Here is a 57,671-nt window from a genome sequence, read left to right on the forward strand (position 1 = left end):
TCATTAGACAATTTTATCATCTTTGCAGCTCTTTTAAAATAGTTAAGTGGCTATTTGAATTTTTTGCTGATGGTCAAATATTCGATTTTCCGAAAATTTTTCAGTATGGAATTTTGCCACAACCTAAATAGGATTGCTATAGTTTATAGATTATAGTTTGACTTACCTCCATCAAGGGCGTACTCGCAAACCCCTTCGTCTTCCTCCATAATGACCGCTCGATAACAGTTTTGGCTTACCCCGTTAGGGGTGCGATCGCAAACCCCTTCGTCTTCCTCCATAATGACCGCTCGATAACAGTTTTGGCTTACCCCGTTAGGGGCGCGATCGCAAACCCCTTCGTCTTCTTTCATAATGACCGCTCGATAACAGTTTTGGCTTACCCCGTTAGGGGCGCGATCGCAAACCCTTCTCTTACTCCATAATGAGTCTGACTTTTGTCAAGTACAATTTATACCAAATTAGATGAGCTTACCCTGTAGTTACCCGGAACTGCCAACAGTGAAGCTTGGAAAAGAAAACAGTGAGTAGGTAACCCCGATACGCTGTAAAAATATGGATATGAGTAATAGCAAGAGTGGATTGAGAAATTGGAATATTCACGGACTTGAACGTAGATGATTTGCCAAATAAATAAGGCATAGCATGACGAACTTTTGGTTACCCGCTCGTCAGGACTTAACCTTGTGTTAATAGTTTAGCACTATGACTTATTTTTATGTCAGAAATCATTCTTTTGACTTATCTATCCACTCCGGAAAGTACTACTTTTTATAGATAAGCATATTGAGTAAAAATACTTAATAATTTGCAACTCCTCACCCCGGCGTGAGGAAACTGTAGGGGCGCATAGGCTTGCACCCATCAAATCGGCAAAATCTAACTTGTAATGTTTGAATAAAAAGCAAAAGCACATTTCTACCTCGTCAAAAGTTTACCCTGATTCGCGGCAGCCGCGATCGCGTTACGGTTTGCTGTAAAAACTTGGATTCCCGGAACAGTTACATAGTCACCATCATCCGTAATCACGTTCACGATTCCTGCTTGATCTATTGCTTCGAGTATGAGCAGATCGTAACCATCAAGGGGTTGAGTCTGGAGTCTGACTAGAGATTTGTTAATGCTAACATCATCCACTGTAATATCAATACATGAAGCCATAGATGTAACCAGACTCCAAGCGGTTTGAACTTCAGCTACAACATTAGCTCTTTGCGATGGATGGTTGTGGCGATAGTCTTTGGCTTTTATTGTGGCGGAAAAAATTTTTCGTTCTGTTGTCTCAATATTGTGTGCTAACTCTGCTAGGGAAAGACCACAGTATCGGAGTGAAGCTTGAACAGAAATAGCTTTCATTAAATAGGACGGATACACATTAGTCTGATAAGATAGTGCTGAGGTACTAGCTTGGGTATAGGTGAGCCAGTACCAGACATTAGTGTCAACAAGAAAAATGTCATCCTGTTTTGGGATATCAGAGTGAATATCAAAAACCTCAGCCTGAACTGTGTAGTTGATTACCATCAAAGACTATTTGCTTGTTCGCTAACGACTTTATCTACTGCTTTGCGAGTATACTCATCTGAGTAATACCGCTTCGAGTTCTCAATCACCGCTTTGAGTACCTGTTTGCCAACTGGGTTGAGGTTAGACACTTTAAGCAAACGGTTGAGGGTTTCTGGTTTTATGTCTCCTAGCAATTGACCAATGGCAAAGTTAAAAAAAGGAGACGCAAAAATATTCACTCCAGCAAAGTCTACCTCGACAGGACGCTCTGCTTTCAGTTCCGGGTGAATGAGTTTGTAAACCTTTTGACCATCTTCAAGAGTCATGCAGTATTTGCCCACCAGGTCGTAGATATTGTATTTTTTCATCATTCTGACCTCCCTTTAGAACAGCGGCTCCTCACTGGGTTCAGAGTTCAGCGAGTCTAGTGAGTAATAAGACTCATCAGATTTAAGTGTGATATTGACCAGTGTTCCCTCAAAGAAACTTTGACTACTCTGATACGTTTCTTGTGTTTTATCAATTATGACATATCCATTATGACTGAAAATCTCTAGTTTTCCCTCATTCACCCTGACAAATTGTTTTAAATAGTCAAGTCCTATGCCCCTTGCTATACCATGTTTGGTGGTTGTCCCTCGCCTAAATGCCCATTTGATAGTCTCATCTGCTGATAAATCAGTCTGGTTCAAGAAATCGCGAACGTTGCGAGGAATACCAACCCCAAAATCGACTACGGTAAGTTTCAGTTCTCCCAGAGTGGGGTAGTGCTGTCCGCAACTAAAAACCCCAATATTTGTTTGTCCATGCTCGAAGGCATTTGCATAGATTTCCCAGACGGTTGAAACAATATGGTTTTTCAATAACTGATCGATATGAACCCAGCCACGACCTAACCATTGTTCAGATAGGTAGTCTACTAAACCGCTGTTGTCTAGATATCGGTCTTCTCTATATGGGATGGAGTTTCCTTCCCAAGGCTCTACACCCTCCCCAAAGATGTGCATGAAACCATTTTGTTGAAGATTTATCCGGATTGGATTGTAAAGTGTATCCTACTTGAAGCTAACCTTACGCCCCTGGGATTCAATTAAGCGGGCTAACCCACCTATAAAAGCTACAGCATTTTGTCGTAGAAAGCTGCATCCAGAGAAATCGAAGACTACTTCCAAGTCTGTCTGGTTGACTTGCTGCCAAAGTTGAAACAGCAGCTCAAAGTCTTTCAACTCATCGTTGATAGTTAGAACTTGAAGAACTAGGCTCACAATTAATTCTGGAATGTGTGGTCAAGATATAGAGTATAGTTTAAACTTAGCCCAATCCCAGCGATGACTGAATTGGCGACGGCGGACACACCGACACCCAACAGGGTTAGCGATCGCACTCGTTGCCGATAGTGACGAGTATAGTGCTAGTCTAGCAACCATGCCGTACTGCGACCAATCAGATGAACGGGTTGATCTAGGGAACTCTCTTTTTTTTGCCCATCTCCCTCAATGGCTGAGAAGCTGAGAAATATTTACGAAATGCAATATTTCTTCATCATTTTGTACTAATACTTAATTAAGTTAAAATATCCCAGCTTGTAAAAACGAATACAGCTTATTCTTTAGATTATTTTAAGGTAGGGAGTTGCAAAAGTCTTAAATAAATTAAAAAAAAGTTAGACTACCTAAATTGCTAAATTTTTGTTAGATAATAGAAGAGTATCCGGAAGAAGGCGGGAAGGTTAAAAGACCGTTAACCAATTCCGGAAACGACCGTCAGCCATATAGCTTGGGGGTTTAATGTCGATTTATGCTATCTAGAAAAAACAACATTGACGTTGTTCAAAGAAGGACTCAATTGGAACATTTATGCTAATTCGATTACCAATAGAATTGACGTTTTGTAGTGGAAGAGACGAAATTAATAGGGGATTTGCAATAGATAAGGAATTAAGTTGAAGTTTAGCGCCCCAAACAAAAAAGATTACCTAGCAACCCATAAAGGTTTGTAACTATGACGAAACGAACGATTGCAACTCTAGACGGAAACGAAGCGGTAGCTCGCGTTGCCTACCCACTCAATGAAGTGATTGCCATTTATCCGATCACCCCCGCTTCACCCATGGGAGAATGGGCAGATGCCTGGTCTTCAGAAGGTCGCAAGAACCTCTGGGGTACTGTTCCCTCAATCATTGAAATGCAGAGTGAAGCTGGCGCGGCAGGTACGGTTCATGGTGCATTGCAGGCAGGGTCATTGACCAGCACATTCACAGCCTCTCAGGGCTTGCTGTTAATGCTACCCAACCTCTACAAAATCGCTGGGGAAATGACCTCAGCCGTGATCCATGTCGCCGCGCGATCGCTAGCCGCCCAAGCCTTGTCCATTTTTGGGGATCACCAAGATGTGATGGCGTGTCGTGCTACCGGCTTTGGTCTGTTGGCGTCGGGATCAGTCCAAGAGGCACATGACCTAGCATTGATTGCCCACGCCGCTAGCCTCGAATCCCGCGTTCCCTTTATCCATTTCTTTGATGGCTTCCGCACCTCCCACGAAGTTCAGAAAATTGAACTCCTGGCAGAAGAAGATCTGCGGGAAATGATCAATGATGAACGGGTAATGGAACACCGGGCGCGGGGTCTCACCCCAGATCGCCCCGTTCTGCGAGGAACCGCCCAAAACCCGGATGTCTATTTCCAAGCGCGGGAAACCGTTAACCCCTACTACAACGCCTGTCCGGGAATTGTCCAGAACACCATGGACAAATTTGCCGAACTCACCGGGCGCAAGTATGAACTGTTCCAATATTACGGTGCCCCCGATGCCGAACGAGTGATTATCCTCATGGGTTCTGGCACAGAAACCGCCCATGAAACCGTGGATTACCTGAACAAACAGGGTGAAAAAGTGGGGATGATCAAAGTGCGGCTGTATCGCCCCTTTGACATGAAACAATTGGTTAAGGCATTACCTACGACCACCAAGAGTATCGCGGCTCTAGACCGCACCAAAGAACCGGGTGCAGGTGGTGAACCCCTGTATTTGGATGTGGTAACAGCCGTTCAGGAAGCCTGGGAAGCCGATACACCTAAACCCAAGGTTGTCGGTGGACGCTATGGCTTATCCTCTAAGAAATTTAGCCCCGCGATGGTGAAGGGGATTTTCGATAACCTGGCGGCTGATCAACCTAAGAACCACTTTACCATTGGCATCAACGATGACTTGACCAATACCAGCCTCTCCTTCGATCCCAACTTCTCCACGGAACCCGAAAGCGTGGTGCGTTGTGTGTTCTATGGCTTAGGGTCAGATGGTACTGTGGGCGCGAATAAGAACTCGATCAAGATTATTGGCGAAGAAACCGATAACTACGCCCAAGGTTACTTCGTTTACGACTCCAAGAAATCCGGTGCTGTTACCGTTTCTCACCTGCGCTTTGGTCCAGAACCGATTCGTTCAACCTACCAGATTAGCCAAGCCAACTTTGTGGCTTGTCACCAGTGGGTGTTCCTGGAAAAATTGAACGTCCTTAGTAGTGCTGCCCCTGGTGCAACCTTCCTGCTGAATTGTCCCTTTGGACCCGATGAAGTCTGGGGTCTACTGCCGCGTCCAGTGCAAGAGGAAATTGTCAATAAGAACTTGAAGTTCTATGTTATTGACGCCAACCAAGTGTCCATTAACAGTGGGATGGGACGACGGATTAACACCGTGATGCAAGTCTGCTTCTTTGAACTGGCGAATATCTTACCCAAAGAAGAAGCGATCGCGAAAATTAAGCAGTACATCGAAAAGACTTACGGCAAGAAGGGTGCAGAAGTTGTCCGCATGAATATTGAGGCGGTGGACAATGCTTTGGCGCATCTGTATGAAGTGCAAGTGCCAGATAGCCTGGACAGCACTGTGGATATGCGTCCCCCGGTTCCCGACACCGCCCCAGCCTTTGTTCGGGATGTGTTAGGTAAGATGATGGCGCGGGGTGGCGATGACCTGCCTGTGAGTGCTTTACCTGTAGATGGGACATTCCCTACGGGTACAACCAAATGGGAAAAACGCAATGTGGCATTAGAAGTCCCGGTTTGGGACCCCGATGTCTGCGTCCAGTGTGGTAAGTGTGTCATGGTTTGCCCCCATGCGGTGATCCGAGGCAAGTCTTATGACCCGCAGGTGTTAGAAAATGCCCCAGCTTCTTTTAAGTCTATCGATACTCGTGATAAAGAGTATGAGGGACAGAAATTTACGATTCAGGTAGCGGTAGAAGACTGTACGGGTTGCGGAATTTGTGTCGATGTTTGTCCGGCGAAGAATAAGTCTCAGCCGAAGCTGAAGGCGATTAACATGGAATCCCAGTTACCGTTGCGGGATCAAGAACAGGAAAATTGGGACTTCTTCTTAGATATTCCTAATCCCGATCGCCGTTCCTTAAATTTAGACCGGATTCGTCAGCAGCAATGGCAAGAACCCCTATTTGAGTTCTCCGGCGCTTGTGCGGGTTGTGGTGAAACGCCTTATCTAAAACTGGCGACTCAACTATTTGGCGATCGCATGGTGGTGGCAAATGCCACAGGCTGTTCCTCGATTTACGGTGGGAACCTACCGACTACACCATGGGCGCAAAACGCGGAAGGACGTGGACCAGCTTGGTCGAATAGCTTATTTGAAGATAACGCCGAATTTGGTATTGGCTTCCGCGTATCCATTGACAAACACACCCAATTTGCCGCTGAGTTAGTGCAAACGTTAGCGGGTGAGATTGGCGATAACTTAGTCAGTGGGATTCTCAACGCCGACCAGAAATCCGAAGCCGATATCTGGGAACAACGGGAACGAGTCGCCCAACTCAAGCAGAAACTGCAAGGGATGAACTCTCCTGAAGCCAAGCAGTTGTTAAGTTTAGCCGATTACCTAGTCAAGAAGAGTGTCTGGATTATCGGTGGTGACGGCTGGGCGTATGATATTGGTTACGGTGGTTTAGACCATGTGATTGCCAGTGGTCGTAATGTGAATATCTTGGTGTTGGATACTGAGGTGTATTCCAACACGGGGGGTCAAGCGTCCAAAGCTACTCCACGGGGGGCGGTGGCGAAATTTGCCGCAGCAGGTAAACCCGCACCGAAGAAAGACCTCGGTTTAATTGCGATGACCTACGGGAATGTCTACGTTGCTAGTGTGGCAATGGGGGCGCGGGATGAACATACCCTGAAGGCGTTCTTAGAAGCGGAGGCGTATAATGGTCCATCCCTAATCCTGGCGTATTCGCACTGTATTGCCCACGGGATTAATATGACCACATCGATGTCTCATCACAAGGCGTTGGTTGAGTCCGGGCGCTGGTTGCTGTATCGCTTCAATCCCGATTTAGTCAAAGAAGCGAAGAATCCCCTGCAACTGGATATGCGGAGTCCGAAATTCCCGGTGGAACAATCCATGTATCAAGAAAACCGCTTCAAGATGCTGACCAAGAGTAAGCCAGAAGATGCTAAACGTCTCCTGCAAGAAGCGCAACAGGATGTGCAAACCCGGTGGCAGATGTACCAATATCTGGCAGCCCGTCAGTTGGACACCCACAACGGTCATGGGAATGGTCAGACAACCCAAACCGGTGAGGAAGTTAAGGAACCGACGAATACCTAAATAACAGTAGAGACGCGCCATGGCGCGTCTCTACACCCCTCCACAGGATTACCCATAAAGAATTGAGAGGTTTAAACGGATGGATCTGACAACAACATATCTCGGGTTAGAATTGCGATCGCCCCTCGTCGTTGGTGCAGCGGCACCCTTGACCGAAGATGTGGACAATATCAAGCGCATGGAGGATGCAGGCGCGGCGGCTGTGGTGCTGCATTCCTTATTTGAAGAACAACTGCGCCAAGAAAAGTTGGAGTTACACCATCACTTAGAGTATGGTACTGAAAGTTTTGCCGAAGCCCTGACCTATTTCCCGGAAGCAGAAGTCTTTCATGTGGGTTCGGAGCAATATTTAGAGCATATCCGTAAGGCAAAAGAGACGGTGAATATGCCGATCATCGCTAGTCTTAATGGTGCTACGGTGGGCGGCTGGACGCACTACGCCAAGGAAATTGAGCAGGCGGGGGCAAATGCGCTGGAGTTGAATATCTACAGCATCCCCACGGATATGGATCAGACGGGGGCGGAAATTGAGCAGAATTATCTTGATATTCTGCAAGCGGTGAAATCTGAGGTGAGTATTCCGGTGGCGATTAAACTCAGTCCCTTCTTCAGCAATATGGCAAATATGGCGAAGCGGTTGACGGAGGCGGGTGCGGATGGTTTGGTCTTTTTCAATCGATTTTACCAGCCGGATATTGATATTGAGGAGTTGGAAGTTTCACCCAATATCTTGCTGAGTACCCCGCAAGCGATGCGCTTACCCATGCGCTGGATTGCGATTTTGTATGGTCGTCTGTCGGTGGACTTTGCTGCTACCAGTGGGGTACATAAAGGGCAGGATGTGATCAAAATGATGATGGCAGGTGCGAAAGTGACGGAAATCGTCAGTGTACTGCTGCGTCATGGGATTGGCAATCTGCAAGACATTGAGCAAGAGGTGCGCCATTGGATGGAGGAACATGAATACGAGTCTATCAAGCAGATGCAGGGTAGCATGAGTCAGATTAACTGTCCTGATGAAAGTGGCTTTGAACGGGCGCAGTACATGAAAGCGATTCAGACATACAAGCCTCAATTGGTGGGGTTTGCGCCGTAGGGTGAACGCCAATTAATTAGATCCCCGATTTCTGGAATAAGTTGGGGATCTGATCGGGACAAATCATCCAGGAAACCGTAGGGGCGCATAGACGTGCGCCCGACTCAATTGCCAGATCTGATTTAAACTGGATTATTTACCGTCAGTTATCCGATCAAGTGTTAGTTTTTCGGTGTGGTTCAAGGATTCTTCTGATTTTTTAGCTTTTTCGGCTTTTTTAGCCATCGAGTCTAATTTACGGCTTGCCTTTTTCCGTCCATGTTCAATCGCCTGCTTTCTTTTCTCGGTTTTGCCAATCAATTCCTTGGTTGTCTCTAAGCCCTCAAATGCCTTTTCTGATGCCTTTTTCGCTTGTTCACTCCCTTTGTCTAAATCGACAGATTTCTCAGATTGAGGATGGGCTGGGGTTAATTGTGCTGTAGGCGTTAGAGGGGTGGCTAAGGCGTCGCTATTATTGTCTGCGATCGCTAAACCAAAAATCAGGCAAATTGGAATTAAAAACAAGGCTAGGATTTGACGCAGTTTGCTGAGGTGTAATTTCATTTTTAATAGCGGCATAGATAGTCTTTAATAGTCTTTAAAGGCAACAGGGAGCTAGGAAATGGGCGATACCCGATACTTGCACCTTTGTCAATAAGCCCCGACACTCGCCAAGAACTCAAGTTCTTGGCTAAAAGCGCAAGTCGTCTCAAGACGACTAAAACTCTTATTCAGTCAGCTAAGGCTGACTTGGGATTTTAGTCTTGGGTTTCAACCCTAAGCGGTTGGTGAGACTCTGGGCATACTTTCCCATAGTGGCAATAAACCCCTACAATTTCCTTCATACTAAAGACAGAAAAACGGCAGTTTTGACACCTCAGCCCTTATCTCGTCCCCCAATTCTCAACCCACAAACAGCTTGGGGATTAGTATTTATCGGCGCGATCGCACTTTCTCTTTACCAGGCGGGTATCTGGGGAGAGGATATCTTGAATCCAGGTGGATTTTCCTTATTGGGGCGATTCCTCCAAGCCAGTCTACAACCGGAGTTAAGCCTTGAGTTTCTCCAATTAACCTTAGAGGCGACGCTTACCACGTTAGCTTATGCCGTCTGTGGTACGTTTCTCAGTGTGGTGCTGGGAATTGTGGGCGGAATTTTCACCTCAGAGGTGTGGTGGTTGGCGGTTTCTCCGGGTTCAATCGAGAGACACCCTTCTCAAATTTGGTTGAGTTTGCGGGGATTGTTGGCGGTTCCCAGGGCGATTCACGAAATGCTGTGGGGACTGTTTTTTGTGAATATTTGGGGACTTGATCCCTTAGTCGCCATTTTAGCGATCGCGATTCCCTTTGGGGCGGTGGTGGCGAAGGTTTTTGCCGAAATTCTGGATGAGACGCCTCGTCAACCGCTAATTACGCTGCTTAATAGTGGGGTTGCACCGTTAACCGCGTTTCTGTATACGCTGATTCCCCAAGCCTTTTTAAATCTTCTCTCCTATACATTTTATCGCTTTGAATGTTCGATTCGTTCGGCGGCGGTGTTGGGAATTATCGGGGCTGGGGGATTAGGATATGAGATTTTCCTAAGTTTGCAGTCACTGCGTTATCAGCAATTGTGGACATTTTTCTATGCCCTATTTATCTTAAATGGGATGGTTGATTTGAGTAGCGCTTGGTTACGCGATCGCTTAGGCTGTACCAGTCGCCTGGATTTAAATGCTGATCAAGGTTCTACGTCTCCAAGGAAATCCTATCAGCGTGATCCGTGGATTACTCTGGCGGGTATCGCAGTGGCGCTACTCATCCCCTTTTGCTTTTGGTATGTCCATCCTGACTTTACTCAACTTTGGTCACCCCGTACTGGGAAATTATTGGCGGATGCGATAACCGTATCCTTTCCACCGGATATCAGCTGGGAACAATTGCCAGAATTAGTCCGATTATCAACCCAAACCCTCTCCATGTCCATTCTCGCGATCGCTTTAGCGAGTATAGGTGGTATTTTACTCTCGTTTCCGGCAACTCGTAATTTTTTCCTACCTGGAGGATTACTCAATCCGAGTCGTCAAGGAAGAGGGCGAGGCGAGAAAATTTGGGTATGGATTACCTTTTTACTCACCCGGGCGATTTTATTGGTGTGTCGGGCAATTCCTGCACCAATTTGGGCGTTAGTGGCGCTGTTTATCTTATTTCCGGGTATTTTACCGGGTGCGATCGCGTTGGGGATGCACAATTTGGGGATTTTAGGGCGGTTGATGGCAGAAGTGACAGAAAATATCCCCCAACCTCCATTACAAGCCTTGAAAGCTCAGGGAACCCCCGCTGCGTTGGTGTTTTTATATGGGGTGCTACCGATGACATTGCCCCGTTTTCTGGCGTATAGTCTGTACCGTTGGGAAGTCTGTATGCGAGAAACGGTAATTGTGGGATTAGTGGGGGCGGGTGGATTAGGGCGGTTATTGAGTGAACAATTGAGTAGTTTTGACGCGCCCGGTATTGTTACCACTATCGCCTGTTTAATTATGCTGACGGTTCTCGTGGATTGGATAAGTGGAATCAGTCGGCGTGCATGGCGTTGAATCCAATAGGCAGGAGGCACGGCAACGCTGTATCCCTACGGAACCTGTCCTCGAACCCGCTACTGACTTCAGCTTATCTGTCTATTTTATAACAGTACCAAAGCAGGGAGAGGATATTCTTTACTGTTCTGTTGCCTGTTCCCTGTTGCCTAATCTCAACCGTTAATTTTAATTGTGTCCACCTACTTAGTGCTGTACTTGTTGACTATCGTGGTTTTTTGTATATACAATGTACACACATACCTAAAACTCTAAAGTAGAGAGTAACTATGGCGTTTCTTGATAAAACCAATAAAGACAAGCGCTCCCTTGTCGTCAATATGAGAGTTGAACCCAATCAGCTTGATCTCATAGATACAGCGGCATCTGTTTGTGGCAAGACTCGGAGTGCTTTTATGTTAGACGCAGCCTATCGAGCAGCAGAAGAGGCATTGCTAGATTGGAGATTGTTCCGCCTTAATGATGATCAGTGGAAGGCTTTTAATCAAGCTCTTGATATGCCCCCAGAGAAAAATGAAAAGTTACATCAATTGCTTCAGGTAAAATCTCCTTGGGAATAATTATTATTCTGTGGTAATTACCTCATGAAGTATACCCCACCGGAACATATTCAACCAACCCATGATATAGAGTCATTTGATTGTGGCGAGATAAGCTTAAATCAATGGTTAAAAACACGCGCTCTTAACAATGAAACCCTTGGTTCATCACGCACTTATGTAGTCTGTTGGGAAAACAAAGTAGTAGGATACTACTGTTTAGCTAATGGTCAGGTTTCTCATATTGAAGCTCCCGGTAAAATCAAAAGAAATATGCCCGATCCAATCCCAGTCGTAGTAATGGGTAGACTGGCTGTTGATATTCATCATCAAGGAAAGGGAATTGGTATGGGAATGATCAAAGATGCTGTAAAGCGTACTCTACAAGCATCGGAGATACTAGGGATTAGAGCGATTCTAATTCATGCCCTTAACGAAAATGTGAAAGATTTTTACGTGGAACGTTGCGGCTTTATGCCTTCTCCAATTCATCCTTTAACGGTCATGGTAAAACTTTCTGACATAAAAAAGAATCTTATTTGAATGAATAAAGACGCGCTGGGGAAACATCTGTACCTCACCTACGTTAGAAACTAGATAAATAACCTCCTTCCTGCCTTGAAGCCTGCTGTTATATTAACGCGATCGCACGATTGGTATAGTCGGGGAGTTCAGGCGTTTTTCCATCCTGATCCGGAACCGCTTCGACAAACACATCCTTATAGTTCATCTGAACATCACCAAAAATAGTGGCAAACGCGACATCAGCCGCATCGCGCCCAATACCAATGCGAATTAACCCATTACAGGGGGCGAGTCGGCTGGCGTCAAACAAATACCAGCGATCGCCTAAATACGCCTCAAAATAGGCATGAAAATCTTGCGGTTCTAAATTATAAGCATATCCCGTCACAAATCGAGCTGGAATATTCAACGCCCGACAAAAAGCAATTCCCAAATGGGCAAAATCTCGACAAACCCCTGCTCGTTCTGTCGCGGTATCATAAGCCGAGGTATGTTGATTCGTGCTACCCGATAAATAGGTGACATTATCGTAAATCCAGTTACAGATTGCCGTAACTCTGGAATAGTCAGGAATCAAATTACCAAACTCATTCTGTGCCAGACGCATCAGCCGATCTGACTCACAGTAACGCGATGGGTAGAGGTAATGTAACGTTTCTAACGGTAACTTATGCGGAGGATTTTCTGGAATCGAACTGGGGTCTTCATCCCGATAATATAAATCCACAGTTGCTTGATAGGACACCTGTAAGTCACCTTGGGGTAAATGGACTCGTAGATATCGGTTTTCCATCCGAGGAGAAACATACTCCTCATAATCCAGGGATGGTTCAATTCGCAAGCTTTCTTGCAGAATTTTTTGATGTTTTTTCTCAACAACGCTGAGATTAAAAATAAAAGTGCTACTTGCCGCAACACTATAGTTTAATTGACAGCCTAGCTTGAATTTCATAATTTATCTCAATAAGGATTATTTTAAGGCTTTCTCTAAATAATTTGCCATTATTTGGCATTTATTTATATTAATTGTTGTCAACGTACATTTTTAGAATTAACAATCTAGGTTCTAATAATCGTAAGCCATAGAGGTTTTATTGAAAAAATGACAGACAAATGACAATCACTAACGTCTTAAGAAGCTTGATGAGTTGGCTGTTGTGCGGCTGAACCCGAACAGCGAAATTGAGGCGTCTCAGCTAGTACAGCGATGATTCCCTCCCTTTTAGTTTCTAGAGTGGTATCACTAAGCAAATCAACCACCTTTACTCCCAAAATTTCCTGGATTCGCTCTCTCAATTGAGGCTTGATGGCAGCATCTAAATCTGAGCGCACCTTCTCAGTTAGGTCTTTCTCTCCTTGGTTAGCAAGTAACTGCTCCGGCTGAGTTACAGCATCTTCCAGAATCAGCGTAACTCTATCACCTTGAATACTGGCTGTTATTTTGCCAGGTTGATGTCCAAGTTGCTCACGGTACAGTGATTGTATTCCTTGAGAGAGGCGGCGTTCCAACTGCCCCCGGGTCGGACGAGCTTTTTTTGACATAGACATAATAACAGAGGTAACGCAGAGGACGATAGTAATAGATTGTCTCAAATGGATGCTTGGAAACTTAGCGTACCACAAAATGTCACACCTGAAGCAGCGAGTAAGCATTGGTGTCAACTGAGTTGAAAGCAAATTTTTCCGACACCCCGCCCCCTCAGCTATCACAGTAACAGTTGTTACAAAATCTTGACATTAGCTTTGTTAACCTGAGTAACAATGCCGAAAAAGGAAACAAAATGCCGTGGGAGCATCGGTTTGTATTCAGATTATCGAGGGGAATCCCCATTTGCGATCGCTGCTAGGTTGGCACTTGCAGCAAGCGGGCTATTGGGTTTATCAATCTGCCTCCCTCTATCAAGCTAGAGAGACATTCTACAATCGCCAACCTACTCTCGTCATTCTCGACTCTGACTTACCCGATGGTGACGGGGTAGAGTTTTGTCGCTGGATTCACCAGCAGCGACATTCGTTAATTTTAATGCTGTCTGCCCGTAATCATGAAGTTGATATCGTCCAAGGGTTAAAAGCTGGTGCCGATGATTATCTAACCAAACCCTTTGGAATGCAGGAATTTCTGGCAAGAGTCGAGGCACTGATTCGACGTATCCGGATGACGGCTGTACCAATGACGCTGGAATATGGTGATCTCAAAATTGATTTAGTTCAGCGCCGGGTGTGTTACAAAGGGGAGTTTGTTGATTTAACGCCTCAGGAATTTAGTTTACTCTACGTTCTTACTCAAGCAGAAGGATTACCCTTAAGTCGTTCAGAGTTACTACGTCGGGCGTGGCCCGATGCTATTGATAATCCCCGTACTATTGATACCCATGTCCTCTCACTACGCAAAAAAATTGAAACTGATCCCCGACAACCCAGTTTAATTCAAACGGTGCGGAATGTGGGTTATCGGTTTAATCCAGAAATGCTCGAACGCAGCCAATCAACTGGAGGAGAAGCAGATCATAATTATCCAACGTCTCGACCAGATGTTGCACCCGTAGCTGCGAGTACCGCTGGGCGACAATAGTGTTTTTGGTGTAGGGGTACAGGGGGATAAGGGAGTCAAAATTGAGTAAGGGCGGGTTTTGTACAAACGTTACCATCAATCGCGATAAGAAAGTCCCTAAACCCGCCCCTACAAACCAGGTTCCCTCGAAGGTTGGCTTAAAACTCTTCCACTCCCCACTCTTGTGCTGCTTGCGCTTCGGCTTTGACTAAGGAATCTCGTAACAGGTTCCAGTCCAAATTAGTCGCTGATGTATCTTGCATGAGTTGACCTGTCTGGAGATACAATACTCGATTACAGAAGAGTTGAGCCATGTCTAACTGATGATTCACCATTAAAACCGTAATCTGCTCCTGCTTTGCCATGTCAGCCAAGACACCCAAAACATGAGAAGCTGTCCCCACATCAAGGGCGGATGTCGGTTCATCCAATAGGATAATTTTAGGTTGACAAACTAAAGCCCGTGCGATCGCAACCAGTTGTCGTTGTCCGACGGAAAGTTGTAATTCTGTGCGTTCCAGCCAATCATTGGGGATGTGCAGCCGTTCCCGATAGGTTTCAATCCGTTGTGCGATTCCCTCTGGTACTGCGCTCCGCGCAATCGCGGATTTTCCGAGCTGCTGTAACACCAACGGATAAGCCAGCGCCTCCCGTACCGTCATTCCCAATAGTTTTGGTTCTTGGGAAACCAGCATAATTTGCCGTCGTAACTGTAGTACGGGAATGGTTTGAATATCTTGATTATCCAGATAAATCATACCGCTGGTGGGATCACTCAATCGGTTCAATAGCCGCAGCAGTGAACTTTTGCCCGCACCAGAGGGACCAATTAATGTTATGCGATCGCCTCTAGCCACGCCAAAAGAAATGTCGCTGAGAATAGGTGTTGCTGGAATCGCGCCTTTTGCGGCTGTCACCAAACTCACTTGCTTGAGTTGGAGTTGAGCCAGCGTCGGCGATAATGAACCATCAGATATCGGGGGTGAGTTCATGGTTACTTATTTTTCTCCTGATTCCTCTATTTCTCTGATTTCTCGGATTTCTTTAACGTTTCCCAGTTTTACCGTCGTTTCCGCCCGGGCAATCACATCTTTGGCTAACCGTTCACTAAATCCCACGGTAAACGCGATCGCAAAATAAAATAATTCTTCTTTTCTACCCGTAGCCTCTGTTGGGTTCGTATCCAGGGGAATCAGTCCAGAACTAATTAGGGTGTACATAAAAACACCAAATGATGCCCCAATAATTGGCTTAAACGCCCCGATTAAAAAGGGAATAACTGGATCGAGGATTTCTCGAAACTCTACATCAAACTCCTTGAGTCGAATTAAAATACTGACCACACTTCCCAACGCTCCCGATGCACCCACCACAAACACTCGGAAAATAATTTGAGAATCTTCGGGGGATAAAGAAATTGTTTCCAAACCAAAGGGCAAGGTGATGGTTAATTGTTTATCGGGTTGATTTTGTTCCTGCATTAATTGAAGTTCTTCCTTGACCTGATCTTCGAGGGATGTCAAGGTTGATTCAATCTCACGGATTCTTTCTTCCATGGAAGTTGGACGGCTGCCCGCACCTAATGAACTTAAGGTTCTTTGGGGTGCCTCCATATCGGCTAAGCTTTGTTTTATTTCTTCACGTTCATTGCTGATTTTCTCCAAGGATTCACTAACTTGGGATAGTTCGGAAGTTTGAGTTCCATAATTCAAAAAATAAACGGAAGAAATCAGCGCAATAATCCCGGCAAACGAAAAGGGAAAGCATAGTCCGATAATAACTTTGGTCGGGACTGAATCTAAATAGTAAATATCGACAAAACTATTAAGAATTGAGCGTCTAAGGATTAGGAAAAATGGTTCGTGTCGGCGGAGCGATCGCAACAGCCTAATTCGGGTCTGTTTGACCAGAGAAATACCCGCTTTGTCATCCACAACCGATTTAATCGCTGGAATTAAAACGTCAAGGATACTGGTAAGTTCTAGAACTCTGGGTTCATGTCCTCGGTCAACTTGCTTCTTTTTTATACTTAGTCTTTCAATCCGTTGAATAAAAACTAAAATATTAGAAATCTCATCAAGAATCTTTTGGCGAGATTTTGATGATCCATCAATAGCTTTTTGTTTGTTAATTAATGCATCAACTAACTCCATAACTTCTTGCTTTTTTATAGCAAAATTATGCATATAGTCTTGAGTTGAATTCATTTTATATTATAGTAGAGTAAAAAACTGATAGATTAGTATTTTTAGGTGACATCGATATGATTCGTGTAAACTTAAACCTATTCCAATTCCCTCCCCTTGATAAGGGGAGGGTTAGGGTGGGGTAAAATCAAGGTATTGCAGATTTTTGCTTAAGTTTACACCAATAACCGACGTACACCCATAAAACCGATAAAGTCTACTGCACTTAAGGGTATCACGCCCCTCGAACCGTCGGATTGGTTAAAAATTTCAAGCCATCAAACCTTGGCTAAAAACCGTCCAAATTGTCCAACCATCGACAAGCAATAACAACAGCGTCAATCCTAACAAAATGAGATACATCCAGGGTTGTGCCAATGGACGGATATCAGTGGTATCGATACCCGTATACGTTTCCACCAACTTAACTAACCGAGCAAAACCCACCACACGCATAGGTAGTAAATACGCCTGCTCCGATGACTGGCTTACAAAATAGTAAACTAATCCCCCTTGTCCCGTCGTCCGCATTTTTAAATCTTTAACATCCGCCCAAGGTAACTCCCAACCCTTACGGAAAAAACGAGGAACCCATTTTGGATAAGTCACCTGAATTTTCTCGTCACCCACAATGACTCGTTCACTCAACGCCCCATACAGCGCTAATAAACCCAAACCAATTCCTCCCCACAGCAATGCTGGTGGTACGGGAGCCGAAGACACTTGGGCTAAAAAGGGTAGAGGTACAGTTAGCGCCACATATAGACTCAACAGCGTGATCCGAATTAAGGGAGAGAGGCGAAACGTTGACGGAATAGGCGGAGTTTGTTGTTCTAATTTTGATAGAGTTTTAAGGTTTGATGACATAGACTTAAACGTGCCTATAAAAATATTTTTTTCCAAATTTCACACACCAGCTAAATCAACTAGCATTTTTAGCTTGTTATTATACCATTTTAAAGTGCGACACTATGCTCCAGCAAGACTTTACGTAAATTAAGCGGTCATGCATTTAAATTGGGAATGGGTCGCGAGCAAGATGCTCGCACGACAAGAATTCCCATGAATTTACTCTCAGAAAGCATCGTCAAGCTAAAATTGATCTGAGATTTACCCTTCACGGAGTAATCATTAATGGTAAGGTTAACAGATCATTGTCACATTGTCAGAAATGACGAAATACTGAATAGCGAACCCATTATCAAAGGCACCCGCACACCAGTCAGGGCAATAGTGGAAATGTGGCGCATCGGAGTCTCGCCGGAGGAAATTCCTCAGCGGTTAACCCATCTTGGTCTATCACAGGTATTTGATGCACTCAGCTATTATCTGGATCATCAGGCAGAAATCAATGAATACATTGAGCGCAACCGTATTCCAGACGAACTTATTGATCCACGAGTTCGGAACGTATGACTGATATTTTTATTCATGTTTATTTGGACGAAGATGTTGACGTACTGGTCGCAAGTCTTTTGCAATCTCGGGGTTTCCAGGCAACAACAGCGCAACAAGCAGGACAACTCGGTGCAACAGATGCTGAACAGTTAGAATACGCGACAAGTCAACGGTATACTATTTTAACGCATAATCGTACTGATTTTGAAGATCTTGCACGGATATACTTTAATACAGGGAAGTGGCATTCTGGAATTATCATTGCTGTCAGGAAACCATACTCGGAAATTGTGCAGAGGTTGCTCATAATCCTGGATTCCACCACAGCAGATGAAATGGAAAACCAAATTCTTTACATCTAACGATATAGACTTAAAAAAATGATCTGAATTAAGGGCAAGATGCAAAACGTAGAAGGGCTAAGCTAAACTTATTGTTCTGATTTTGATAAGGTTTACATATTTGAGGACATCAGTTTAAATTTGTCTTTCTTTCCAAAATTCACCAGTAAAGGGGTGAGGGCGCAAGCCTTGCGCCCCTACAGCTTTTTTTTACTCTATGTAGTACATCCCATCTCTCCCAATACTGCTCGGATAAGTTCTAAGTTAATTTTTTCTTCCCCAGCTTCCCCAGCTCCCCCAGCTCTCCCAGCTCCCTCATCTCTCTTCCGGTGTCCAAACAACATCCTCCCCTTGTCCCCAAAAGCCGTCATATTTCGTCACCCGCACATCACCCAAAACCTTAGTTTGACAAGCTAAGCGACGATTAGCGGTGGGAGAATGGGGCGGGAGAGAACGTCTCGCCTTATCCTTCCAGTTCGCCTCTGAAACCTCCCCTTCCACCTCAACCGCACAAGTGCCACAACTACCAATCCCCATACAGTTGATAATTTTGGCATTGCCGTTGTAAAGCGGTACACCATGCTCCAGTAAAACTTTGCGTAAATTACTGCCTGGGTCACATGAAAACGTTTTCCCTTGAGCTGTTACTTTAGGCATTGAGGATTTATCTATCGTAGTGACTACACCCTTTCTCTTTCTAGTTTACATTTCTTGACAATTTACACAACTATCTTTACTTATGACTTCACAAGCACCCAATCCCATCTGGATTTACGACACAACACTGCGGGACGGTTCCCAGCGTGAAGGACTCTCCTTGTCCATCGAAGACAAACTCCGCATCGCCCGCCAACTCGACCAATTAGGGATTCCCTTCATCGAAGGCGGTTGGCCCGGTGCTAATCCCAAAGACGTGCAATTTTTCTGGCGACTCAAAGAAGAACCCTTAACCCAAGCAGAAATTGTCGCCTTTTGCTCAACGCGACGCCCTCATAAAACGGCGGCTGATGATCCGATGCTACAAGCAATTTTGGCAGCAGGGACACATTGGGTGACTATCTTTGGTAAGTCTTGGGATCTCCATGTCACTGAAGGGTTAGGTACTACCCTTGACGAAAACCTGGCAATGATTCGCGACACTATAGAATACCTTCGCAGTCAAGGGCGGCGAGTGATTTATGATGCCGAACATTGGTTTGATGGGTACAAAAATAACCCAGATTACGCCCTGAAAACCCTGAAAACTGCCATGGATGCAGGGGCTGAATGGTTAGTCTTTTGCGACACCAATGGCGGAACTCTACCCCATGAAATTGGTCAAATTGTCCGAGATGTGATTGAACGTTTAGAACTCAACCCTGAAAACCAAGGAAGGGCGGGTTTTGAACCGACGTTATCACCAACAACAGAAACAGAACCCTTAGAGACGCGCCATGGCGCGTCTCTACATTCGCCTCGATTGGGTATTCACACCCACAATGACTCCGATACCGCCGTGGCGAATGCGTTGATGAGTGTGGTGGAAGGCGTCTGTATGGTTCAGGGAACGATGAACGGCTATGGTGAACGCTGTGGTAATGCGAATCTGTGTTCCTTGATTCCTAACTTACAGATCAAGCTAGGGTATCACTGTATGCAAGAGGAACAATTAGCTACATTGACTCAAGTCAGTCGTTCCATTAGTGAAATCGTTAATTTAGCGCCTGATGACCATGCTGCATTTGTCGGTCGGTCAGCATTTGCCCATAAAGGCGGGATTCACGTTTCCGCCGTTGAACGAAATCCACTCACCTACGAACATATTCCGCCCCAACAGGTGGGTAATCAGCGAAGGATTGTGATTTCTGACCAATCTGGACTCAGTAATGTTCTGGCAAAAGCCAAGAGTTTTGGACATGAACTGCACAAACAAGACGCCGCCTGTCGCCAAATCTTGGGACGCCTGAAAGAGTTGGAAAATGAGGGCTATCAATTTGAAGCCGCCGAAGCCAGTTTTGATTTACTAATGCGAGACGCCCTCGGGCAGAAACAGCAGCACTTTGAACTGAAAGGGTTTCAGGTTCACAGTGACATGCTTCAAGGTATTGGCACGCCTTACAGTAATGCGATGGCGACAATTAAGGTTACGGTTAATGGTGAGGATATTTTAGAAGTGGCGGAAGGCAATGGACCCGTATCAGCACTGGATGCCGCGTTACGGAAAGCCCTGGTGCGATTTTATCCAGAGATAGGAACCTTTTACCTGACCGACTATAAAGTGCGGATTTTGGATGGTGCGGCTGGCACATCAGCAAAAACTCGTGTGCTGGTGGAATCGAGTAATGGCAAGCAGCGCTGGACGACAGTGGGTGTTTCTGCCAATATCCTAGAAGCGTCTTATCAAGCGGTGGTTGAGGGGATTGAATATGGTCTGTTGTTACAGTCGGCTGTGAAGACAGCGGTTGAACAGAAGGTGTGAACTAAGTAGGTGGGGACAATTAAAGTTAACGGTGGGGATCGTCATTCGTCATTTGTCTTATGTCATTTGTAAGGGTTCGAGGCTTGTTAACATAACTTAATCTGAAGTTCCCCCAACCAAAAAATCTTGCACTGCCTCACCGTGAAGCTTTCCGCGATTTTTTAGTCGTCCTAACATGGGGGCGATTTTTGAGGATGTTGAGCTTCCCCCGCTCCCAGACGTGCCGTGGCACGTCTCTACATTGCTTCCCCCGCTTCCCCAGCTCCCCCAGCTCCCCCAGCTTCCTCAGCTTCCCCAGCTTCCCTTAACGGCAGCCATTCCAGGGGCAATGGTAGTGATTTCCGTACATTTTTCTAAAAAGGGTTGCGTAAAGGTCCTCGGATGGGTTATAAGGGTATGGTAATGCTTCCTTGCCGAGAGCCAACTCTACGAACCGGCAAAAATAAATAACAGGAAGCGTTTTTTTGATCCAAGCATTTGCAAAAGTTATTTCGAGAAAATTGAGAGTATGACTCAGCAAGTTACTCACCCCATGGTGAAGATGCAGCGTCAGGTGCGTTCACTCGTGGACTCCAAGATAATCAAACCCAGCGACAGTATATGGAAAATCGCCCTGTTATATGGCGACGACTGGTCGTTCTGGAAAAAGGAACTCATCGAATTTGGCTTCACCATGCAAGATCCAATTGGTGATTTACTCGCCGTGGAAGCTTGGGATGAAGAATAAGATGTCCTGACCTCTTACAGTTAACGACGATCGGCGATCGCGCCAGCCAAAGCTCTAGCGACAAGCGTCTAAGGCGTTGGCAAGCTCTTTCGCCGTTTGGTAGCGATCGCACACTTTGAGTTGGCATACCCGGTCGATTACTTCCCGTAACGCGGGAGTAATCGTGGGGGCTTTGGATAAGTCAAATCCATAGCCTAAACTACGGCGGCGATAAAATTTAAGGGGAGTCATCCCAGTTAACAGAAAAATCAGGGTCGGACCAATGGCATAGAGATCGGATTGAGTGACTGGAGTCCCTCGATCTTGTTCGGGGGCGCTATATCCTTCAGCACCAATTCGAGTTCCTGGCATTGTCCCGATCTCCTTCACTGCGCCAAAGTCAAGGACAACAATGCTATTGTCTCGATGACGTACCATCAGATTCGCGGGTTTAATATCCCGGTGAATTAAGGGCGGATCGCTGGAATGGATGTAATCAAGAACATCACAAGTTTGAATCATCCACTCAATGGCTTGATTTGGGGTAACGGGTCCAGCCATTAAAATCCGTTGCTCCAAATCTTGTCCGTGGATAAGCGCCATTGCCAAATATTTTTTACCCCCTTCGACAAAAAAGTCGTAATACTGAGGAATTCCGGGATGATGCAGGGCTTGTAAGGCACGCGCCTCTCGCTCAAACAGTTCTTGGGCTTTAGCAATTTGTGCCACATCCGCATTCATTTCTTTGAGGACGAGTAACGTCGGGCGTCCCTCGATTTTGCCTGTATTATCCCAGGCGAGATAGGTTGTCCCCATTCCTCCCTGTCCCAGGGTTCGTAACACTTGATAGTGGCGGATAACTCGTTGTACAGGGACTAAAGGTTGACCACAGTGAATACAAAATAAATTACCGGGAGGATTGCCCAGGTGAGTGCAAGACGGTTTAGATTTAGGCGTTGGCGAGACTAAGCCAGAATTGGGCTGAGAAACCGGGTTCAGTTCAAATTTGAGCATCGGTCCTTCTCGAGCCAGCCGAATCAAGCCCTGATTCGGGAGTGTCTCTCGTGATACCAGCACTCCATTGAGAAACGTGCCGTTGGTTCCCTGATTAACCAACTGCCACTTATGTCCAGATTGGACGACGGTGACTCTCAATTCTAGGTGATGCCGAGATACTAACGGATTGTTTAGAATCACATCATTATCTGGCGATCGACCAATACGAATTGTAGACTGGTTGTGGAATTTCCACTGTTGTAATGGAGTGGATGCCTGCGGATGTAGAAGGGTCAGCGTGACCATAGTCCTCAGTTTTTTGTCCTTAACTCACAGGGCTTGTTTCAATGTATTGGCGGGAGTCCCTTGAGCCAAACTCTGGCTCTTGAAGCCCGGTTTGGTATCCGTGGTTTATTATTTAGACGGATTACTGGTACTCGTGGCATAAAAAATAATCTAGTCCTTAATTAAAGTTAGTCGCTCCCGTCCTTTTTAGCGATTAGGATTCCTCTGAGTCCTTGATGAACCCACCGATGCACCTGCCATAGCAGAAGATAGAAGGTTCCAGGGCAGAAGGCAAAAGGTTTCTTACTGGTACGTAATCGTTTCAGCCATTTAATCTGTCCTAACCTTTATGGCGACAGCTATATATAAAATTAATACAATTCCCACATAGCCGGACATTGAGGTTTACTTACAGCTTCGACTAGGGCTGTTGTTAGTCTCCCAATACTGCTCGCATAAGCTCTAATTTAATTTTTTCTCCCAGACGTTCCACCGGAACGCCTCTACATGCACCCCTGCTTCCCCTGCTCCCCTATCCCTTGCAGTATTGTCTCAATTCCTTGTTCCTGTTCCCCGTTTCCCAAAATGATGTACAAACAGGCATTATACTCAATCCCGGTTAACTACACCCGTTTGGGTAGGGACAAGACTCTAGGACACAAGGCAGATGGTTCCAAGCTAAAAAATTTGGTATGACCAATGACGAATCACAAATGACCAATCATCAATCACCAACTCCGTTGCTGAAAATTAGGTCGCACTTTTACTCGGATGAGTATCGCTGTGATGTTGTCATGACCATTCTGCTCATTGGCTAGGTCAACTAGCTGTAGGATACCCTGCTCAAGGTTAGCGCGAGAACTGAGCAAAGGAGCCAGGTGGGTCTGCCAGTTATTCTCGATAAGTTCATTATCGGACAACCCATCGGAACATAGAACGAATAAGGTATCCTCATTCAGTTCCAAAAAATTGATGTCAGGATTAACAAACTGGTCGCTGCGGGGTCCTAAAGCTTGAGTGAGTTGATAAGCATCCGGGCGAGAATAGGCGATCGCTTCTTCTACGCCGCGTTTCATTTCCCGTTGACCGACTTCATGGTCTACGGTGAGTTGCTCTAAACCACCTTTTCGGGTTAACCGATAAAGACGACTATCGCCAACATGGGCGATCGCGACGTTGGTATTCTGAACCAACATCATTGCCAAAGTTGTCCCCATACGACCACTGCCTGATCGCGCATTTTGTTGGTTGACATCATAAATGTCCTGGTTAGTTAAGCGCACCGCTTCGCGAATACTTTCTTCTGTGGGTAACTCATCTTGCCAATGGTCTTGAAAATACGCCTCCAGCTTCTCCACCGCCATAGAACTCGCCACTTCTCCGGCAGCATGTCCACCCATTCCATCACAGAGGATATAAAGACCGCGAGCGTCTAAGGTTCGACCTATGGGGGTTTCGTGCTTTTTCACCTGTGCCTGAATACCAAAGCAGTCTTCATTGTGATCCCGTTGACGACCAATATCCGTGCAGCCAACATCGTCAAGGCTGAGTAATTGCATGGGTAGAACAACCGTAGGACCACCATCGTCGTAGCTACCCACGTCTGCTGTGGGCATTTCCAGAAAACTCATCGCCTCTTCAGACAGGGGTTCAGCCATATCTAAGGTAACTGCCGTTGCCTGTTCTTCTTGTGCTTCTTCTTCAGCGTGAGCGATCGCTTCTAACTCGGATCGCAATTGGTCAATCGTGGTAATTTCCTGGGTACACATCTGCCGAAATACCGTCCCCAATGAGGTCAGTTGAGTCCGTTGCGACTGATTAAATAACAACCGCCACATCTGCCCCAAATCCTCTAAGATTGGTGGATCGTCTTCCGGATCACGATAGAGGCGCTCTAGCCCCAACACCTGGTCTTCATCGACTCGTAAATTGGTGATTTCTAGTAGACTTTGGCGACAATTCCACGGTTCAAGTGCCTGCCAAAGTCGTGCCATTTCATCAAGCCAATACAATAACTGTAAGGTCGATAACGCTTCACTGCCCCACAAGTCACTGAGAAGCTGCCAGCTTGAGCGATCTTCAAGTAACATCACCGCCTGATTATCCTGCTGCCACGCATCATGAACCTCTGGCACAGTCGGGTAATGGTTTTGTTTCAACGCCACATAGGGTTTTGCGATCGCCGGAATTCCCAGGATTGACGAGGATTGGGACGGAGATTTCTCTGATTGTTGTTCCAGTAGGGCTTCCAGAAGTGATTTCTGAAAGGGCTGGCAGTCCAACACTTTGACAAACGTTTCCGATCCGGCGGGGGCATTCGCTAAGGTGTCGCGATTTAGGGGTTCGATAAGTCGGTAACGTTGTTGAGCATCCAGATAGGCGATCGGGGGAGCAGTGTAGGCATCACTTGCCTCAGATGTCGCTGTCGATGAAGCTTCGGTTGAGTTTGGCTCTACCTGATCCGTCTGTGATGTGGCTTGAGCCTCTTGATCAGATTCAGCTGTGGATTGTGCCGTTAACATCGAACTCTTTGCCGTTTCTGGCTGATCCGTTTCCTGAGACAGCGCCTCAGAATCGGCTTTGGGATCATCGGGAATTGCGGCGGATGTTGATTCACTCTCTTGGGTTGGTGTGGGTTGAGTCGAGGACTCCAGATCCATTGGGCTAGCCATTGGCTCAGAATCGGTGGAAGCATCCTCTGGAGCCGAGGTTGAGGTTACGCCATACTCTGGCTCTTTGGCAATCATTGCCCACCAAACCGTTCCCGTAAACGCACCGCAATTATGGCAGGTTTCAGCATTAACGGGAACTTGGGTATCGCATTCAGGACACAGTTTATGGATCAAGGAAGTTCCACATCGCTGACAAAACTTGTGAGTATTCGGGTTTTCAAAATGACACTGGGGACAAATTAACATAACGGAACTTCCTCAATTCCTATCGGGTTTCTAAGGCTGGGATTATAAGCTTGCTGCCATCTAGTTTGCCACGCCAGAATCAAAGGTTGCAGCTTTTAAGGGAGTTGTGATCGAGTGCAAAGGCGCAGGAGAGCCGCATTGACAAGGGAGTTACCTTAAAACTCAACCAAGGTGGGTTTAGTGTAGAGACGCGCCATGGCGCGTCTGTAATAAGGGATGTCTCCCAAACGTTATCGGTAAAACCCGCTCCTACAGACGCTGCCAAAGCATGTCTGGAACACTCAAAACTTCACCAGTTTCTGGAGAGAGACAAGTTCCGGGGGCGTTAAATCACGCCACTGACCCGGTTGTAACCCATCCAGACGCAGATGAGCGATCGCGACCCGTATTAATCGTAAGGTGGGAAATCCCACGGCTGCTGTCATGCGCCGTACTTGACGGTTACGCCCTTCGGTCAAGGTGATTTCTAACCAGCAAGTCGGTACAGTTTTGCGAAAGCGAATCGGGGGATCGCGGGGGGGTAGATCGGGTTCTTGTGATAATCGCTGCACTTGAGCTTTTCTGGTCTGATAATCTTTAATCACTACACCCTGGCGCAATTGATTCAAGGCAGCTTCATCGGGGATACGTTCCACTTGCACCCAATAGGTACGGGGATGTCGAAAGCGCGGGTTAGAGAGACGGTGCTGCAAGCGTCCATGATTGGTCAACAAGAGCAATCCCTCGCTGTCTCGGTCAAGGCGTCCGACGGGGTAAACCTCCGACACCGGAATATAGTCTTTGAGCGTTCGACGGGGACTGTCCTCCCTATCCGTGAACTGACTTAAGACATCGTAGGGTTTGTAGAACAAAAGGTATCGATACACATATTCAATCTTAACCGTTGTCAGTTAGAAGCTTCATCTGGGGAAGGGGGTAAATAATCATTGAACCGTTGCTGGTCATAGAAATAAAGCGTGCGAATAGGATAGGGAATATTGATGTCGGCGTGATCAAAGGCTTTTTTAATCGCCATAATCGATCGAGTTTGCACCTGACGTACTCGTTGCTGCTGGGGTAACGTCCAATAGCGGACAACGAAATCAATGGAACTGTCGCCAAAGCTGACTAAATCGATTTCTGGTGAGGGCTGGGACAAGACGCCCTCGACCTGAGTAATGGTTTGCTTGAGCAGTTCAGCCGCTTCAGACAAGGGAGTATTGTAGTCAACGCCAACACCTAAATCCGTTCGTCGTCGTCCGTAGGCGGTTCTGACTTGCACCGCACTGGTAAATACCGTTGCATTTGGCATGAGAATGCGTTCGCCTTGATAGGTACGAATTTGGGTGGTACGGATGTCAATCCTCTCCACCGTTCCTTCATAGTCCCCAATAATCACCTGATCATTGAGGCGAAACGGTTCTTGCACCAGTAATAGCACCCCAGCTAAGAAGTTTTTGAAGATATCTTGAAAGGCAAACCCAACGGCGACTGAACCCAACCCCAGCGCCGCGATAATGTCACCCAGGCGCAAGCCAGGAAAGGCAATAACACTAGCGGCTAAAATGCCAAGAACCCACGTTGTCACATAACTGACTTTCGACAGCAGCAGTTGCAGCGATGAGTTGCGGATTGTACGCTCTCCTATTTTAGCGGTGACTTGCTGGGCAGCTTCGGCGGCGTAGCGAGTCAACAGGAGAACGATCACTCCGCCGATAAGCCCCGGTAAGACCTCAATAGCAGAGCCAAGGAGATTGAGCAAGCTGGATTGGATTTTTTGAATAAGACGGTTCACAGGTCGATCATGGACATATTTCTCTTGTTAACCTAGCAGCTACAGGGAAACTGGTTTATGCCGATGGCAAAATTTTGCCAAAATTCCGCTAAAATGCTGAGATAATCGGGTTAAATCCGGCGTCTCATTCTGGCATGAGCTAAGGATGTTTCACTGGTGGTGGGAATTGTCCCTCTTTATCTGGTGTCTTGCCTGAGAGTAAATAGTAGGTAACATTTGCTGCCAGACAAAGCGGCTGGAGGAAAAGCCTCATTTGGCAAAACGGGGCAACCCTAATCCGCGCCTTATCCTTTTAGTGAGAGTTTAAAAACATGGGATCTCTTCTTTCATATTTTTTCGCACTGTTTTTAATCGGCGGCGGCTACTATCTCGGTTCAATCAAAGTCATCAATCAGGGCAATCAGGCGATCGTTGAACGATTTGGGAAATATAAGAAAACCCTACAACCCGGTCTCCGACAGGTTTGGCTGGTGACTGAGCGCATTGCTGTAGAAGAAACCACTCGTGAGCAAGTTTTAGACACCGAACCCCAGCAGGCAATCACGAAAGACAATATTTCTTTGGAAGTCGATGCAGTGGTGTTCTGGAGAATCAACAACCTCTATAAAGCCTACTACGATGTTGAAGATGTCAAGGAGGCAATTACAAATTTAGTGCTCACGGCATTACGGTCGGAGATTGGCAGAATGAATTTAGATCAAACCTATTCATCCCGTTCTGAGATCAATGAAAATTTGTCTGTTTACCTCAAGGAAGCTGCCGATAGTTGGGGGGTAGAGGTTATCCGTGTGGAACTCCAAGAAATTAAACCCCCTCAGACTGTGCTACAGTCCTTGGAACAGGAACGAGCCGCAGAAAGTAAGAAAAAAGCGGCGATTTATGAGGCAGAGGGGGAGAGAGAAGCCGCGATCGCCCAAGCAGAGGGAACGGTGAAATCCCTAGAGATGATCTCAAAAGCGCTGCTCGAAAAGCCGAACAGTCAAGATGTACTCAAGTATTTGATTGCCACTCGTTATGTAGAAGCGAACGAAAAATTGGGAGAAAGTAACAACTCCAAAATCGTATTCATGGACCCCAAAGCCTTGACTGAAGCGATGACTGATTTAATTGAGACTCCAGAATTACCAATCAAGAAGGATGGCGGAAATGGCTCGAATTAAGCCTTCGGCTCAATAATTCCCCTCTTTGGCAGAAGCAGCAGCCAAAAGAGAAAGCCTGTTTGAGGGGCGGGTTTAGGCAAAATTTGTAGGGGCGGGTTTAGCCGCTAAATTAGACATCCACCGATAAATCCACAACAAAACCCGCCCTCCCCACCGATAAATCAACTCTAGTCCGTATCATCCTCCTCAGAAGTTGGAGTATTCATCTCTTCTTTAAAACCTTTAAGCGTTTTTCCTAATGCGCGACCCATATCTGGGATCTTCTTGGGACCAAAAATTACCAGGGCGACAATTCCGATAATCGCCACTTCGGGCCATCCTAAGCCAAACATACTCGTCTACTCCTATCTACTCTGCTTACCTATATTGACATCATTGCCGACTTCCTGAGCTAACGAAGGAGCTGCACCACTTTGGGGATTTCCAGGTTCTTCGAGCCACCTTACACCAGCTAAGTCTTCGCTTTCCACCATCACACCATTCTTCCAGATCTCATACTCGCTAATATCAATCTCCTCATTCCAGACAATTCCATATCCCTCTCGCTCAACCTTAAAATTCTTAAACAAAGCGGGTTGCCGGAGTGGAGAAAACATGGGGATATCTAAAAGATGACGAATATCGTATTTTTTAATCTCTTGATTGGTAAATTCAACAATTAAAGTAGTATCATTAGCGGCTTTAGCTTTGTAAATTCGGGGATATTTCATAGTATTACCAAGCCTAAACTTACTTTATTACTTCAAAGGAGGTAGCTTACGGAAACATCTAGCAACTAGCTGACCACTTCATTGTATCAAAGCCCTACCCTTACGATATCTACGCTGTGCGATCGCGGTTGACAATGCTACAACCTATAAGTGGACAGAGACAGGGACTAAGATTATGGCTATCCCAACGGAATCAGAAGCTGATATCCTAGACCTACTGCCTTATCCTGACTGGTTGAGGTTAATTGTTTAGGTTCAAGGAATGTCAGTAACTACCAAGCCTTCCCTGCGAGAGCAACAACACCCCCTGATTCGCCAATTAGCCGACTGTATTGAAGCTAACTGGCGGCGTTACCTGGATTTGTCGCCCTATCAGCTTCCTGCTGATTTAGGCTATGTAGAAGGACGTCTAGAGGGTGAGAAACTCACGATTGAAAACTGTTGTTATCAAACACCACAGTTTCGCAAACTACACTTGGAACTAGCAAAAGTGGGAACAATGCTTGACATTCTCCACTGTGTTATGTTCCCTCGCCCAGAGTATGACCTACCCATGTTCGGCTGCGATCTAGTCGGCGGACGCGGGAAAATCAGTGCCGCGATCGCAGACCTTTCTCCAGTGAATGCTCAGCGTATCTTACCTGACATTTACCGTCAACCGTTAAACGCTTTACCTACCCCTAATTTCCAAGATGTCCGTGAATTACCAGAGTGGGGCGATATTTTCTCTGAATTTTGCATTTTTATTCGACCCAACACCCCTGAAGAGGAACACCAATTTTTATCGCGAGTAGAGAATTTTCTGCAAATTCATTGTACTCAGGCGGTTAATGCGACACCGATTTCGGCTGAAGACCAAGCAGAAGTTTTAGCGGGTCAGCATTATTATTGCACCAAGCAGCAGCAGAATGATAAAACCCGTCGTGTCCTAGAAAAAGCATTTGGTGCGGATTGGGCAGAGTATTATATGACAACGGTATTGTTTGACTTGCCATCGATGTGATTGGTCATTTATCCTTTGTCATTTGTCCTTTGGCTTTTGTCATTCGTTGATTCAGACATCTCTTCCATCTCTTCCATTTCCCCTATCCTATTAGACGTGCCTTACTCCGAGCGTCTATAACTGAAGGAGGGGCGCGAATTCTAGAGATTAATCCTATTTATCTTAGGACGATATGGGGCATAAACCAGGGATGGACGAAGGACTATTTTCAAAACCGATAACTCGTTGGGCGATCGCGCTGGCTGTGGGTGGAACTCTGGCGACTGGAGTGGCGGCGATTTACAGCCTAAATCAGACTCAACTGCGTCCAACTCAATCACATTCACAGCCGACGGCGACACCCGCAATCGAAGCGGTAACTGCCTTAGGGCGCTTGGAACCGGCTGGCGAAGTAATCACAATATCCGCTCCCACATCGCTGGAGGGCGCTAGTGTAGTGGAAGCATTACTGGTTTCGGAAGGCGATCGCGTTCGGGAAAATCAAGTGATTGCGATTATGGATAACCGCGATCGCTTGCAAGCGGCTGTCGATCTGGCTAAAAAACAAGTTGAAATTGCTCAAGCCAATCTGGAACGAGTGAAAGCAGGTGCTAAAGCGGGTGCAATTCAAGCCCAACAGGAAACCATTAATCGCCTGGAAAAAGAATTAGAGGGAGAAACAAAAGCCCAACAGAGCAAAATTAATCGCTTAGAAACTGAACTGAGAGAAACCACCAAAGCTCAAGAAGCCACGATTCAAGCCCAACAAGCCACCGTTAAAGGTCAAGAAGCTACGATTAGACGACTCGAGGCAGAAAAACGTAACGCTGACAACGACTTTGCCCGCTATCAGCAGTTAGCCGAAGATGGAGCCATTTCTACCTCAGAATTAGAAAGTCGCCGTTTGAGGGTGGAAACAGCCCTAGAACGCCTGAGTGAGGCACAAGAAAACCTCAGTCAACAACAGGCGAATCTAATTCAAGCCGAAGCAAACAAAGCTCAAACCATCGCTAATCTTAACGAACAGCTAGAAGAAGCCAGAGTCAACCGCAATAAAACAATCGCTATTCTAGAAGCTCGGATTAAAGAAGAAGAAGCCCGCCTCGAAGAGATTAAAGAAATTCGTCCGGTTGATATTAAAAAAGCCGAAGCTGAAGTGGAAAGTACACTAGCTGCCGTTGAACAAGCCCAAGCTGATTTAGATTCATTAGCTTATGTGCGGGCTTCAGAAGATGGTCGAATTTTAGAGATTAATACCCGGGCTGGAGAAACTATTAAAGAAGGGGAAGGAATTGTTGAACTTGGAAAAACAGACGAGATGATAGTGGTTGCTGAAGTCTACGAAAGCGATATTAGCCAAGTACGTCTCGGACAACGTGTTGCCATCCGTAGCGAAGGCAAAGCATTTGAGAAAAAACTGCAAGGAAATGTCAGCCAAATTGGACTAAAGATCGGCAAAAAAGATATTCTGGATACCGATCCGGCTGCTGATGTTGATGCCAGAGTCGTGGAAGTGAATATTCGTCTCCGTCCAGAAGATAGCCAAAAAGTTACTGGCTTAACTAATTCAAAAGTTATCGTAGAAATCTTCCTTGAATCAGAGTTGAATTAATTGACAACTATGTCCTTTAGCGAAGCGAAGGATTAAGTCGCGGCGGATTTAGTTACATCAGGGTAAGGCAATAAATGATAATAGTAAAGCCTGCCCCTACACACCCCTTAAAATTTAATACCATACCCTCAAACAACGTGAAGGGTCAACACTCAAAACTCAACCCTCGAAACTTCAATGAAAATTCCACTCGCTTGGTTACAACTAAGCCGCGAAAAAATCCGATTATTGGTCGCGATCGCGGGAATTGGCTTTGCTGATATTTTAATGTTTATGCAGCTTGGTTTCCGCGATGCCTTGTTTGAAAGTAATGTAACCCTACATAACAAGTTAAAAGGTGACATTTTTCTGATTAGCCCTCAGTCTACCGCAGCTATCGCCATGAAAAGTTTTCCCCAGCGGCGATTATATCAAGCGTTGGGCTTTGAGGGGGTTCAATCCATTAGTCCACTCTATATGGATTTTGGGTTATGGAAAAATCCGCAAACTCGAGCAACTCGTGCCATTATGGTTTTGGGGTTTAATCCAGCTAACCCAGTATTAGACCTACCGGATGTCAACCAAAATTTGAATAAAATAAAAATAGAAGATGGAGTGTTATTCGATGACACTTCTCGACCTGAATATGGTTCAATTTCTCAACTCTTTCGTCAAAACGAAGAGGTAACGACAGAAGTAGAAGACCGCCGCATCCGAGTGGTAGGATTATTTAGTCTAGGCGCTTCATTTGCTGCCGATGGAAATATTGTTACAAGTGATCTCAATTTTTTGCGGATTTTTCCGCGACGAGATAAGGGACTCATTGATATTGGTATCGTTCAATTACAACCAGGAGCAAATATCCAAAATGTTTTAACTAACATGAGACAGGAATTTCCGGATGATGTCACAATTTTGTCCAAGCAAGAATTTATCGATTTTGAAAAAAATTACTGGCAAACCAGTACCGCGATCGGTTTTGTCTTCACTTTGGGGACAGTAATGGGGTTTGTTGTCGGTACGGTGATTGTTTATCAAATTCTTTATACCGATGTTTCTGATCATTTACCCGAATATGCCACCCTCAAAGCCATGGGCTATACCAATCGTTATTTATTGATGGTGGTTTTCCAAGAAGCGCTGATTCTGGCAATTTTAGGATATATTCCGGGAATGGTAATTGCGTCGGGATTATATGGTTTAACCAAAGCAGCAACTCGTTTACCGATGATAATGACGTTAAGCAAAACGATAACGATCCTAATCTTGACAATTATGATGTGTTGTGTATCAGGGGCAATTGCTGTGCGGAAACTCAAAGCTGCTGATCCGGCGGATGTTTTTTAGCGGGTGAATAAGCTCTGTTATTGGTAGGAAAGGGCGGGTTTTGTTGTTCCGTTATTGGTGAATAGCGAAATTTAGTCCCTAAACCCGCCCCTACAAGAGATGTATGAAATTATAATAGATTTATGATTTATGACTTATCACGTATTACCTAAATCTCCTGTTGTCTCGATTAAAAATCTAAACCATTACTTTGGTAAAGGTTCTCTCCGCAAACAAATTCTCTTTGATATCAACCTAGAACTATTACCGGGAGAAATTGTCTTGGTGACAGGTCCTTCGGGTTCAGGTAAAACGACCTTGTTAACGCTAATTGGCGGCTTACGTTCACCCCAATCCGGTTCTGTTCAAGTTTTAGGACAGGAACTTGTCAGTGCGACTGAAGAAAAACTGGTGCAAGTGCGTCGTCATATTGGTTATATCTTTCAATCTCATAATTTACTCAAGAGTCTTACGGCTTGCCAAAACGTGCAAATGTCTGTGGAACTTCACCCGGATATTTCTCCCGTCGAGGCGGTAGCGAAATCAACCGCACTATTAACCACAGTGGGTTTAACCAATCATCTTAATCACTACCCGGATAACCTTTCTGGCGGGCAAAAACAGCGGGTTGCGATCGCACGAGCGTTAGTGAGTCGTCCTCAGTTAGTTCTAGCTGACGAACCCACAGCAGCTTTGGATAGTCAATCAGGGCGGAAGGTAGTGGAATTAATGCAACAGTTAGCAAAACAACAAGGATGCACCATTCTACTTGTGACCCACGATAATCGGATTTTAGATATTGCGGATCGGATTATTCATATCGAAGATGGACATATTCACCGAAGTAATCAGCATGACCTTGAGCGAAGCGAAGGGTCATAAGTAATAAGTAGGGCTTGCTGACCACTAACTGCTATTATTAAATCGATATTCTAAAGACCTGTGTTACTTTTTCAAGACTTTCATCCCCTAGTGGCGATCGCAACCACTCCTACCGCCGCCCAAACCTTACAGCCTCTGTGCCGTAGCGCCGGGGCGACGTTGTGGCTTCCTGAGTCTCTTCATACCTCTGAACAGAACAATAGTCCCACAGTATCGTTCTATCAGGGTTCTCTTAAATCCCATATCGCCTCCCTCTGGCACAATCATCGCGCTTTTATTTTTGGATTAGCAACGGGGGCGGTGGTTCGCCTGATTGCCCCGCTTTTAAAGGATAAATCCTCTGATCCAGCGGTTATCGTTGTCGATGAAACCGGGCAGTTTGTGATTAGTTTATGCAGTGGACATCAAGGGAAAGCCGATCAACTGACGCGGATGATTGCCTTGCAACTAGGGGCGACTCCTATTTTAACTGGGGGTTCTACAGGGTTAAATTTACCTGCTGTCGATATGGTAGGTATTCCCTTCGGTTGGCAACGGGGTGAGGGAGATTGGACGGGTGTCAGCGCCGCCGTAGCTAAAGGTGAACGGGTTGAGGTAATGCAAGAGGTGGGTTCTCAGTTGTGGCAAAATCATCTCCCCTCAGGACATCCCTTTGTTTTCGATGCTGATGAAGAGACAGTTGATGTTAATTCAGCCAATCCAAAACCAATTAATGCCCGGATTTGGATTAGTTTTACTCAGCGTCGCTTTTCTCCAGACTCTGATTTACCCAAGGTGCAATGGCATCCACGGGTATTATGGGTGGGGATTGGTTGTGAACGGGGAACATCCAGAGAATTAATTGAAACGGCGATCATTCAAACCTGTCAACGGTATCATCTAGCCCTAGGTGCGATCGCGGGAATTGCCACAATTGATATTAAAGCCTCGGAAGTGGGATTGGTGGAATTTTGTCAAGCCCATGATTTTCCCTTGCGAACCTTTCCGGCAAAGGTGTTGCGTTCGGTAACGGTGCCTACGCCATCAACGGTGGTGGATCAGGCAGTGGGTAGTCCCAGTGTGGCAGAAGCCGCCGCCTTAGTTTGTAGTGAACGCTTTAGCGCTTGTAGTCAGCGCTTTAGCGCTTCTGGCACTAACGTACCGACTACGAACCTACTGGTAAAAAAACAAATTGTTCGGGCAGATGATCAACCCGGGGCGGTAACGGTGGCGATTGCTGTGGCGGAACAAGAGTATACGGGTAGAATTGGACAACTGTTGTTGGTGGGTATGGGACCCGGAGAGTTAGACCAAATAACGCCAGCCGCAAAAACGGCACTCTCTCAGGCTGATGCGGTAATCGGTTATTCTCTCTATATTGATTTAATTTCCCCGATTCTGCATCCTGGACAAATTATTGAATCTCTGCCAATTACCCAGGAACGCCAACGGGCGCAACGGGCGATTGAGTTAGCCCAGTGGGGATTAACGGTGGCGGTTGTGTCATCGGGGGATTGTGGGATTTACGGGATGGCGGGATTAGTGTTGGAGGAACTAAAAGCCCAAGGGTGGGATGGGAAGACACCAAGGGTGCAAGTTTTTCCCGGAATCACCGCCCTGCAAGCAGCGGCGTCTCGCGTGGGTGCGCCCCTGATGCATGATTTTTGTGCGATTAGTTTAAGTAACCTGCTGACGCCTTGGGATGTAATTGAAAAGCGCCTGAATGCTGCTGCTCAAGCGGATTTCGTTATTGCTTTATATAATCCGCGATCGCGCACCCGTATCGAACAACTGACAATCGCCCATCGTATTTTACTTCAATACCGTTCTCCCCAAACCCCAGTCGCGATCGTGCGATCGGCTTATCGAGAGGATGAAGAAATCACGCTTTCCACACTTGACAAATTACTCGATATTCCCATTGACATGCTGACCACTGTACTCATTGGCAATCAAAGTACCCGTCTTCACGGAGATTGGATGATTACACCACGGGGATACACCCTTAACGGTTAATCTATTAAGATAAACACTCCCAGGGGGGAAACCAAAGCCATTAGAATACCCTCCCCTTGACAAGGAGAGGGTTAGGAAGATGTCAAGTTAAGGTATTACAAATTTTTGACCTTAACACCAATAGAGATATCGTGTCCCTACGCTGTCTCACAGAGACATCAAATAGGCTTACATGATTCCTAATGTGTGCAGAACTCCTTGACCCGAAAAGTACTCAACGAATAGGGCAACAATGAAGCCTAGCATGGCTAGACGACCATTCCAAATTTCGGCTTGGGGGCTAAAGCCAAATTTCCAAGCATTGCGTTCTTCGGGACTGGTAATGGTTTCGGGTGCTGGTGTATTTGATGGGTTTGTCATAGTGCAATTCTCCGCTTTAGTTATCTATAATTGCCTTTGTAAACAAATGTAACCTGGATTGAGGCTAACGTTATCCCTCTTAGGTGGGAAACTCCTGGATTATTGCTCCTCGTTCCTAGAATACCCGTCTATTGACACTCAGCCGATTAAAGCGCGGGGGCTTTCACCTCCGCTATCCTGTAACTTGATACGGATGGATAATGTTGTACTCCTACAAATTATGCTGATCGATTGAGTTCTGTTGATAGCTGCTGCCAATCGGGTAATCGAGCATCCTGTGTCTGCCGTTGAGAAACAACTATCCTCTGCAAAACTCTAAAATTCTCTAAAAATGCCATGTCTTCGATATCAATCTGGGGTTGTTGGCAAAGATCGACATACCGTCGGGCGTTTAAGGATAACCAGAGTTCTAAATCACTTAACATTGACTTCAGCCTAAACTTTGTCTCAGTTTAGCTTTGTAGATTCGAGAGTAATAGGGAATATTTTCGGATATTTTACTCACTAAATTAAGAGGAACCTGGTAAAAATACGCAAGAAAATACTTGAGGAATTAATCTACCAGTAAGGAGTAAAGTTAATTCTGAGCAATTACCCGCTCCTAGAAAAGCTTATTCTATCCTTGAACAGTCTTGCCCACCCTACATAAAATCTAATCAAGTATCATTCCTCACCATTAACAGGCGATAGATAAGGGTAGGATAAAGACAGGCTAACTACTGAATGTTTTTATCTCCGGTTCTCTCACCGGATTTACTAGCAAATTAAACCGCCTTTGTCAAGATCCCCCATCTGGAGCTTGATAAAATCAATCACGGTTGCTAATCCGTCCTGAGTCTTTAAATTTGTAAAGACAAATGGCTTATCACCTCGCATCTTTTTGGCGTCTCGTTCCATAACACCCAAATCAGCCCCAACCATTGGCGCTAGGTCTATTTTATTAATCACCAATAAATCCGATTTAGTGATTCCGGGTCCGCCTTTGCGGGGAATCTTGTCACCGGCGGCGACATCTATCACGTAAAGGGTCAAATCAACGAGTTCTGGGCTAAAGGTGGCGGCTAGGTTATCCCCCCCACTTTCTAAGAAGACTAAATCTAAGGGGGTGAACTTCTGTTCTAACTCTTCAATTGCCGCTAAATTCAGGGATGCATCCTCCCGAATCGCCGTATGCGGGCAACCTCCCGTTTCCACACCCCGGATGCGATCGCGCTCTAATGCTTGAGAGTTTACCAGAAACTGGGCATCTTCCTGGGTGTAAATGTCATTGGTGACGACAGCCATTTGATAGGATGCCCGCATTGCCTTACACAAAGCATCCAATAAAGCGGTTTTTCCGGAACCCACGGGTCCTGCAATACCAACGCGAAATGTATTCATCAACCGTGCTTGAGATGTGATTTATTAACTATAAATTTACTATTATTTTTACGGCTTTTCTCTGTAGGGATGCGATCGCACGTCTGCAATGGCTGTAACCCCGTGTTACTCGATGAGCGCGATAAACGCCTCAATGGTGTGATTAGAATGACCAATTGTAAATACATTCATGACTATTGCTCATACAAGTCAACAGCTAATTTTTATGAGGACAGTTGTGATTGAATAAAATTATAACCCTGATCGAATTTCCAGATCATCCGGCAATTGAATTGATTCACTTCATTACTAATATCAGGATCATCAAAATCTCTTGTGTTCCGGTTGAGGAAACATGAGACTTGGGGTTGATACTGCCGCAAATGGCTAATAACTGATGCATACACGATAGCATCTTGCGGTTCTAAGCCGTAAACAACTTCATAGTTTGCTGCATCACTGAGGATATCGGCAGTCAGTGCAATAATGTCTGCACTTTCCAAGAGTCGTTCTCGATACTGTACAAAACGCTGTTTCTCCTCTTCATTAATCTGCATCAGCAACATAGGAATGTCTTCAATGTTGCTAATACGACTATGATATGATTTTGTGCGTTTAAGTTGATTTAACTCCTTGACAAGATCTTGTTCAAGCTTCTTACGGCTGGTTTCTTGACGAATTAATTTTTCATGGGGTTCAGCCAAACTATAGGCAGGTATGACCAGTTGTATCCGTTTGGCTTCACAACGTTGCAAAATTTGTTCACAGCTTTCAAACTCTTCTTGCTGGAAGGCTAATTCCAGGACAAAGTTAGTTTCGACATAGACATTCACACCACAACCTCATAATCAAACTTACCCCCAGCGATGGCTTCATATAGTCCTGAATCAACTAACCATTGCTGAGATTCATCAATCTCTACAGGGAATTTATCAGAATGCATTACTGGCAAAAGCCATGATTCAATAATCAATTCTAAACTCTGACGACTGATTTGTTTAGCCGTGATTCCAGCTTTTTCATAGTACGATTGAAGGATAGGGCGTGCATCAATCGAGTAAGTGGGTTGGTTCTGATCTGATTGGGCATCAACACCCGTCCATAAGTAGAAGCGATCGAGAAAAACCATCAGGAAATAGGGGGCTTTGTAAAACGTTCCGTGTGCGAGAATATTGCGGCGGAATTGTGCTGCCCAGTCTGGCGATGTATTGAGTTTAGGTTTAACTTCAATATCGAGAATTCGTTGACCATTACGGTTGTAAACTGACAAGTCCCAGTCATCATTCCCCTGAGGATAAGAAATAGGATATTGAATCGGCTTGGGTACTAAGTTACCTTTCATTTTGTTTTTGCCGCAAACGTTACTATAGTAATCCTAGCTTAGATGATCTAGATAGTTCGTTACCAGTAGGGACACGGCATTGCCGTGTCCTTACTCATTCTGCTTGGTAGCAGATAACCTCTGGGGTAGGTAGGGGTTCTAGGGATGCAACACGTCACAATCGCTGTAACTCTATGCTGTTGTGGGAGAGCGATGAAGGATGAATAGTTCTTCGGTGCAATAAATTTGTCATTTCTGCTAAAAATAGCAGATTTCCCGATTCGCGATCAGGAGCAGTGTCGTGGGCTGGGGCGATCTGCTGGATCTGGACTGACACAGCTAAAAAGTTGGGATAAATTTGACAGTTGATAGCCGACGGTTTGATGGGCGCACGTCGGTGCGCCCCTACAATGCTAAATCCACTAAATTAGGTGTGCTACGCCAGATCACACGAGACAAGTTGGTGTGATAAATTTGAATTACACTTTTAGATTCGGCTCGTCTGTTGTGGCTAAAGATCGGTTTCATCAAGTTGTTAAGACTGCTCTTATTAAGGATGGATGGAATGTGACTCATGATCCGCTTAGGATTAAAGTCGGTGGAGTAGAGATGGAAATTGATTTGGGGGCAGAAAGATTACTGGCTGCGGAGCGAGGCGATGAGAAAATTGCGGTTGAAGTCAAAAGTTTTTTAGCTAGTGCATCGGCAATTTCAGAGTTTCATACTGCACCAACTCAGTTTATTAACTATCGGGCGGCATTGCGTCGTGAAGAACCTGACCGCATTCTCTATCTAGCTGTGCCAGATCTAACCTATAATAGCTTCTTTCAACTTGATTTTCCCGCATCAATGCTGCAAGAAAATGCTGTAAAAATAATGGTTTACAATATTGAGGTGGAGGAAGTTTTACAATGGCAGAAATAACGGATAAAGTAATCAAATATCAGCAAATTGTGCAGAAATTGTTGATAGATTATGCAGAGGTTAAGCCAGCTTATGGTGAGTTCGAGGTGGAGACAATCTTTGATACGCAGCGAAATCACTATCAAGTTGTGCATCTAGGTTGGCACCATAGGCGCTGGGTGCATCATTGTTTAATGCATCTGGATATTCGGAATGATAAAATCTGGATTTTTTACAATTCAACAGAGCATGATATTGCGGCAGAATTAGTCGATTTGGGTGTGCCAAAACATGATATTGTCCTAGGGTTTCATCCTCCTTTCATGCGTGAAATGACTGATTATGCAGTGGGCTAAAAGGAGAAGGATTAATACCATTTTTCTGTAATCGTGCAACGAATAAACCCCCCGGCTATCGCCGTCCCCCCTTACCAAGGGGGGACTACAGGGGGGTCTTTATAAAGTACAGCATCATAGAGAATTTGTATGAGGCGATCGCTTGATAGACAAGTCGTGCAATTTGTTATTCCTATTCGGCTTTTTAACGCTATTGAGCATTCCCAATTAAAATAAAGGGTGACCAATAGAAGGGATGACGATCAACCTGTTGAAGTTTTGCCTGACGCAGGGCTTCACCTTTACTCATCCCTTGGTTGAGATTTTGATAAAATTGGGTCATAATTTCGGAGGTTGTTTCATCCTCAGCATTCCACAAACTTGCCATGACTGCTTTAGCACCTGCCCGTTCAAATAAGTAGGCAATACCTGCAATTTCTCGCCCGTCTGATTCTTCTCGCAAGGCTGTTTGACAGGCGCTGAGGACAAGAAGTTCTGTATTTTTCATGCCTAATCGCGCAGCATTGGCGATGTTGAATGGTTCATCGGCAAATAGGAGGGTATTGGGTTCCATATCGATACGACGCACACCATTACAGTCTTCTTTTTCTCCTAGACAACAACCCTCAAATTCAAAACAGCCGTGAGTGGCAAGGTGGATAACTGGAAAGCGAGAAGCGTGGTATTTGAATCTTTCGACAGTGGCGTCATTACCCAGATAGATTTCACTTCCAGGGAGGAGGTTGGGCAGATTTTTGATTTCAGCTTCTGCACCGGGTAAATTATAAGGTTCTTCTGGGATGGGATTCCCTAATCCTAACGCCCCACGCTGTAAAGATGGAGAATTTCCGGTGTCTGCCAATTGCAGGGAATTGACACTTAAGCGAGTGAAATAATTGATCGGATAGTCTTCAATTAAGAATTTGCCTGTGTCTCGGTTGTAGAGGGTTTCAAAGGGAATATAGCGTAGTTTACCTGTGGCGATGATGGCAATTTGCGTCGGAGATAATGTCTGGATTTGGTCTTCAATGGGACGAATTAATAAGTCGTAGAGTTCGCTACCCCTGTCGCGGAAGCCTGTGGCATAACGGTCTTGCAATATCTCTCGGTAGTCAGTGATTAGGGTATCTAGTTGATCCGGATCGACGGGAACTTTTTTGACCGTGATGGGTTGGTCTTTCGTCAGGATAAAAATAGCGATATTGTTGGGAACGTTGTTTATATTAGTCAGCAGGACGGGCTGAATAACGACTGTACGATCAGGAATACTGGCTTGGAGTTTTTCAAGATCATCAGGCGTGGTTTCTAGAAGTTCAGCGATTTCAGGATACTGGCGCGAGAGGTCTTCCGCTTCTTGGTTAACTTGTGCCTCAAATTCCCGAAATTGGCGAGAGCGTTCCTCAGAAAAGTTGGCTTGTAATTGCTGGCGGAGGAATTCTAATTGCTGATTTTTTTGATTCCACTGGTCTAGAGAGTTTTGGGCTTGGGGATTACTCACTTGGGCATCAATGAGGCGGGTGTAATCAGCGAGTTCGGCTGTGCTGTAAAGGTTAATCCATTCAAAAGCTTGTTTGGGTTGATTTTGGTCAATCAAGAGATTCGTGAGAGCAATTACACTACCTGGCTCATTTCCTAAAAATGACGGTCGATTTCCTCGCTGTAAACCCTGACGCATTTCTAGGGTAATGGTCACAGCTTGGTTCAAGTATTTTAATGCCTTTTGCGGTTGTCCAATGGCACGGTAGACCGCACCAATATTACTGAGAGTAGCGGCAACACCTGTGCGATCGCCTACTTCCCGGCGAATGGGTAAAGCTTGGTTATAGTAGTCTAATGCCTTCTGCGGTTGTCCAATAGCATGGTAGACCAAGCCAATATTATTGAGAGTCGCAGCTTTACCTGCGCGATTACCCACTTCCCGAAGAATGGGTAAAGCTTGGTTATAGTAGTCTAATGCCTTCTGCGGTTGTCCGATGGCATCATAGAGCGCACCAATATTACTGAGAGTAGTGGCAACACCTGTGCGATCGCCCACTTCCTGGCGAATGGGTAAAGCTTGGTTCAAGTATTTTAATGCCTTCTGCGGTTTTCCGATAGCATAGTAGACAGCACCAATATTATTGAGAGTAGTGGCAACACCTGTGCGATCGCCTCTCCTCAATTACGCCAGACAACACCCCAATGCATGGCTATCCCAAGGGATACAATCCTTGGTTAACTTTAGTTCAACTCAGTTTAATTCGCTGCAATTTTTAGGCTCTCTCACTGTCGAAATTGTGATTGTATTATGGGCATTAACCGCACTATTTTGGTTAGCCCAATGGCAAGCCGATACCGATGCTTGGTTAGATGCGGTTAACGAAACCTCGACCCTACCGATTATCACCGTAGTTGCCCCAGACAACACCGTGTCCCTGGGACGCAAACTGGACAATCCCTTAGTCAATCCGTCCGGTTTCCGGATTATCGGCGATCAAGATTTATATCAACGACTTCTGGGTAAAGAACTCACCGATACCAGCAATCCCGAAACCCCAAGAGTCTGGCGTTTACTCATTGATCGCGACGGTTATTTTTACATCTTTCCAGCTTTGCCCGATAAACGCGATCGCGCGTTAAGTCCACCTGTTGTGATGATGTATGAAAGTGACGGAGGCGATCAACTAATGATTCTCAGTCCTCCAACCTCCCGGAATTAATTTGTTTGTCCAAAGTCCAAAAAGTTAGATGTAGGAGCGGGTTTAGGGAATCAATCCAGCTAGTCACCGATAATGGAACAACAAAACCCGCCCATTCCGCCATCGCCAGACAATCAATTAATTGCAAATTGGACAACAAAACCCACCGGATTGTTACCCGCGATCGCACCTTGAAAATGTCGGGGTGAAAGGTGGAGTCGGGCGGGTTTTGTCGAAAGATGAGGGGTGACTCCATTAATTTTGTCCCTAAACCCGCCCCTACATTGGATTTTCTGTGCCGATATCAGATTTTCCTATGAACCTGAAACCCGATAATAAAACCCACCTGATTGCTAAGCGCGATCGCACTCACAAATGTCGGGGTGAAAGGGTGGAGTCGGGCGGGTTTTGTAGAAAGATGAGGGGTGACTCCATTAATTTTATCCCTAAACCCGCCCCTACATTGGATTTTCTGCCGCCACTCTAATTCTTCATTCCTCCTCAAGAGGCGTATCCCGTAGAATACTGTCAATGTCTCGCATCCCTGGCAGAATCCGCAGAATTTCTAGGCGATTCTCCTGGACAGCAAGGGAAAGAAAAACTAACTGCATGGGGCGGGTTTTTCATCCTCCATTCCCCAGGAAGAAAGCCAAGCTTCCACATCATCACCCTCAACCCACTTAGCTTGTGGACTATCAGCAAGGGTAACAGCTTCTTCAATCATCTGAATTTGCCAGCTTTGCTGCTCCACATATAAAGCAATTGCCTCCGCCGCCAGCCAGGATTTGCTGCGTTTTGTACTCAAAGCTAGGGCATTGAGTTTTGCCTTAACCTCTGGTGTTAATCGGACGGTGACAACTTCAGTTTGAGACATACATTGCCTTGTTTATTGACCAGTTTAATCTAAGTGTATACTATGTATACAATCGCATCAAACCGTGTTGAGCTTGAACCCAGTCCTTCCTGCATGACGGCTAATAGAGATACAAGAGTACACCCGTTGTCCATTGATGGGACAGTACAAGCGCCACATTGACCATGTTATCCCCGTAATGCTATAAGAAATTTTGTTGATTAGTCAGCGCTTCAGCTTAAAGCGCTAAAGCGCAAACTACAAACTCTTAAGCCTGGGAACGGGTGAACTGGTCTCCCTTTTCCTCATAGCTGAAGCCTTGTTTTTCACGAACGATCGCTAAACCCTCTTGCAGTGCTGTCAAGCGATCGCCCATCCAGTGATGTCCGGGAATTAAACCAGCAATCCCCAATTTTTCTAACCGACTTTTTATCTTCCCGGTTGCGCCAACAACAATCACCTCTCGTCCTTCATCGATCGCCTCTTGAATCGCATTTTCGATCGCCAAGGATGACGTTACACCCAGGATAGGAACTTCACCTAAATCGACAATCAAAACATCATAATTGGCAATAGCGTTGTGTTCTCTGGAAATGGCTTTGGCTACACCAAAAATCATCGGTCCACTCAGATGGAACAGTAAAACTCGCCCATTCGCCACATCTAAAATGTACTTTTCTTCGTCAGTGAGAACAATCTGATCATCCGCATCAGTAATCGCTTTAACTGCATTTGATTGTAGTTTTGATAGGTTTTCGATGGTTAATATATTCGCGATAAATACGCCAACGGCTACAGCGATCATTAAATCCACAAACACCGTTAGCAGTACCACACCATAGACAATCCCCGCTGCTTTCCAAGAGATTTTGTGAACCCGCTTGAGAAAGCCCCAATCAATGATATTCATCCCAACTTTTAAAACAATTCCAGCTAAGACAGCCAGGGGAATAGCAGAGGTTAAAGGAGCCGCCCACAACACCACGATAAACAGCACTAAAGCCCGACAAATACCCGATAACGCCGTGCGTCCACCTGCTTGGATATTCACCACCGTCGCTGTTGTTGCTCCAGACCCGGCGATCCCACCACATAGACCCGTAATTAAATTAGCAACACCTTGACCAACTAACTCTTTGTTGGACTTGCACTCTTGTCGAGTTAGACTTTCGGACACGAGACAGGTTAACAGGCAATCGATAGAACCTACTGTCGCCAACACAATTGCATTAACGAACATTAACCGCGCATTTCCGGGTGTAAAAGCAGGCATTTGTAGCTCAGGTAAACCCGGTGTAATTTCTCCAATCGTGCCAATTGTGCGAATCTCAACACCACTAAAGAAAATCAGCGAAATGGCTGTCCCAATCACTAAAGCCACCAATTGAGGCGGCATCACTTTTTTAAATTGGGACGGGTACAAGAACAGAATCGCTAAAGTGATGGCTCCTAAAATCGTTTCCCAAGGATCGATATTCGTGATTAAAGTAGGCAGATTTTGGATTACACCAAAGACACCCCCAGACGGAGTTTCTTGTCCCAAGAAAGGAGCCAGTTGCAGAAAAATAAGAATCACGCCAATTCCGGTCATAAATCCGGAAATGACGTTATAGGGCAACATGGTAATATATCGCCCCAATCGTAATACCCCAAAGATAATTTGAAAGACTCCTGCCATCATCACCACAGTAAATGCCAGGGCGAGATAATTGTCCGGATTATTCGCTTGAAGTCCAGCAATTACAGCGGTTAAAATAACCGTCATTGGACCGGTTGGTTCAGAGATAAGGCTCGGTGTACCGCCAAATAAAGCGGCAAAAAATCCAACTAATATTGCCCCCCACAACCCCGCCGCCGCACCAGCACCTGAAGCGATTCCAAAGGCTAGTGCCATGGGTAAGGCAACAACAGCCGCCGTCAACCCGCCAAAAATATCTCCTTTGAGGTTACGAACGTGAATTTGATTGGTTATTTGCATGAAATAGTTTTCTCGATTAACAAATTACTGTTACCCAGAGGAATAACTTATAAGTCAAAAATTACTGATGTACTAGCATCTGTAGGGACATACCCTATCCCCACCCGAAGCCAGGTTGATGCATAAGTCCTCATCTATTGTTAGTGAATACCCACAAGGAAACTTATGATTTCCATAGAGTATATCATGGTCATTTTACAATTTGCAATAAAATATAACGGTATACAGACAGATCCCCGACTTCTCCAAGAAGTCGGGGATCTTGCTTAGAGACTGTACCTCATCAACCACCAAATCTGCTGTATGTCCAAAACCCTAGACTATTCGGGCTTACTCACTCGCTTTAACAGCACCGCTTGAGAATCGGCTAACTCAAAGCAGCGTAAATCTGCCAAGCGATCGCCACTATCTAAACCCGGAGACGCGATCGCGACTTGCCATTCGTTCATGTCCAATTGCAGCCAGTCTCCCACGGTAACTGTCATTGGTTCTCCTCCCATGTGTGCGACTATGGCGATTTGTTGATCATGATCATCAGGATTACTGCGAACCCCGTAATATACCGTCCGTTCCTCATCACTGATTTTATTGAATCGATCAATTCCAGCTAAATTGTGACCTAACCAGGGATGAGCATGGCGGAAACGACGCAAGCTAAGGTTATACTCTGTTCTCGCTGCATCAAGCTTGTCCTCATAGTGAGAGACATTACACAGCTCATAACAGTCTTCCATGAACATCAACGCGAATGACTTGAGCTTTTCAATAGTCAACCCTTTCAAGAAACTCACCATTTCTGGCTTATTCAACTTTTTCAGCTGTTCAATATCACACTGATCCGTATTGTCTCCCAAACAGAACTGGCAAGCCTGGACCACTTCGGCGAGATTGTAGTCCTTTTCAGTCATGGCAACTTGCAGCGCCCTGCCAAACTCCCGCAATTCCTCTAGCTGACTAAATCCCAAGGACTTCAACCGACTGAAACTTTCCGGTGCGTCATAGAGTTCGGGCGTCACTTGCCAATCCAAGAAGCCAATTTCCTCAGAAACCACCTTGACCCCATAGCGTTCATCGGTATTGCGGAAAAACATCCACGGGGCGTGCATTGTCGCATTGATAAAGTCCATGGGCAATCCGGGACTGAACCCATACACCCACAGCGTCACCGCCGGGTTATCATAAGCATTATTTAACACCTCTGGCAGCGTACTGCCTAAATTCCAATTAATCTGGGCATCTAGCGGAATTTGATTACCTCGGCGCACGGTATCATGATTACCACAACCCGTGATCCAATGATCTCCTTCAAAGATTACCTCACAAACCCGTCGCCATTTGCGATCCCAAAACTTTTCCAAGGCTGGGGTGTTATGGGCAAAAATCAAGGGTCCCCATTGGAACGATTCCGGTTTCAGGTTAATTAATTCTCGGTACGTCGAGATCTCTTCCCACCCTTCTGCGGGCCACGGACGACCATCTTCAAAAATGGTGAATAAGAGTCGTTGATGCCCTTCAATATCCTGAACCACATCACTCATCGCCAGTAGATAGGCATCATCATATTCCACCAGTCCAGACAGAGGATTAAAGAAGCGGAAATCTTGACCCCCATCAATACGCACCCCATCAGCGCCCGTGTTAATTTTACGCCGCTGCATTTCCAAAAACATCGCCCGTACCGTCGGTAACTGATGGTTCAAGTCTTGACCGTACATATTCGGACCTTTGAGGAACTGGCGATGCAGGAGTAACTCCGATTGGTTATCTGCATGACCATACACCAGGTCATAGATAATTTGAATTGGACCGGTGGGAAAATTATGCAGGGTAGCGATAAAGTCTACCAATTCATCAGGACGCAAGCTACCCAAAAGCGCTGCATTTGTAGCACTCGATCCCAAAATTGGCACGTCATAACCCCAATCCTGGGTATGGGGTTTAGTCAGTTTAATTTGCAGATCATCTCCCTCTTCAGCCGTACAGACAAAAAATTCACTTTCTGGACTGTATTCGTCTCGGTACTCAATCGTGGGTTCTATGGGTAATAGCTGAACCGAGTCGTACCCCACATAGTTTTCTTCGGCTGGGGTTAAGGGGAGATTTCCAGCTAATTTACTGGCAATTTGGCGATAAATACGGGTTAATCCCTCAACCGTTCCCTCTTGAGAGGCGGTGCCAATATGAAGCTGTAAAATGTTCCGGGGGGCTGGCACACGCGGAAGCGTTAGGGGATCGGATCGGACACTGGTGGTTTTGAAATAGTCCAGATCGGCTCGTTGTTTCTGTAAGCTTGCCATATCATACAGTTCCGCCGGTCCAAACACCCCATAAGGCATGGAATAGGGAATCGTATCCCGAATCGCTTGTAGGTTCCCTTGCTGATCGACAAAGCGCAGCCAGTAGAACGATCCCATCTGCTCACGGTTCCCGGGGCGCATCCCAGCGATGACACCCCAATGGTATTCCCCTTCTTGTTTTAAGAATAAGCGATCGCGACGAAAGGAGACGGTTTGCTCAACCGCCCGACAATCAATCGGCTCAAGGGGGGTTAAGACTTCCAGATAGATTTCCATCTTCCGCATCACCTGCGCCAACAACCGAGGTGTCCAGAAGCCAATTTCGGTTAACCCATCAGCACGGTAATGCGCCCCCAAGCGTCCGGCTATGGCTTGAGCTTTTTCAAAATAGGTGGCGTCTGAATGCTCAATGGTAGCTGCCCAATCTACTAGTTCTTGCGTGGCATCTTCCACCAATTGAATGGACGGTTTAGTATCAACTTTCACAGTAACTTAATCTCCCAACCATTACCCAACTGCTGTACGGGTGACTAAATCCTGACATTTGGGATCGGTTTACCTGTACGGCAATTCCCGTCAAGTTTAACAGTCCTACAGCTTCTCTGAGAGTAAAACACGTTTCTAGTTGCTCCCAACACTCTGAAGGATGAAATCCAATTAGGTGGGAAAATTAAAGTTAACGGCGTCATTCGTCATTCGTCATTCGTCATTCGTCATTCGTCATTCGTCATTCGTCATTTGTCATTCGTCATTTGCTCCCCCATCTCCCCCAGCTTCCCCATCTTCCCCAACACCCATCAGGGTATAACTCTAATACAGCCGCGACAAATTAATTGTCCTGGGGTTAGAGTGAGTTCTTCGAGATCAACCTCTGAGCCTAAATCAATCGTGAAATGTTCTAACGTGATCGGGGGCTGTTGAGCGTTAATGTGAATCTGGAGGGGGTGGAGTTGCAGTTGTTGAGGTGTTGCCAGTTGAATGCCCGCATCAACCACAATGGAGGTTTCTCTCGTCGGATGGTGGATCAGTGTTCCTTTGAGAGTTAGTCGCTCCCCATCAATAGTAATCTGCTGCCAGTTCATTTTAGACTCACCTAGGGGTGGATACTGATCCGGTCGATTATAAGATTTAATAAATGTATTCAGTAAATCCGTTAAAGCATTTGATAATAAAGGAGCGCCCAGAGAGGCTTGCAGGTCGCTCTCTCGCAGGATGAGTTGACCCGTAACTGGGACAGGTTCTAGGAGTTGTAAGGGTTTGCCTTTAAACACCTGAGTGAGATTGAAGCGAATATTTGTACCATCTAGCTGGATTTGCGACAGGTGCAGTCCTTGATAGATAGCCCGACAAGCCGCAATCGACACCGTAGGAATGTGTCCTCGCAGAATTTGCCGATCGCGACCCATCAGCTTAAACTGTAGTGTTTCTACGGCATCCACTTGCGATCGCAGCCATAATTGCACGGCGGGGGATACCACTGTGCTAATCATCCGGCTGCCTTTGTCTGTCCCAGCTTTTGATTTATTAACGCCCATTGCCACAATTTCGGGTCAATCCTGTATTCTGACACAACGGGGATAGTCTCCGAGCAAGGCAATGAGCAGGTCAAAAAACCAAACGCTTGCAATTCTCCGCATTCTTGTAATATTTGTACATGGTCTATTCTGGTCAGGGCTAGAAGTGGACTGATTCTCTCCAGCTACCTTAAAAAGCCGGAGAGGTTTAACCAAACTCCTGCTGGATACTATAAGGATGGAGATCAACTTGGAACCAGCACGATCTGGGTCGAGACGAACTAGCTTACACAGGTAGTCAAGCCATGGAGGAAAGAGTACAAAAAATTATTTCACAGTGGGGTATCGCCTCACGGCGTCAAGCTGAGAAAATGATCGTAGCCGGACAAGTTCGGCTAAATGGCACTGTGGTGCAGCTAGGGCAAAAAGCGAATCCGGAAACGGATTTGATTGAAGTTAATGGCCAACGGCTCAAACCCAGTAATCGTCCTCAGGCAATTTATCTGTTGCTCAATAAACCCGTGGGTGTAGTCTCTACTTGTCGGAATTATCGGGTGTGTAATACCATTCTTGAGGAGCGTCGTACAGTTCTTGATTTACTGCCAAGCACGATTAGACAAGGTCAGGGTATCCATCCGGTGGGACGGTTGGACATGGAATCTACAGGAGCGTTAATTCTGACAAATGACGGAACACTGACCTATAAACTTACCCATCCTCGCCATCACGTTCCCAAGACGTATCGGGTTTGGGTCAAGGGTCGTCCTTCTGAATCAATTCTCTCGGCTTGGCGTCAGGGTGTGGACTTGTCGGGTAGAACCACTTTACCTGCTCAAGTTCGAGTCCTCAAGCAGCAACCCGATAAAACACTTTTAGAAATTGTCTTGACAGAAGGGAGAAACCGCCAAATTCGTCGAGTTGCTGACCTGCTAGGCTATCCAGTAATCCATCTGCACCGCACGGCAATTGGTCCGATTCAATTACAACGACCAGGTGAACCGATACTGCTCAGTGGTCACTACCGTTATCTTGAAGAATTTGAAATCCGCTTCCTCCACAACCGAGTTCACTAACCCTTACGAAAACGTGCCAGCAGATATCAAGGAGTACCGTGTATGAAGGAGAATACGAGTCATTTGCAGCAGGAACAAGTTGAGAAGCTCGAAGAAATAGGCGCTCGCCTACGTCAGTTTCGCCTCGAACAGTCGATTACCTTAGAGGAAGTTGCGGCTCAAACCCGAATTCAGGCACGGCTTTTACAGGCGATTGAAGACGGAAAAATCGACCAGTTGCCAGAGCCTGTATACATTCGCGGCTTTATCCAGCGATTTGCCGAAGCACTGGGACTCAACGGTGCAGAACTTGCCGATTCTTTTCCCGTGGGAGCGAGTATCCAGTTGATCAGACCTCGTTGGCGGCATTTACCCGCTGCTCAATTGCGACCGCTTCATCTCTACCTGCTCTATATTATGTTGGTGATTGGTTCGGTCAGTGGTTTATCTCACATTCTGAGTCGCTCGGCAGTGCAAGTAATTGAAGTTGACAATACCCCCTCTGCCCAGCAGTTTCCGACACCAAAAAAGCCCGAACCCAGACCACCGAAACAGTCCCTTGATATGAACCAATCGGCGGAAATTAGTCACGCCAGCCAAGATGGTAAACCCGTGCAGGTGGGTGTTACCCTGAAGGCTCAGTCTTGGATTCGAGTCGTTGTGGATGGTAAAACCGAATTTGAAGGCGTCTTGCCCGAAGGCACCCAGCGGACTTGGGTGGCGGATCAACAACTGATTGTCCGGGCAGGTAATGCCGGAGGCGTCCTGGTCGAGTTTAATGACCAAAGTGCTAAACAAATGGGCGCCCCCGGTGCGGTTGAGGAAATGACCTTTGCGGCTAATCCTCGGTCTTGATCGTCTGTTTGCTCAACAGGTATAACCCTCAAGAATCATGCGGTGTCCGACCATAAGTATAAATTAGGGTTTTGATGCGATCGCGCAATTGATCCGTTAAGCTCTCTGCTCGATAACGCCATTTCCAGTTTCCCTCAGATGTACTGGGACGGTTCATTTGGGCGTCTGCACCCAAATCCAAGAAATCTTGGAAGGGAATCATGGCAAGATTAGCGACGCTGCTGTAGGCTAACCGGATTAAATCCCAATTGATGCCTTCATCACTTAACCCTCCTAAGTAACGAATCGCATTTTCTCGTTCATAGTCGGGGATCTGGTTAAACCAGCCGATTGTCGTGTTATTGTCGTGAGTCCCGGTATAAATCAGACAGTTGCGCTCTATGTTAAAGGGTAAATAGGGATTATCTGGACCGCCACCAAAGGCAAAATGCAAAATCTTCATCCCCGGAAACCCAAATTGATCCCGCAATGCCTCGACTTCTGGGGTAATTACACCTAAATCCTCAGCGATAATCGGGAGTCCTTCTAATTCCTGCTTGAGGACTTTGAAAAATTTAGCTCCTGGTCCTTTGACCCAGCGCCCATTCATAGCAGTGTCTTCACCTTGGTCAACCTCCCAATACGCCTCAAAGCCGCGAAAATGATCGATTCGCAGCACATCGACGTACTCGAACATCATCTTCAGGCGCATGATCCACCAGTGATAGTTATTATGTTCCATGCGTTCCCAGTCGTAAATCGGGTTTCCCCACAATTGACCGGTTTCACTGAAATAGTCTGGGGGAACACCCGCCATCAGCGAAGGTTCGCCTGTTTCCTCATCAACGGCAAACAGGTCTCGGTTTGACCAGACATCAGCGCTATTATGGGCGACATAAATCGGGATATCACCAATAATCTGGATATTATGGTCATTGGCATACTGCTTCAACCATGACCACTGGCGGAAAAACTCAAACTGGAGATACTTTTGGTAATAGATGCGATCGCTTAACCGTTCTCGCCATTCTTTCACCGCTTTGGGTTCGGCTTTGGCAATGTTTGGCTCCCACAAATGCCAACTCACATCATCAAAGGTGTTGTGGAGTGCCATAAATAAGGCATAATCATCCAGCCAATAGGCGTGACGCTGACAAAATTGCTCGAATTCCTCTTCTTGTTCCGGGGACGCTTCCCGCTGAAAGCGATCGCAAGCTTTGACCAGAAGCGATTTTTTCATGGGAACGGCTCGGTCAAAATCGATAGAATCCGGGGGAAACTCAGGTAAATGAGCGAGATCTTCATCCGTGAGTAGCCCTTTCATTTGTAGTTGTTCTGGGCTAATCAACATCGGGTTTCCAGCCATGGCGGAGTAAGACATATACGGCGAGTTACCAAACCCCGTGGGTCCGACGGGCAAGATCTGCCAAAATCGCTGATCGCTAGCCGCCAAAAAATCAATAAATTGATACGCTGGTGAGCCTAAGTCCCCGAATCCATAGGGACTGGGGAAGCAAGTGGGATGCAGCAAAACACCACTCGATCTAGGAATCTGCATAGAAATAGACCATAGTACAGCAAAGCAAGTCCTATCGACATTAGCACGCTAGGGAGGCGTTAAAAAAGAGCGATCGGGGTAGATTTAAATCTGTCACCAGAGGTATTCTGAAAACAATACACCCATCGTGATCGCTACCCGTTACCTGAACTTAGCTTGTGACTTACCGAAATCCCGTTCCCACCGTCGATATTATTGTCGAACTCATGGATCGACCCTCGCGACCGATTATTCTGATCGAACGCAAAAATCCCCCCCTAGGCTGGGCAATTCCTGGCGGCTTTGTCGATTACGGGGAATCGGTGGAAACCGCAGCGGTTCGCGAAGCGAAGGAAGAAATTGGCTTACAGGTGGAGTTAATTGAGCAGTTTCACGTCTATTCGGCACCTGACCGCGATCCGCGTAAGCATACCCTGAGTATTGTATTTCTCGCCACGGGGACAGGCGAACCCCAAGCCGCTGATGATGCTAAGAATTTGCAGATTTTTAATCTGTGGGAGATTCCCACGAATCTATGTTTCGATCATGACCAGATTTTGCGGGATTATCGGTATTATCGCCATTATCAGGTACGACCTCGTTATTGAGGAGCTGGGGAAAATGGGGGAGATGGGGTAAGCTGTTCGGCATTTAAACCGTAATGTCAATAATGAATGGCGCAATCCTTGTAGTGCGAGCATCTTGCTCGCTACTAATACCCAATTCAAATGCATAACAGCTTAGCAAATAACCAAGGACGAATGACGAATGACGAATGACGAAGGACGAAGGACGATCCAATGAATGCGATCGCACAAACTCTAACCCCGATTGTAGGTGACTCTAACATCTACCAAGGGGATACTTTACCTCCGCTATGGCGAGAGCGACTCCAGAAGGCGTATGGCGTGGAAACGATTACCAGTACATTGGTTTGCCCTACCACAGTTAAACAGCTTTGTCAAGTAATGGAGTCTGCCAATACCCATAACTGGCAAGTTCTCCCCGGCGGAAATGGGAGTAAATTAGCCTGGGCGGGTGTCGGTAAACCCGTGGATTTGGTGATTAGTACCCAAAACCTGAATCAGGTGATTGATCATGCGGTGGGTGACTTGACGGTAACAGCGCAAGCGGGTGTGAAATTGGCAGATTTACAGCCAATACTGCTGAAAACGAATCAATTTTTGCCTCTCGAACCCGCCTACCCAGAAGCCGCCACCCTGGGTGGAATTATTTCGACGGCGGATAGTGGCTCATGGCGACAACGCTATGGTGGGGTGCGGGATATGCTATTGGGGGTTTCCTTTGTCCGCAGTGATGGACAACTTGCCAAAGCTGGGGGACGAGTGGTGAAAAATGTGGCAGGTTATGACTTGATGAAACTGTTGACGGGGGCGTATGGCACCCTGGGAATTTTGACTGAGGTGACGTTTCGCTTGTATCCCGTACAGGAAGCCTCGGGGACAGTGGTACTCACCGGAGACGCTGACGCGATCGCATCAACAACTAAAACTTTACTCGCTTCCGCCCTAACCCCTACAGCCGTAGATTTACTCTCGTCTGGATTAGTTAAACAATTAGATATCGGTCAAGGGATGGGCTTAATTGTACGCTTCCAAAGCGTCACCAAAAGTGTACAGGAGCAGTCGTCCCGTTTACTAGAGGTGGGGCAACAGTTGGGACTACAAGCCACACTTTATCAAAATAACGATGCAGCGAGTCTATGGCAATCATTACCAGAACAAATCTGGGGAATGCCCCAATCTACCTCGATTACTTGCAAAATAGGAGTAGTACCAACAGCGGCAGTTATGACGTTAACTGTACTGGATACTCTCACCTCTGGAACGGGATTAGGGTTAATTCATGCAGGAAGTGGCTTAGGAAAAATGCGGTTTGAACCCGAAACAGTGAAACCTGAAACGATTTTAAAGATGCGAGAGCATTGCCAATCCCACAGTGGCTTTTTAACGGTACTAGAGGCTCCAATTAGTGTAAAGCAGCAGCTTGATGTTTGGGGATACAGGGGTAACGCTTTAGATATTATGCGTCAAATTAAACAGAAGTTTGATCCGAAAAGCCTTTTAAGTCCTAATCGATTTGTCGGAGATATTTGAAGACAGAAGTCACAGAAGCAGATTTGACCCTTCACAACTCTCAATGGAACCTGGTTTTTACGAATGTAGGGGCGGGTTTTACTATTATCTTTTATTTTGCTCCTGAATGTGATTAAACCCGCCCCGACTAAACCCCTAAAGTCTCACAATTTATTTATTTCTGCACATCTACCTCAAATAAAGCAATATGCAAACGGATTTTAAATTTCCCACACCCGATTCAGTCAAAGAAAGCGCAGCAACAGCCCCCTTAGAAACGGAACAAAAGGATTCTCAATCCCCTGGCTTTGATGCCAAAAATCCTCCCAAACAAGACTTAATCGATACTTGTGTTCACTGCGGATTTTGCCTCGCCACCTGTCCCAGTTACCGAGTGATTGGCAAGGAAATGGATTCGCCTAGGGGACGGATTTACTTGATGGATGCGATTAACAAAGGTGAAGCCCCATTAGCTGAGGCGACAACACAACATTTTGATTCCTGTTTAGGCTGTTTGGCTTGTGTGACCACCTGTCCTTCTGGCGTACAGTATGACAAGTTAATTTCAGCCACACGTCATCAGGTTGAACGAAATCAGCCTCGGAGTTTAGCGGATCGAATTGTTAGGGCGTTAATATTTAATTTGTTTCCTTATCCGGGACGCCTGCGCCCCTTTCTTGCGCCACTTTATCTGTATCAAAAATTAGGATTACAAAAGCTGGTTCGGTCTACAGGATTATTAAAGCAAATAGTCCCCCGTTTAGCGGCAATGGATTCAATTTTACCGCAAATTACCTTACAGTCCTTTCAGGATAACTTCCCCGATGTGATTCCGGCGCAAGGGGAAAAGCGGTATCGAGTGGGTGTGATTTTGGGATGTGTACAGCGGCTATTTTTCTCCCCCGTTAATGAAGCCACAGTGCGAGTATTAACGGCGAATGGCTGTGAAGTGGTGATTCCCAAAAGTCAAGGGTGTTGTGCTGCATTACCCGAACATCAGGGACAAACAGAACAAGCCCAAGCCTTGGCGCGACAGATGATTGATAGTTTTGAGGGAACGGATGTTGATTATGTGATTATTAATGCCGCAGGCTGTGGTCATACGTTAAAGGAATATGGGCATATTTTAGACGATGATCCAGTGTATCGCCAGAAGGCGCAAGACTTTGCGGCAAAGGTGAGAGACGTGCAGCAGTTTTTGGCTGAGGTAGGATTGACGGCGGAGTTGTCACCATTAACCGATAAACCTTTGACCATGGTGTATCAAGATGCTTGTCATCTGTTACATGGACAAAAGATTTCCGTACAACCGCGTCAACTATTACGAAAGATTCCGGGAGTAACATTACGCGAACCCATCGATGCAGCCCTGTGTTGTGGGAGTGCGGGGGTTTATAATATGCTGCAACCGGAAATAGCGGATGAGTTGGGACAGCAAAAGGTTGAGAATTTGTTGAATACGGGGGCGGAGTTAATTGCGTCATCGAATCCGGGGTGTTCTCTGCAAATTAAGAAGCATTTAAACTTGCAGGAGAAAGAGATATCCTTGATGCATCCGATGGAGTTGTTGGATTATTCGATTCGGGGGGAAAAATTGGCGATTGGGGATTAAGGAATTGATGTAGGGGCGCACCGACGTGCGCCCTTTCATATCGACGTGCGCCCTTTCATATCGACGTGCGCCCTTGAATATCCTGTGTCCGGCAAATCACCCCTAATAAAAAATGTCGCGCCCAGCCTCTTATACCTGAAGGGGTGACGGGTGTAGGTTTTTTATTTAAGGGTGGAGACAAGACAAGGACGACAAGGAAGGAAAGAAGACAAGGGGGAAAAACTGTACAGAATTCGGTTCGGTCAAACTAACTGTAAAAAGCCGAAACGCCCTATTTTTCGTTAAAACTCTTCCTTGTCTTACCTAAACCCCAATCTTAAAAAACCTACCCTTGTGAGTTGGGGGAGAGGGGGTTGTGGCTTAAGTTGACACGACAGGTGCAGGGACAATAATATAACCCGTGCTAACCTCACCCAATACCCAATTTCGCTCAATTCCCCAATACCACCAGTAAGCCGCAATATAGGCACAGATTAAACTATCCAGTTTATCTTCTAGTTCCTTCAGCGTCGCCCCCGTAAATCGTTCCGAAAAATTACCATTTAAACCATCAATCCCATCAAATTTTGGTTCTAAACTCGGCAATACCTCCCGAATTAAATAATAAAGTTTTAATAATTCCCCTTGACGCTCTGCCAGTTTTCCTTTTTTATATTTCAGAATCCGATTTAATCCAAACAAATGCACGATGGCGGGATGGGGAAAAACCTCGATTTGATAGCGTCCCAGGGTTTTTGGCGTTATCTGGGGGGCGTGAATAAACCCTCGTGCTTCCAGACTCAAACCAAACTCTATTGTACGTTGAGCAAAAGGGCGTTGGCGATTGGCGGGATAACAACCCGCGTG

The 57,671-nt window shown here is 45.9% G+C and carries 55 protein-coding genes and 2 pseudogenes (1 of these 57 running past the window's edge); 27 read left to right on the forward strand and 30 right to left on the reverse strand.

Annotation, left to right across the window (positions count from 1 at the left end; all coding sequences use genetic code 11):
• Nucleotides 1-131, forward strand: a pseudogene (locus RID53_RS05795) (IS630 family transposase); the annotation flags it as partial.
• Between the two features lie 12 nt (nucleotides 132-143).
• Here RID53_RS05795 and RID53_RS05800 read toward each other — a convergent pair.
• From RID53_RS05800 to RID53_RS05820, 5 genes are all read right to left on the reverse strand, one after another.
• Nucleotides 144-353, reverse strand: coding sequence for a hypothetical protein (locus RID53_RS05800; RefSeq protein WP_446387215.1), 210 nt, complete (start codon nucleotides 351-353; stop codon nucleotides 144-146).
• 565 nt (nucleotides 354-918) lie between these two features.
• Entirely contained in the window at nucleotides 919-1,524 is a 606-nt protein-coding gene (locus RID53_RS05805; protein ID WP_446387216.1) for a hypothetical protein, read from the reverse strand.
• The gene (locus RID53_RS05810; RefSeq protein WP_446387217.1) at nucleotides 1,524-1,877 is read right to left on the reverse strand and encodes an STAS-like domain-containing protein; all 354 of its coding nucleotides are present in this window, start codon (nucleotides 1,875-1,877) and stop codon (nucleotides 1,524-1,526) included. Before RID53_RS05810 ends, RID53_RS05805 begins: the two co-directional genes overlap by 1 nt.
• Nucleotides 1,878-1,889: 12 nt before the next feature.
• A complete protein-coding gene (locus RID53_RS05815; protein ID WP_446387218.1) occupies nucleotides 1,890-2,513 on the reverse strand; it encodes an ATP-binding protein in 624 nt (207 codons plus the stop codon).
• Between the two features lie 48 nt (nucleotides 2,514-2,561).
• Nucleotides 2,562-2,771 carry a hypothetical protein gene (locus RID53_RS05820; protein ID WP_446387219.1) on the reverse strand — a complete coding sequence of 70 codons (210 nt, stop codon included), beginning with the start codon at nucleotides 2,769-2,771 and terminating at the stop codon, nucleotides 2,562-2,564.
• A gap of 736 nt (nucleotides 2,772-3,507) precedes the next feature.
• Here RID53_RS05820 and nifJ point away from each other — a divergent pair.
• A complete protein-coding gene (nifJ, locus tag RID53_RS05825; protein ID WP_446387220.1) occupies nucleotides 3,508-7,122 on the forward strand; it encodes a pyruvate:ferredoxin (flavodoxin) oxidoreductase in 3,615 nt (1,204 codons plus the stop codon).
• Between the two features lie 79 nt (nucleotides 7,123-7,201).
• Nucleotides 7,202-8,218 carry a dihydroorotate dehydrogenase-like protein gene (locus tag RID53_RS05830; RefSeq protein ID WP_446387221.1) on the forward strand — a complete coding sequence of 339 codons (1,017 nt, stop codon included), beginning with the start codon at nucleotides 7,202-7,204 and terminating at the stop codon, nucleotides 8,216-8,218.
• Nucleotides 8,219-8,350: 132 nt separating this feature from the next.
• Here RID53_RS05830 and RID53_RS05835 read toward each other — a convergent pair whose 3' ends face one another.
• Nucleotides 8,351-8,776: a hypothetical protein gene (locus tag RID53_RS05835; RefSeq protein WP_446387222.1), complete on the reverse strand. Its 426-nt coding sequence runs from the start codon at nucleotides 8,774-8,776 to the stop codon at nucleotides 8,351-8,353.
• A 290-nt stretch (nucleotides 8,777-9,066) separates the two neighbouring features.
• Between RID53_RS05835 and RID53_RS05840 the strand changes: the two genes are divergently transcribed.
• The 4 genes from RID53_RS05840 (at nucleotide 9,067) to RID53_RS05855 (ending at nucleotide 11,855) form a co-directional block, all read left to right on the forward strand.
• Entirely contained in the window at nucleotides 9,067-10,773 is a 1,707-nt protein-coding gene (locus tag RID53_RS05840) for a PhnE/PtxC family ABC transporter permease (protein WP_446387223.1), read from the forward strand.
• The gene (locus tag RID53_RS05845) at nucleotides 10,745-10,939 is read left to right on the forward strand and encodes a hypothetical protein (RefSeq protein ID WP_446387224.1); all 195 of its coding nucleotides are present in this window, start codon (nucleotides 10,745-10,747) and stop codon (nucleotides 10,937-10,939) included. Before RID53_RS05840 ends, RID53_RS05845 begins: the two co-directional genes overlap by 29 nt.
• A gap of 103 nt (nucleotides 10,940-11,042) precedes the next feature.
• Nucleotides 11,043-11,333, forward strand: a complete 291-nt coding sequence (locus RID53_RS05850; RefSeq protein WP_006100934.1) for a type II toxin-antitoxin system TacA family antitoxin — start codon at nucleotides 11,043-11,045, stop codon at nucleotides 11,331-11,333.
• Nucleotides 11,334-11,357: 24 nt separating this feature from the next.
• Nucleotides 11,358-11,855: a GNAT family N-acetyltransferase gene (locus RID53_RS05855; RefSeq protein WP_446387225.1), complete on the forward strand. Its 498-nt coding sequence runs from the start codon at nucleotides 11,358-11,360 to the stop codon at nucleotides 11,853-11,855.
• Between the two features lie 88 nt (nucleotides 11,856-11,943).
• On the opposite strand, the gene RID53_RS05860 is transcribed toward RID53_RS05855, so the two are convergent.
• Together RID53_RS05860 and RID53_RS05865 are read right to left on the reverse strand one after the other, a co-directional pair.
• Nucleotides 11,944-12,789: a transglutaminase-like domain-containing protein gene (locus RID53_RS05860; protein WP_446387226.1), complete on the reverse strand. Its 846-nt coding sequence runs from the start codon at nucleotides 12,787-12,789 to the stop codon at nucleotides 11,944-11,946.
• A 179-nt stretch (nucleotides 12,790-12,968) separates the two neighbouring features.
• Complete coding sequence (locus RID53_RS05865) at nucleotides 12,969-13,379, reverse strand: DUF2294 domain-containing protein (protein WP_446387227.1); 411 nt, start codon at nucleotides 13,377-13,379, stop codon at nucleotides 12,969-12,971.
• Nucleotides 13,380-13,623: 244 nt separating this feature from the next.
• Between RID53_RS05865 and RID53_RS05870 the strand changes: the two genes are divergently transcribed.
• Nucleotides 13,624-14,409, forward strand: coding sequence for a response regulator transcription factor (locus RID53_RS05870; RefSeq protein WP_446387228.1), 786 nt, complete (start codon nucleotides 13,624-13,626; stop codon nucleotides 14,407-14,409).
• Nucleotides 14,410-14,546: 137 nt separating this feature from the next.
• Here the strand turns inward: RID53_RS05870 and RID53_RS05875 are convergent, their stop codons facing one another.
• The 3 genes from RID53_RS05875 to RID53_RS05885 form a co-directional block, all read right to left on the reverse strand.
• Nucleotides 14,547-15,380, reverse strand: coding sequence for an ABC transporter ATP-binding protein (locus tag RID53_RS05875; RefSeq protein ID WP_446387229.1), 834 nt, complete (start codon nucleotides 15,378-15,380; stop codon nucleotides 14,547-14,549).
• Nucleotides 15,381-15,386: 6 nt separating this feature from the next.
• On the reverse strand, nucleotides 15,387-16,595 hold the full coding sequence (locus RID53_RS05880) for a hypothetical protein (protein ID WP_446387230.1): 1,209 nt from the start codon (nucleotides 16,593-16,595) through the stop codon (nucleotides 15,387-15,389).
• Between the two features lie 249 nt (nucleotides 16,596-16,844).
• A complete protein-coding gene (locus tag RID53_RS05885; RefSeq protein WP_446387231.1) occupies nucleotides 16,845-17,441 on the reverse strand; it encodes a hypothetical protein in 597 nt (198 codons plus the stop codon).
• Nucleotides 17,442-17,708: 267 nt separating this feature from the next.
• On the opposite strand from RID53_RS05885, the gene RID53_RS05890 reads away from it, so the two are divergent.
• Nucleotides 17,709-17,990: a DUF433 domain-containing protein gene (locus RID53_RS05890; RefSeq protein WP_446343540.1), complete on the forward strand. Its 282-nt coding sequence runs from the start codon at nucleotides 17,709-17,711 to the stop codon at nucleotides 17,988-17,990.
• Nucleotides 17,987-18,334: a DUF5615 family PIN-like protein gene (locus RID53_RS05895; RefSeq protein WP_446387232.1), complete on the forward strand. Its 348-nt coding sequence runs from the start codon at nucleotides 17,987-17,989 to the stop codon at nucleotides 18,332-18,334. Before RID53_RS05890 ends, RID53_RS05895 begins: the two co-directional genes overlap by 4 nt.
• A 294-nt stretch (nucleotides 18,335-18,628) precedes the next feature.
• Here RID53_RS05895 and RID53_RS05900 read toward each other — a convergent pair whose 3' ends face one another.
• Entirely contained in the window at nucleotides 18,629-18,970 is a 342-nt protein-coding gene (locus RID53_RS05900) for a 2Fe-2S iron-sulfur cluster-binding protein (RefSeq protein WP_446387233.1), read from the reverse strand.
• Between the two features lie 82 nt (nucleotides 18,971-19,052).
• Between RID53_RS05900 and cimA the strand changes: the two genes are divergently transcribed.
• Both cimA and RID53_RS05910 read left to right on the forward strand, forming a co-directional pair.
• Nucleotides 19,053-20,771, forward strand: coding sequence for a citramalate synthase (gene cimA, locus RID53_RS05905; RefSeq protein ID WP_446387234.1), 1,719 nt, complete (start codon nucleotides 19,053-19,055; stop codon nucleotides 20,769-20,771).
• Between the two features lie 508 nt (nucleotides 20,772-21,279).
• Nucleotides 21,280-21,498, forward strand: a complete 219-nt coding sequence (locus tag RID53_RS05910) for a DUF4327 family protein (protein ID WP_006100780.1) — start codon at nucleotides 21,280-21,282, stop codon at nucleotides 21,496-21,498.
• 54 nt (nucleotides 21,499-21,552) lie between these two features.
• Here RID53_RS05910 and RID53_RS05915 read toward each other — a convergent pair whose 3' ends face one another.
• The 4 genes from RID53_RS05915 to RID53_RS05930 form a co-directional block, all read right to left on the reverse strand.
• Nucleotides 21,553-22,779: a protein kinase domain-containing protein gene (locus RID53_RS05915; RefSeq protein ID WP_446387235.1), complete on the reverse strand. Its 1,227-nt coding sequence runs from the start codon at nucleotides 22,777-22,779 to the stop codon at nucleotides 21,553-21,555.
• 707 nt (nucleotides 22,780-23,486) lie between these two features.
• Entirely contained in the window at nucleotides 23,487-25,676 is a 2,190-nt protein-coding gene (locus tag RID53_RS05920) for a serine/threonine phosphatase (RefSeq protein ID WP_446387236.1), read from the reverse strand.
• 281 nt (nucleotides 25,677-25,957) lie between these two features.
• Nucleotides 25,958-26,527 carry a pseudouridine synthase gene (locus RID53_RS05925; protein WP_446387237.1) on the reverse strand — a complete coding sequence of 190 codons (570 nt, stop codon included), beginning with the start codon at nucleotides 26,525-26,527 and terminating at the stop codon, nucleotides 25,958-25,960.
• 35 nt (nucleotides 26,528-26,562) lie between these two features.
• On the reverse strand, nucleotides 26,563-27,450 hold the full coding sequence (locus RID53_RS05930) for a mechanosensitive ion channel family protein (RefSeq protein WP_446387238.1): 888 nt from the start codon (nucleotides 27,448-27,450) through the stop codon (nucleotides 26,563-26,565).
• A 311-nt stretch (nucleotides 27,451-27,761) separates the two neighbouring features.
• Between RID53_RS05930 and RID53_RS05935 the strand changes: the two genes are divergently transcribed.
• The gene (locus RID53_RS05935) at nucleotides 27,762-28,610 is read left to right on the forward strand and encodes an SPFH domain-containing protein (RefSeq protein WP_446387239.1); all 849 of its coding nucleotides are present in this window, start codon (nucleotides 27,762-27,764) and stop codon (nucleotides 28,608-28,610) included.
• A gap of 167 nt (nucleotides 28,611-28,777) precedes the next feature.
• On the opposite strand, the gene tatA is transcribed toward RID53_RS05935, so the two are convergent.
• Nucleotides 28,778-28,942 (reverse strand): twin-arginine translocase TatA/TatE family subunit, encoded by a 165-nt coding sequence (gene tatA / locus RID53_RS05940; RefSeq protein WP_446387240.1) that lies wholly within the window; start codon nucleotides 28,940-28,942, stop codon nucleotides 28,778-28,780.
• Nucleotides 28,943-28,954: 12 nt separating this feature from the next.
• Entirely contained in the window at nucleotides 28,955-29,320 is a 366-nt protein-coding gene (locus tag RID53_RS05945) for a DUF2442 domain-containing protein (RefSeq protein ID WP_446387241.1), read from the reverse strand.
• Between the two features lie 262 nt (nucleotides 29,321-29,582).
• Here RID53_RS05945 and RID53_RS05950 point away from each other — a divergent pair, with 262 nt between their 5' ends.
• The 5 genes from RID53_RS05950 (at nucleotide 29,583) to cobJ (ending at nucleotide 36,096) form a co-directional block, all read left to right on the forward strand.
• Nucleotides 29,583-30,323: a phycocyanobilin:ferredoxin oxidoreductase gene (locus tag RID53_RS05950; protein WP_446387242.1), complete on the forward strand. Its 741-nt coding sequence runs from the start codon at nucleotides 29,583-29,585 to the stop codon at nucleotides 30,321-30,323.
• 172 nt (nucleotides 30,324-30,495) lie between these two features.
• Nucleotides 30,496-31,914 (forward strand): HlyD family efflux transporter periplasmic adaptor subunit, encoded by a 1,419-nt coding sequence (locus RID53_RS05955; RefSeq protein ID WP_446387243.1) that lies wholly within the window; start codon nucleotides 30,496-30,498, stop codon nucleotides 31,912-31,914.
• Nucleotides 31,915-32,091: 177 nt separating this feature from the next.
• Nucleotides 32,092-33,240, forward strand: coding sequence for an ABC transporter permease DevC (devC, locus tag RID53_RS05960; protein ID WP_446387244.1), 1,149 nt, complete (start codon nucleotides 32,092-32,094; stop codon nucleotides 33,238-33,240).
• A 129-nt stretch (nucleotides 33,241-33,369) separates the two neighbouring features.
• On the forward strand, nucleotides 33,370-34,101 hold the full coding sequence (locus tag RID53_RS05965) for a DevA family ABC transporter ATP-binding protein (RefSeq protein ID WP_446387245.1): 732 nt from the start codon (nucleotides 33,370-33,372) through the stop codon (nucleotides 34,099-34,101).
• Between the two features lie 60 nt (nucleotides 34,102-34,161).
• A complete protein-coding gene (gene cobJ, locus RID53_RS05970; protein WP_446387246.1) occupies nucleotides 34,162-36,096 on the forward strand; it encodes a precorrin-3B C(17)-methyltransferase in 1,935 nt (644 codons plus the stop codon).
• 168 nt (nucleotides 36,097-36,264) lie between these two features.
• On the opposite strand, the gene RID53_RS05975 is transcribed toward cobJ, so the two are convergent.
• From RID53_RS05975 to RID53_RS05995, 5 genes are all read right to left on the reverse strand, one after another.
• On the reverse strand, nucleotides 36,265-36,456 hold the full coding sequence (locus RID53_RS05975) for a chlorophyll a/b-binding protein (RefSeq protein ID WP_446387247.1): 192 nt from the start codon (nucleotides 36,454-36,456) through the stop codon (nucleotides 36,265-36,267).
• A 218-nt stretch (nucleotides 36,457-36,674) separates the two neighbouring features.
• Entirely contained in the window at nucleotides 36,675-36,881 is a 207-nt protein-coding gene (locus RID53_RS05980; protein WP_006105544.1) for a hypothetical protein, read from the reverse strand.
• A gap of 331 nt (nucleotides 36,882-37,212) precedes the next feature.
• Nucleotides 37,213-37,836, reverse strand: a complete 624-nt coding sequence (ureG, locus tag RID53_RS05985; RefSeq protein WP_446387248.1) for an urease accessory protein UreG — start codon at nucleotides 37,834-37,836, stop codon at nucleotides 37,213-37,215.
• 203 nt (nucleotides 37,837-38,039) lie between these two features.
• On the reverse strand, nucleotides 38,040-38,648 hold the full coding sequence (locus RID53_RS05990; protein WP_446387249.1) for a PIN domain-containing protein: 609 nt from the start codon (nucleotides 38,646-38,648) through the stop codon (nucleotides 38,040-38,042).
• Nucleotides 38,645-39,157: a hypothetical protein gene (locus RID53_RS05995; RefSeq protein WP_446387250.1), complete on the reverse strand. Its 513-nt coding sequence runs from the start codon at nucleotides 39,155-39,157 to the stop codon at nucleotides 38,645-38,647. The genes RID53_RS05990 and RID53_RS05995 overlap by 4 nt, the downstream gene beginning before the upstream one ends.
• Before the next feature lie 486 nt (nucleotides 39,158-39,643).
• On the opposite strand from RID53_RS05995, the gene RID53_RS06000 reads away from it, so the two are divergent.
• Together RID53_RS06000 and RID53_RS06005 are read left to right on the forward strand one after the other, a co-directional pair.
• Complete coding sequence (locus RID53_RS06000; protein WP_446387251.1) at nucleotides 39,644-40,060, forward strand: XisH family protein; 417 nt, start codon at nucleotides 39,644-39,646, stop codon at nucleotides 40,058-40,060.
• Nucleotides 40,048-40,395: an element excision factor XisI family protein gene (locus RID53_RS06005; protein ID WP_446387252.1), complete on the forward strand. Its 348-nt coding sequence runs from the start codon at nucleotides 40,048-40,050 to the stop codon at nucleotides 40,393-40,395. Before RID53_RS06000 ends, RID53_RS06005 begins: the two co-directional genes overlap by 13 nt.
• A gap of 190 nt (nucleotides 40,396-40,585) precedes the next feature.
• On the opposite strand, the pseudogene RID53_RS06010 reads toward RID53_RS06005, so the two are convergent.
• Nucleotides 40,586-42,526 (reverse strand): annotated as a pseudogene (locus RID53_RS06010) (CHAT domain-containing protein); the annotation flags it as partial.
• Here RID53_RS06010 and RID53_RS06015 point away from each other — a divergent pair.
• The gene (locus tag RID53_RS06015) at nucleotides 42,504-43,073 is read left to right on the forward strand and encodes a hypothetical protein (protein WP_446387253.1); all 570 of its coding nucleotides are present in this window, start codon (nucleotides 42,504-42,506) and stop codon (nucleotides 43,071-43,073) included. The pseudogene RID53_RS06010 and the gene RID53_RS06015 sit on opposite strands and share 23 nt — an antisense overlap.
• A 295-nt stretch (nucleotides 43,074-43,368) precedes the next feature.
• Nucleotides 43,369-43,539, forward strand: a complete 171-nt coding sequence (locus tag RID53_RS06020) for a hypothetical protein (RefSeq protein ID WP_446387254.1) — start codon at nucleotides 43,369-43,371, stop codon at nucleotides 43,537-43,539.
• A 114-nt stretch (nucleotides 43,540-43,653) separates the two neighbouring features.
• Here the strand turns inward: RID53_RS06020 and RID53_RS06025 are convergent, their stop codons facing one another.
• From RID53_RS06025 to RID53_RS06040, 4 genes are all read right to left on the reverse strand, one after another.
• Complete coding sequence (locus tag RID53_RS06025) at nucleotides 43,654-43,926, reverse strand: CopG family ribbon-helix-helix protein (RefSeq protein ID WP_446387255.1); 273 nt, start codon at nucleotides 43,924-43,926, stop codon at nucleotides 43,654-43,656.
• 247 nt (nucleotides 43,927-44,173) lie between these two features.
• On the reverse strand, nucleotides 44,174-45,883 hold the full coding sequence (gene bicA, locus RID53_RS06030) for a bicarbonate transporter BicA (protein ID WP_446387256.1): 1,710 nt from the start codon (nucleotides 45,881-45,883) through the stop codon (nucleotides 44,174-44,176).
• Between the two features lie 320 nt (nucleotides 45,884-46,203).
• The gene (gghA, locus tag RID53_RS06035; protein ID WP_446387257.1) at nucleotides 46,204-48,666 is read right to left on the reverse strand and encodes a glucosylglycerol hydrolase; all 2,463 of its coding nucleotides are present in this window, start codon (nucleotides 48,664-48,666) and stop codon (nucleotides 46,204-46,206) included.
• A 311-nt stretch (nucleotides 48,667-48,977) separates the two neighbouring features.
• Entirely contained in the window at nucleotides 48,978-49,715 is a 738-nt protein-coding gene (locus RID53_RS06040) for an LmeA family phospholipid-binding protein (protein WP_446387258.1), read from the reverse strand.
• A gap of 284 nt (nucleotides 49,716-49,999) precedes the next feature.
• On the opposite strand from RID53_RS06040, the gene RID53_RS06045 reads away from it, so the two are divergent.
• Nucleotides 50,000-50,767, forward strand: a complete 768-nt coding sequence (locus RID53_RS06045) for a pseudouridine synthase (protein ID WP_446387259.1) — start codon at nucleotides 50,000-50,002, stop codon at nucleotides 50,765-50,767.
• A gap of 42 nt (nucleotides 50,768-50,809) precedes the next feature.
• Nucleotides 50,810-51,601: a helix-turn-helix domain-containing protein gene (locus RID53_RS06050; protein ID WP_446387260.1), complete on the forward strand. Its 792-nt coding sequence runs from the start codon at nucleotides 50,810-50,812 to the stop codon at nucleotides 51,599-51,601.
• A gap of 28 nt (nucleotides 51,602-51,629) precedes the next feature.
• Here RID53_RS06050 and malQ read toward each other — a convergent pair whose 3' ends face one another.
• On the reverse strand, nucleotides 51,630-53,138 hold the full coding sequence (gene malQ, locus RID53_RS06055) for a 4-alpha-glucanotransferase (protein WP_446387261.1): 1,509 nt from the start codon (nucleotides 53,136-53,138) through the stop codon (nucleotides 51,630-51,632).
• Between the two features lie 158 nt (nucleotides 53,139-53,296).
• Between malQ and RID53_RS06060 the strand changes: the two genes are divergently transcribed.
• From RID53_RS06060 to RID53_RS06070, 3 genes are all read left to right on the forward strand, one after another.
• Nucleotides 53,297-53,725 (forward strand): NUDIX domain-containing protein, encoded by a 429-nt coding sequence (locus RID53_RS06060; RefSeq protein WP_446387262.1) that lies wholly within the window; start codon nucleotides 53,297-53,299, stop codon nucleotides 53,723-53,725.
• 192 nt (nucleotides 53,726-53,917) lie between these two features.
• Nucleotides 53,918-55,234: an FAD-binding oxidoreductase gene (locus tag RID53_RS06065; RefSeq protein WP_446387263.1), complete on the forward strand. Its 1,317-nt coding sequence runs from the start codon at nucleotides 53,918-53,920 to the stop codon at nucleotides 55,232-55,234.
• A 187-nt stretch (nucleotides 55,235-55,421) separates the two neighbouring features.
• Nucleotides 55,422-56,825: a (Fe-S)-binding protein gene (locus tag RID53_RS06070; RefSeq protein WP_446387264.1), complete on the forward strand. Its 1,404-nt coding sequence runs from the start codon at nucleotides 55,422-55,424 to the stop codon at nucleotides 56,823-56,825.
• A gap of 360 nt (nucleotides 56,826-57,185) precedes the next feature.
• Here RID53_RS06070 and RID53_RS06075 read toward each other — a convergent pair whose 3' ends face one another.
• Nucleotides 57,186-57,671 carry the 3' portion of a DUF429 domain-containing protein gene (locus RID53_RS06075; protein WP_446387265.1) on the reverse strand. It continues 255 nt past the right edge of the window, so the window shows 486 of its 741 coding nt (coding positions 256-741); its start codon lies off the right edge, out of view — the gene reads right to left on this strand; its stop codon occupies nucleotides 57,186-57,188.

Origin of the sequence: Coleofasciculus sp. B1-GNL1-01, from assembly GCF_040220235.1 — a bacterium.
Lineage (GTDB): Bacteria > Cyanobacteriota > Cyanobacteriia > Cyanobacteriales > Coleofasciculaceae > Coleofasciculus.

Coding starts and splice junctions, on each gene's coding strand:
- RID53_RS05800 (WP_446387215.1), bottom strand. CDS start 353: ATGAAAGAAGACGAAGGGGTTTGCGATCGCGCCCCTAACGGGGTAAGC.
- RID53_RS05805 (WP_446387216.1), bottom strand. CDS start 1,524: ATGGTAATCAACTACACAGTTCAGGCTGAGGTTTTTGATATTCACTCT.
- RID53_RS05810 (WP_446387217.1), bottom strand. CDS start 1,877: ATGATGAAAAAATACAATATCTACGACCTGGTGGGCAAATACTGCATG.
- RID53_RS05815 (WP_446387218.1), bottom strand. CDS start 2,513: ATGCACATCTTTGGGGAGGGTGTAGAGCCTTGGGAAGGAAACTCCATC.
- nifJ (WP_446387220.1), top strand. CDS start 3,508: ATGACGAAACGAACGATTGCAACTCTAGACGGAAACGAAGCGGTAGCT.
- RID53_RS05830 (WP_446387221.1), top strand. CDS start 7,202: ATGGATCTGACAACAACATATCTCGGGTTAGAATTGCGATCGCCCCTC.
- RID53_RS05835 (WP_446387222.1), bottom strand. CDS start 8,776: ATGCCGCTATTAAAAATGAAATTACACCTCAGCAAACTGCGTCAAATC.
- RID53_RS05850 (WP_006100934.1), top strand. CDS start 11,043: ATGGCGTTTCTTGATAAAACCAATAAAGACAAGCGCTCCCTTGTCGTC.
- RID53_RS05855 (WP_446387225.1), top strand. CDS start 11,358: ATGAAGTATACCCCACCGGAACATATTCAACCAACCCATGATATAGAG.
- RID53_RS05860 (WP_446387226.1), bottom strand. CDS start 12,789: ATGAAATTCAAGCTAGGCTGTCAATTAAACTATAGTGTTGCGGCAAGT.
- RID53_RS05865 (WP_446387227.1), bottom strand. CDS start 13,379: ATGTCAAAAAAAGCTCGTCCGACCCGGGGGCAGTTGGAACGCCGCCTC.
- RID53_RS05875 (WP_446387229.1), bottom strand. CDS start 15,380: ATGAACTCACCCCCGATATCTGATGGTTCATTATCGCCGACGCTGGCT.
- RID53_RS05880 (WP_446387230.1), bottom strand. CDS start 16,595: ATGAATTCAACTCAAGACTATATGCATAATTTTGCTATAAAAAAGCAA.
- RID53_RS05885 (WP_446387231.1), bottom strand. CDS start 17,441: ATGTCATCAAACCTTAAAACTCTATCAAAATTAGAACAACAAACTCCG.
- RID53_RS05890 (WP_446343540.1), top strand. CDS start 17,709: ATGGTAAGGTTAACAGATCATTGTCACATTGTCAGAAATGACGAAATA.
- RID53_RS05895 (WP_446387232.1), top strand. CDS start 17,987: ATGACTGATATTTTTATTCATGTTTATTTGGACGAAGATGTTGACGTA.
- RID53_RS05900 (WP_446387233.1), bottom strand. CDS start 18,970: ATGCCTAAAGTAACAGCTCAAGGGAAAACGTTTTCATGTGACCCAGGC.
- cimA (WP_446387234.1), top strand. CDS start 19,053: ATGACTTCACAAGCACCCAATCCCATCTGGATTTACGACACAACACTG.
- RID53_RS05910 (WP_006100780.1), top strand. CDS start 21,280: ATGACTCAGCAAGTTACTCACCCCATGGTGAAGATGCAGCGTCAGGTG.
- RID53_RS05915 (WP_446387235.1), bottom strand. CDS start 22,779: ATGGTCACGCTGACCCTTCTACATCCGCAGGCATCCACTCCATTACAA.
- RID53_RS05920 (WP_446387236.1), bottom strand. CDS start 25,676: ATGTTAATTTGTCCCCAGTGTCATTTTGAAAACCCGAATACTCACAAG.
- RID53_RS05935 (WP_446387239.1), top strand. CDS start 27,762: ATGGGATCTCTTCTTTCATATTTTTTCGCACTGTTTTTAATCGGCGGC.
- tatA (WP_446387240.1), bottom strand. CDS start 28,942: ATGTTTGGCTTAGGATGGCCCGAAGTGGCGATTATCGGAATTGTCGCC.
- RID53_RS05945 (WP_446387241.1), bottom strand. CDS start 29,320: ATGAAATATCCCCGAATTTACAAAGCTAAAGCCGCTAATGATACTACT.
- RID53_RS05950 (WP_446387242.1), top strand. CDS start 29,583: ATGTCAGTAACTACCAAGCCTTCCCTGCGAGAGCAACAACACCCCCTG.
- RID53_RS05955 (WP_446387243.1), top strand. CDS start 30,496: ATGGGGCATAAACCAGGGATGGACGAAGGACTATTTTCAAAACCGATA.
- devC (WP_446387244.1), top strand. CDS start 32,092: ATGAAAATTCCACTCGCTTGGTTACAACTAAGCCGCGAAAAAATCCGA.
- RID53_RS05965 (WP_446387245.1), top strand. CDS start 33,370: ATGACTTATCACGTATTACCTAAATCTCCTGTTGTCTCGATTAAAAAT.
- RID53_RS05975 (WP_446387247.1), bottom strand. CDS start 36,456: ATGACAAACCCATCAAATACACCAGCACCCGAAACCATTACCAGTCCC.
- RID53_RS05980 (WP_006105544.1), bottom strand. CDS start 36,881: ATGTTAAGTGATTTAGAACTCTGGTTATCCTTAAACGCCCGACGGTAT.
- ureG (WP_446387248.1), bottom strand. CDS start 37,836: ATGAATACATTTCGCGTTGGTATTGCAGGACCCGTGGGTTCCGGAAAA.
- RID53_RS05995 (WP_446387250.1), bottom strand. CDS start 39,157: ATGAAAGGTAACTTAGTACCCAAGCCGATTCAATATCCTATTTCTTAT.
- RID53_RS06005 (WP_446387252.1), top strand. CDS start 40,048: ATGGCAGAAATAACGGATAAAGTAATCAAATATCAGCAAATTGTGCAG.
- RID53_RS06020 (WP_446387254.1), top strand. CDS start 43,369: ATGAACCTGAAACCCGATAATAAAACCCACCTGATTGCTAAGCGCGAT.
- RID53_RS06025 (WP_446387255.1), bottom strand. CDS start 43,926: ATGTCTCAAACTGAAGTTGTCACCGTCCGATTAACACCAGAGGTTAAG.
- bicA (WP_446387256.1), bottom strand. CDS start 45,883: ATGCAAATAACCAATCAAATTCACGTTCGTAACCTCAAAGGAGATATT.
- RID53_RS06040 (WP_446387258.1), bottom strand. CDS start 49,715: ATGGGCGTTAATAAATCAAAAGCTGGGACAGACAAAGGCAGCCGGATG.
- RID53_RS06045 (WP_446387259.1), top strand. CDS start 50,000: ATGGAGGAAAGAGTACAAAAAATTATTTCACAGTGGGGTATCGCCTCA.
- RID53_RS06050 (WP_446387260.1), top strand. CDS start 50,810: ATGAAGGAGAATACGAGTCATTTGCAGCAGGAACAAGTTGAGAAGCTC.
- malQ (WP_446387261.1), bottom strand. CDS start 53,138: ATGCAGATTCCTAGATCGAGTGGTGTTTTGCTGCATCCCACTTGCTTC.
- RID53_RS06065 (WP_446387263.1), top strand. CDS start 53,918: ATGAATGCGATCGCACAAACTCTAACCCCGATTGTAGGTGACTCTAAC.
- RID53_RS06070 (WP_446387264.1), top strand. CDS start 55,422: ATGCAAACGGATTTTAAATTTCCCACACCCGATTCAGTCAAAGAAAGC.